This window comes from Nonomuraea marmarensis (assembly GCF_043197025.1).
GTDB lineage: Bacteria > Actinomycetota > Actinomycetes > Streptosporangiales > Streptosporangiaceae > Nonomuraea > Nonomuraea marmarensis.
Genome location: NZ_JBICRM010000054.1, coordinates 1 through 46,935, shown reverse-complemented (window position 1 = coordinate 46,935; position 46,935 = coordinate 1). Strand labels below are relative to the sequence as shown.

Sequence of the window (46,935 nt, the reverse complement as noted above, 5' to 3'; positions counted from 1 at the left end):
CGGTCGGCTCCCTTCTGTGTGTGGCTCCGGCCCCCGCTGTCTCTAGCGTGAGCCGATCCACGGAAGCTATGAAGCGACTACGGACAGAACCGGAGCCGGCCGTTTCATGCTGACTTGACTATTGCTCGTTCGGGTGGCGGCCGACGACGTTGTTGGTTACGGTCCGGCGTTACCGCTGCACTGGCTGTGGGCGTGTGTGGCGGCAGGACACGAGCCGGGTGGCCGAACCGCGAGCCCGGCTGTCGCGGCGTGCGCTGCGCTGGGCGTTGGAGGCCATCGTGTGCCAGCACCTCACGGTCGCTGGAGTCGCGGAGGCGTTGGCCGTGTCGTGGAACACCGCGAACGACGCGGTGCTGACCGAAGGTCGCCGCGTGCTGATCAGTGACCCGCACCGTCTCGACGGCGTGCAGGTCATCGGGGTCGATGAGCACGCGTGGCGACACACCCGTCGCGGGGACAAGTACGTCACGGTGATCATCGACCTGACACCGGTGCGTGACGGCACTGGCCCGGCGCGGCTGCTGGACATGGTCGAAGGCCGCTCCAAAGCAGTGTTCAAGACCTGGCTCGACGCCCAAAGCAGCGCCTTCCGCGACGGGATCGAGGTCGTAGCGATGGACGGGTTCACCGGCTTCAAGACCGCAGCCGCTGAGGCCGTCCCCGACGCGGTCGCGGTCATGGATCCCTTCCACGTCGTAGCACTGGCCGGCGACGCCCTCGACCGATGTCGGCAGCGTGTTCAGCAACAGACCTGCGGGCACCGCGGGCGCACCGGTGACCCGCTCTACGGCATCCGCCGCGTGCTGCGCACCGGCGTCGAGCTGCTCACCGACCGACAACACCAAAGACTGCCTGCCGTGTTCGCCACCGAGCAGCACGTCGGGGTCGAGGCCACCTGGGGCATCTACCAACGCATCGTCGCCGCCTACCGCAACCCGGATCGAGCCTGCGCGAAGACCGACCTGGCGAAGACCATCACCGTCAGCGCGGCGGTGCCCACGGCCCTGACCGAGCTGATCACACTCGGGCGGACGCTCAAACGCCGGGCCGCCGACGTGCTGGCCTGCTTCGACCGGGCCGGCACCAGCAACGGACCGACCGAAGCGATCAACGGCCGCCTGGAACACCTACGCGGCTCCGCGCTGGGCTTCTGCAACCTCGCCAACTACATCGCAAGATCACTAATCGAGGCTGGCGGGTTCAGACCACAACCACACACTCAGATCGGATGAGCCCGGAAAGTTTTGAAAGAATTCCGGGAGGCGTGTCGGATAGGGGCGGTGGCGTTCGTAGCAGGGGTGAGGCCGCCACAAGGCGCGGCGCGACCAACTTCCCGCAAGGAGACACCATGACTGCCACGTACACCTTCGACATCTTCTCCACGCTCGACGGCTTCGCCAACCACAACGGAGACTGGGGCGGCTACTGGGGCAAGCAGGGCCCCGAATTCCTCGCGCATCGCGCCGCTGCCTACCGCGACCCGCTGCGCATGGTGCTCGGGGCCAAGACCTACACCTCGAACGCGCCGTTCCTTAACGCAGGCTTCGACCGCAGCCTGTTCGACGGGTGGATCACGCGCATGTTCGACTCCCCGGTCACGGTGCTCTCCAGCCGGCTGACCGAACCGCTCGAGTGGCCGGACACGACCATCGAGTCCGGCGATCCTGTCGAGGTGGTCACGCGCCTCAAGGCCGAATCCGACGTGCCGCTGCGCTCCCACGGCAGCCTGACGCTCAACCGGGCGCTGCTGAACGCCGGCCTGATCGACACCATCGAGGTGACGGTCTTCCCAGTGATCTCCGGGACGACCGGCGTGGACCGGATCTTCGACGGTGCGGACGACTTCGACCTCGAGCTGCTCGAGGCCCGGACCTTTGACGGCCACACGCAGGTGCTGACCTATCGGCCGACCCGACACAGTTGATCGGCGACGGGGCGGCGTTGAGCCATGCCGGGATCGTCATCCTCGCCGCGTGCGTGGGTATGGCGCTGTGCTCCTGACGTCGACACGTCGACACTGCGCCTGCCGAAAACTACATCCATGCAGTTCAAGCTGCATGTGAGTATTCGTGGAGGACTCCGCCGAGCCGGTCTCTCCGGCGTATGTTCAGGTCGATGATTCGCTCCGGATCTGTGATCGGATCCGGCACGATGCGTAGCGGGGCCGCTTGGGTCAGGGCTTGGTGGGCGCGGTGCTGGTTGTAGGAGTGTTCGTACTCGCGTAGGGCGTGCCGCAGGTGGTGTTCGTTCCATAGGAGGCAGCGGTCGAGGAGTTCGCGGCGGCACAACTGCACCTGAAGGGTGTCAATACTCCGTTCACGGTTGTGAGCTGCGGGTTTGTCCCGGCTTCCTGGTCGAAGCAGTGGTCAGGGTCGGGCATGCTCGAGGCTCGTGGTGCTCCGTCTCTTCTATTTGATCTTCTGTCGCATTGTGGGCTGGCTGACGCTGCTGGCTGGTGGCGACGGGTCCAAGACCTTGGAGATCCTCGTGCTTCGGCATGAGGTGGCAGTGCTGCGCCATCAGGTGGGCCGTCCGAGGCTGTCGTGCGCGGATCGAGCGGTGTTGGCCGCGCTGGCTCGGGGACTGCCGGCGGGGCTGCGTGCCCAAACGAGCAGCCGGGCCCTGCCGCCGATCTCATCGACGGCTTGCTGTCCGCGTTCCGGGTCGCGAGAGCCGACGTAGACGCTCACCCCGGCGGCCGCGAGCTGCGCGGCGATCTGCTTGCCGATGCCCTTGTCGGCCTCGGTGACAGTGCAGTCGAATCGCTCATGGGCGTTTCCTATTCCTTGTCAGTACGTGGCGGCGGCAGTGGTCGTCGACCCGGTCAGTGCGCCGAGTACGCGTCGGTGTCGATGTCCTCGATGAGGGTCGGTCCGGTGGGCGTCCAGCCGAGCAGCTCCCGCGTCCCGGTGCTGGTCGCCTCGAGGTCCCTGGCGAAGAAGTTGCCGATCCAGCCGAAGTGGCCCTGGACGTCCTCGGCGGCGATCGAGGCGACGGGCAGGTCGAACGCGCGGCCGATCGCCTCCGCGATCTCGCGGGTGGAGACACCCTGTTCGGCGACGGCGTGCAGGCGGGCGCCTGCAGGCGCCTTCTCGAGGCCGAGCGCGACGAGGCGGGCGGCGTCGGATCGGTGCACGGCGGCCCAACGGTTGGTCCCGTCACCGGGGTAGCCGGAGACGCCCTTCTCGCGGGCGACCGCGGCGATGACCGCGATGAACCCGTGGTCGCGGGTGCCGTGCACGGTGGGTGAGAAGCGCAGGCTCACGCTGTGCACGCCCCGCTCGACGAACTCGAGCGCCAGGTTCTCGCTCCCGCCGCGCGGGGAGTCCGGGCCGTGGGCCGAGGACGCGTCGTCCTCGGTGGAGGGCCTGCCCTGGGCGAGGCCGGCGACGCCCGATGCGAACAGGAACGGACGGTCAGTACCTACGAGCGTGTCGCCGATGGTCTGGACGGCGGCCCGCTCGGCCGCGCTCGAGGCGGCCGGGTTGGAGAAGTCGTGCTTGTTCGCGAGATGGATGACGGCCTCGGCGTCCTCGGCGCCGGCGCGGATGCTGTCGAGGTCGTCCAGGTCCCCGCGGCGGACGTGGGCGCCCTTCGCCGCGAGGGCCGCGGCGGACGCGTCGGACCTGGCCAGTCCGGTGACCTTGTGGCCCGTAGCGAGCAGTTCGTCGACCGTCGCGGAGCCGATCCATCCGGAGGCTCCAGTGACGAAAACGTGCATGATGTGATCTCCTTCGACGCCCCGCCAGCGAGCGGGGCGAATGATCCGAGTGGTTGGTAGCAGCGACTGATGTCAGTCACAGACATAGCTTACCCCTTCAAGTCAGTCACTGTCATCGCTACACTTGACCGCATGGCGCGTTGGGAACCGGGGGCTCCGGAGCGGCTGCAGAAGGCGGCGCTCGAGCTGTTCGCCACCCGCGGCTACGAGCAGACGACCGCCACTGAGATCGCACAGTCCGTCGGCCTGACCGAGCGCACCTTCTTCCGCCACTTCAGCGACAAGCGCGAGGTCCTGTTCTACGGGCAGGACGTGTTCGTCCAGGCGTTCCTCGACGGCGTGGACACCGCACCATCGGGCGCATCTCCGATCGAGATCGTCGCCTGCGCCCTGCAGTCCGCGGCGTCCTTGTTCCCGGACGAGCGCCGGCCCCACTCCCGCCAACGACAATCGGTGATCGAGCAGAACCCCGCGCTGCAGGAACGCGAGTCGCACAAGCTCGCCAGCCTTGCCACGACCGTCGCCGACGCCCTCCGCGCGCGTGGCGTCGACGAACTCGCCGCCACCCTGGCCGCGGAGTCAGGCGCCACCGTCTTCGGGATCGCGTTCACACAATGGATCCGCGAGGGCGAGCAGCGATCTCTCGCCGACATCTCAGCGCACGTGCTCCGCGAACTACTCACCTTGACCGGAAAGGCGACGGCCTCACGCAGCATCGTGACCACACCGACGCGTAACTGAGCCCCCCACTCGGGTCCGTTCCTGCCGGGGGCTCGCCGACCAGTCGATCTGGCTGCATGGCCTACTGATCAACGGCGAGGTGATCTGCACAAGGGTGCGGTCTATGCCAACGTGTCGCTCGCGGCCGGCATCGTGGACAGGCCTGGTCGGTCCCCTGATCGACCTGGCCGGCGCACTGCAGTGCGGGCACAGGAGTTCTGCCGTGCCTATCCCTGGCAGGGTGTGGCTGGGTTGCGGACCGGCGACGAATACTGGTAGAGGCGAGTCCGACGACCCGCCAGTCGTCGCCGGTGAGGACCGCCCGGATCGTTGCTTGCTGCTCCGTCTTGCCCGCGACGGGTGTCGCCTGGAAGGCGAGGGTCTGCGATTCGCCGGGCTTGAGGGGGAGGACCTTGTGGCCGGTGGGCGTGGAGGTCCAGCCGTTGGGGAGGACGAGGGCGAGCTCACCTGCCGGGACGGCCTTGCCGGTGGCGGCGACCGTCACCTGGACGTTGAAGGGCTCGCCCGCCAGAGCCTCGGCGTCGGCCAGGCCCGCAACCGCACCCGGCTCGCGGTGGAACGCACCGTTGCCGTTGGGCATGATCTGCCTCCGCCTGACCATCCCTTGGTACGCCACCACCGGCCACAGCCCCCACGACACCGCCGAACGACGAGCACGAGCCCGCTGGTACACCACCAAGACCGAACTGTCCTTCGAAGACATGGTGATCAAGCTCCGCCGCGTCATCATCGCCGAACTTTTTCGGCCCCAAGCCCTCTACCAGGCCACACCCGAAGAAACCCGGGCCGTCCTCGCAGCCTGCGCCGCAGCCGAAACATGATCACCCACAAGTGCGAAACACGAGGGGTCTTGCGGAGTTCCGCCATGCGTTGGCTGATGTCGGCGAGGTGCCGGTCGATGAGGTCGATGACGTGGCTGCACGGGTTTCGCCGCTATCGCGCAGGGCGAGGATGCCGCCGATCTCGGCGAGGGTGAGGCCGGCGTGATGAGCATCGCGGATGAACGCAGGGCCGTGGGTTCACCGTGGAGATCGAAGCCGGGCTCGCCAAGCTCATCGAGGGCTGGCGGCCCCTGCGCCCGATCAGGGTCCACGACGCGGGCCTGCCCTTCCTGTTCAACCCGTGACCGCGCTCCCCCGGGGAAGGGGGTTACTGGTGAGATCGCGTCAAGCGGGTGGGTAGCGGCGGCCTACCGTGACGGGGCCTTCGCCCGACCATGTCCGTAGCGGTCAAAGTAGCGCCGCGTAACCAGGTTTTGATTCACGCGATCCGCCGATTGACTTTGTGCTGACGGCAGAGGCGCTGGCCTCACTGTTGGAAGATATGGCGGGCGTACTGATCCGTCCTACGGCAAGAGCTTGGTGAGAAGGGTGCGAAGTTCTTGAGCGCCGTCCGGGCCGAGGATGTCGTCGATGTCGCGCTCCATGCTCTCCAGGGCTTCACGCACTACAGGGATGCGGGCGCGGCCGAGGTCGGTGAGCTGCAGCGCGTAGCGGCGTCGGTCGTGCGGGTCCTGGCCGCGGGAGACGATGCCGGCCGCCACCAGTTCCTCGATGAGTGATGCGGTGGCCGGTTCGGTCAGGTGCAGGTATCGGGCCAGTTGCTCTTGCGGGCAGGGGGCGAGCCTGTCCAGGGCGGGCAGCAAGGCGAAGTGGCGGGTGCGCAGACCGTACGCCGCGAGCTGATGATCCCCGAGGCGGCGCAGCCGGTAGTGGGCTTGGGCGATCAAGTGCTCGATGCTGTGGATGGCGGATGGCCCGTCGTCGGCGACGAGCTTGGTCAGCAGCGCGGTGAGGTGCTGCCGCTCGGGTGTGGTGAGCGCGCTGGTGAGCCGGGCGTCGCGGTCGGCGACGGCGTGGCGCATGCCGTCCAGTGCGGTACGGCCCGCCTCGGTCAGTGACAGCACGTAGGTGCGGCGGTTGGCCGGGTTGCGGGTGCGGATGACATAGCCTGCCGCCTGGAGCCGATCGAGCAGCCTGACCATGATCGTACGGTTGATGCCGAGCCGGTGGGCGAGGTCCTGCTGTGAGGGGGCGTCCTCGTCGGCGAGGATGTCGAGCACCACGAACTCGCGCGACTGTGACCCGTCTTGCATGGCATGGGCGGTGACGGCGGTGAACACGCGGCGTAGTAGGTGGCCGGTGGTCGCATGCAGCGGGCCGGACTCGTCGTCGACGACATTCCTTGCCTGTTCGGGCACGAGCCTCACCTCCTGGCGTGATGCTAGCAGTCTGATGATTGATCTGATGATGGTTGCATCAGAATTAGTTGGAATGTTGACAGTTGGGAGCATGTAGATCTAGAGTCCCGACACACAACTCATGGAAGGACATAGCGATCATGCGTACTGTCGCGGTCATGGACTCCTACCTCGCCTACACAGAGGCCGGGGAGGGGGAGTCGCCAGTGGTGTTCCTGCACGGCAGCCCCACCTCGTCCTACATCTGGCGCAACGTCATCCCGCACGTCGCCGATCGCGCCAGGGTCCTGGCCCCGGACCTGATCGGGATGGGCGCCTCCGGAAAGCCCGACATCGGCTACCGCTTCGCCGACCACGCCCGCTACCTGGATGCGTGGTTCGAGGCCATGGGGCTGGAGGAGGTCGTCCTAGTCGGGCACGATTGGGGCGGCGCACTGGCCATGGACCGCGCTGCCCGCCACCCCGGCCTGGTGCGCGGCGTCGCCCTCCTGGAGACGTTCCTGCGGCCGCAGATGTGGGCGGAACTGCCGCAGGACGTGATCGACCATTCCCAGGCGCTGCGCACCCCCGGGCTCGGCGAGCGGCTGCTGCTGGAGGAGAACGCCGCCATCGAGTACGCCCTGCCCCACCCCTTCGCCATCAAGACAGGCCTCAGCCCGCACGACCACGACGTCTACCGGGCGCCCTACCGCGAACCGGTGTCGCGCCGTCCTCTCTTGCAGTGGCCGCGCGAGATTCCCTACGACCGTGAACCGGCCGATGTGGCCGAACGCATGGACGCCTACGGTGCATGGCTCGCCACCAGCCCGGAGGTACCCAAACTGCTCCTCACGGTTGAAGACGGCGTCGGTATCGCCTCCCCGCAGATCGTGGACTGGGCCCGCCAGAACATCGCCGCCCTCGAAATCGAAGGCATTGGACCCGCCGGGCATCAGGCCCCCGAGGACCAGCCGCACGCCATCGGCCAGGCCATCGCCGGCTGGCTGAACCGGCACCACCTCCTCTCGCCGGCTTGGGCGAGCGCTTGATCCGCGATCCGGTTGGCGGTCAGTGCTGCCTGGTTGGTCAACCTGCTCGGCAGCGTGCCGGACAGCGCGCCGCCACCACTGCGCCCTGCCGAAAATTTCATCTGTGCAGGTCAAGCGGCATGTGAGTACTCGTGGAGGAGGCCGCCGAGCCGGTCTCGTCGGCGTATGTTCAGGTCGATGATTCGTTCGGGGTCCGTGATCGGGTCCGGGACGGGACGCAGCTGTGACGGCCTCCTCCCACGCGCCGAGCCGCTGCTCCCAGGCCGTCGTGGCCTCGGTCGGCGACCTGCCGCCGCATTCTCCGCGGACCTGGCAGGGTCAAGCTTTGTAGGCGCTCGTCAGGCGTGACCGCGACGCCTCGAGGTGGGCGGTCATGGCGCTCGCCGCCGCCTCGGGATCGTTGCGGCAGATGGCGTCGAGCACCGCGCGGTGCTCATCGGCGGCGTGACTGGCGATCCCGTGGCGGAAGTAGAGGCGGTAACCATGGGTATGCGCGCGGAACCTGCGCAGCGTGTCGGCGATGAGCGGGCTGCGACTGGCCTCGGCGATCGCGTTGTGAAACAGGGCGTCCAGTTCCGCGAAGCCGCGGTACGCCTCGTAGGTGTCACCGACCAGCGGTGACATCATCTGCTCCAGCGACCCCCGCATGGCGGTCACCTCGGCGGCCGTGGCGTACCGTGCGGCACGCGCGGCAGCGGACGGTTCGAGGAGCAGGCGAACGTCGTACAGGTCATCAAGGGCGGCCCGGTCGAGCAGGGGGGCCACCAGATAGCCGGTGTTCGGCCGGCGGACGACGAGCCCCTCCGACTCGCAGCGCGCGAGCGCTTCGCGGACCGGCGTCTGCGACACGTCGAGTTCGCGGGCGAGCCCGTCGATCGACAGCTTCGTCCCGGGCTCCAAGTCGTGATCCATGAGCCGGGCCTTCAGCGCCTGGAAGACCGATTCGCGGATGCTGATCTTGGCCGGCTCGGCGGAACCCGAGCCGCTGGATGCGCCTGTCACCGGCGCTGAGTCACTCATCGCCCCTCCATCTGAGGCCACCGCGGACACATAGGTTCCGGACATCTTCGCTACTCGTGGTTGACACATGCCCGAAACGCCCTGCATCCTCATGCAAATCGTATCGTATCGGATCTGGGCTAGCCCGCCCGACACAGAAAGAAGAGCTCGTGACCTTTCCCGACTGGTTCGGCGACGCGGGTTTCGGCCTGTTCGTGCACTGGGACCATGCGAGTCAGCAAGGCGTGGAGATCGGCTGGCCCCTGGTCGGCAAGTCGATCATTTCGGGCCGGACAGAACCCGAAGCCGACATGACAATCACGCAGTACCAGTCGAGCGCGGCCACGTTCGACCCGCGACGCTGGGATCCGCGAGGCGTCGCGCGGCTCGCCCGCGACGCTGGTGCCCGCTACGTGGTCTTCACCGTCCGCCATCACGCCGGGTACTCGATGTACCACACGAGGCAGTCCGAGTTCTCCATCGCGGCGTCGCCGTACGGACGTGACATCACCCGGGAGTTCTTCGACGCGTTGCGCGCCGAGGGCCTGCGTGTCGGCGTCTACTACTCGCTGCTCGACTGGAACCATCCCGACTACCCGGCGTTCACCGACGCCGATCGTCCCTACCCGCACGACCGTTACCGGCGGCCCTCACCGGAACAGTGGGCGCGATACCTCGACTACGTCAAGGGACAGCTCACCGAACTGCTCACCGAGTACGGGACGATCGACCTGCTGTGGTTCGACGGGGAGTGGGAACGCACCGCAGAGGAATGGCACGGCGCCGAGCTCCGCGAGCTGATCAAATCCCTGCAGCCGGACGTGATCATCAATGACCGGCTGCCGGGCCAGGGCGACTACGCGACACCCGAGCAGGGCATGCCGCGCCGGCCACCGGGCGGACCGTGGGAGCTGTGTCTCACCATGAGCGAGAGCTGGGCCTACCGGCCTGACGACCTCGACTACAAGAGCCCGCGGCTGCTCGCCTCCTACCTGAGCGAGGTCGTCTCCCGGGGTGGCAACCTCCTGCTCAACATCGGGCCGCGGGGTGACGGGTCGCTGGTGCCGACCGAGGTCGCCACGCTCAAGCAGCTCGGCAGCTGGCTCGCCAGCCACGGCGAGAGCATCGTCGGGGCCGCGCCCGCGCCGGAACGCCTCGACTTCTACGGCCCGGCCACGCAGCGCGGCAACAACGTCTACCTCCACCTGCTGCTGCAGCCACAGGACGTGCTCATCGTCAGGAACGTTCCCATCGGCTCGGTCGTCAGCGTTCGCCTGCTCGGCACCGAGCAACCGCTGCAGTACAGCGTCAACGAGGAAGTGCACAAGGCGAACGGCGAGGACGACGAGCCGCTCGGCGAACTGTTCATCACCGTGCCACCACCGACCGGCGCGCTCATCGACGTCATCGCCATAGAGCTGTCAGCTCCCTGAAAGGACGGGTCCCGTGCGACTCTCTAGAACTCTCAGAGCGGCCAGGCCAGTCCTCGCAGGCGTCCTGCTCGCGGCCGCCGGCATCGCGTGCGGCACCGGCACCGGACCAGGCGGCGGCGACGGCAAGTCGCTCCGGATTCAGATCCCCACCGGACCGCTGGCCAGCGCCATGCAGCAGGTCGGCAAGGACTTCGAGAAGGCCAACCCGGGCACGGTGGTCACGTTCGAGGGCGTCGACGCCGGCAGCTCCCGCGGCCCCAATGTGGCACTGCTCAGCTCGACCGGCACCCCGGACATCGGCTACCTCCAGCGCAGCACGGGTGTCTGGTCGGCGCTACTGAAGAACAAGCAGCTGACCCCGCTGGATGACGTCTGGAAGGCCGCTGGCCTGGCGGACAAGTACTCCAAAAGCCAGGTCGACTACTACACGACCAACGGGCACCACTACGGCGTCCTCTACGAGCAACTGCTGATCAACCCCGTCTACTACAACAAGGCAGCCTTCGCGAAGGCCGGCATCCCCGACCCGCCCGACCACCAGGTCCACTCCGTCGCCGACTTCGAGTCCATGGTGGGCAAGGTCAAGGCCGCCGGTTACGAGGGATTCGGCGTGGGCGGTTCGAGCCCGTACGACCTGGGGCACACGCTGGACGCGCTGCTGCCCACCGCGGTGTCGGCCGACGACTACGACGCCATGCTCACAAACTTCAAGCCCGGATCCCCCACGGACGTCAAGTACACCGACCCCGGCTTCGTGAAGGTGCTCCAGACGATCCAGGACTGGCAGAAGAAGGGCATCTACCAGAACGGGATGCTCGGCATGGACACCGACCAAGCCCAGGGGCTGTTCACCAGCGGAAAACTCGCGATGCTGCAGGGCGGCAACTACACCTACGCGAGCCTGAAGGAGGCCAAGCCGTCGTTCGAGATGGGCTGGTTCCTGCTGCCCCCGCTCACCCCGGGCCGGAAGACGCCGTTCGACGCCTTCAACGGTGACACCCTGGTGGTCCCGGCCAAGGCGGCGAACCCGGATCTGGCCAAGAAGTTCCTTCAGTTCTTCATGACCGACAAGTACCAGGTCAGCGTCATCGCCGCCACCGGTTCGCTCCCGGTGTTCACCTCGATCCCCGCATCGAGCCTGTCGAACCTCGGCGACCTGGTGCAGCAGCAGTTCGAGCTGTCGCAGTCCGTCGGATTGGTCAACATCTGGGACTCCACCGTGCCCTCCACCCTCGGGCAGGCGTTCTCGGTGCCGGTGCTGCAGAAGCTCGTCGCCGACAAGCTGACCCCGCAGCAGGCCGCGCAGCAGTACCAGTCGGCGCTGGAGGACCTGCAGTCCGGCAAGGTGTCGGGAGCGTCGGACTGATGACCGCCGACAAAGTCGTTCTGGCGACGGCCGCCACGGCGCGGCCGCCTCGCCGGAGGGCGCGGATCTTCCCGACCGCGGTGATGGTCCCGGCCTTGGTGCTGCTGCTCGTGCTCGTCGCTTACCCGATCGCCGGATCCGTGCGCATCAGCCTCGGTTCCTGGGACGGCATCGGCGCCGTCGCCTACCACGGCCTGGACAACTACCGGCGGCTTCTGCACGATTCGCTGGTCTGGCAGTCCATCGGGACCAGCCTGCAGTTCTTCATCGGGACCGTGGTGTTCACGGTGACCTTCGGCTGTCTCCTGGCCAACGCGATCAGCCGGAAAGTCCCCGGCGCCCGGATCTTCAAGGTCATCTGGTTCCTGCCGGTGATCATCCCGGTCAGCATCGCAGGCATCTTCTGGTCGAACGCGTTCCAGCCCACGACCGGTGTGGTGAACTCACTGCTCGGCCTGATCGGGCTCGGAGACGGGCACGCCTGGCTGGCGTCGTCCTCGACGGCACTGTACGCGGCGATCTTCGTAGCGGTGTGGACGCAGACCGGGTATGCGATGCTGATCCTGCTGGGCGCGATGGAGGCCATCCCCCCGGAGGTGCACGAGGCGGCCACGCTCGACGGCGTCGGAGCGGCCGGACGGCTGTTCCGGATCACCTTGCCGAACATCGTGCCGATGCTGGGCACGATCACGACGTTGACCTCGGTGTTCTCATTCAACGCCTTCGGCATCATCTACGCGATGACCCGAGGCGGCCCAGGTAACTCCACGAGTATCCTCCCGGTGCTGGTCTACAAGCAGTCCTTCGTCGACCAGGACTACGGCTACGGCTCGGCTACCGCGGTCATCACGACGCTGATCGTCGCCGTCATCGGGATCATGACCCTGCGGATCTTCCGCCAGCAGACCCTGGACGCGCGATGACGGCGCCGCGGACTCCCAGCGGAACACGGCCGGCCGTACGGCGTCGCCGGCGACGATCGGCCTGGCGACACGGCCCGCTCTGGTACGTCGGCTACGCGCTCCTGCTGGTCTGGACGGCGATCACGGTCGTGCCGTTCGTGTCGATGCTGCTGCTGTCGCTGCACCCGACCAGCGACATCTACGCCCACCCGTTGGGGCTGGGCGGCCAGTGGGTGCTGTCGAACTACGCCGACGCCTGGCGGGGCGTGGTCGGTGGCGCGCCGCTGTCGACGTACATCATCAACAGCGTGCTGGTGGCACTCTGCAGCCTGGCCATCGGCGTGACCTGCGGCAGCCTCGCCGGCTACGGCCTGGCCCGCGCGACCAGGGGCCTGTCGAACGCGGTCAGCCGCGTCATGGTCCTCGCCCTGAGCGTCCCGCTGGTCGTCGCGCTGATCCCGACGTTCGAGCTGCTGGGCAGGTATCAGATGCTCAACAGCGTGCCGGGCATCTCGCTAGTGTACGCGGCGTTCATGACGCCCACCATCGCCCTCATCATGCGGTCGGTGTTCGCCGCCGTACCGCGGGAACTGCTCGAAGCAGCCAAGATCGACGGTTACGGGGAGTTGGCCGCGCTGCTCCGCGTGGTCCTGCCAATCAGCAAGGGCGGTTTCGTCTCGGTCACGCTGCTCGGGCTCATCTTCGTGTGGAGCGAGGTCCAGTTCGGAGTCGTCCTGCTGACCCGCCCGCAGAACCGCACACTGTCGGTCGGCCTGCTCTCCTTCCAGGGCCAGTTCGTCAGCGACCAGGGGGCCTTTTTCGCCGGCCTCGTCATCGCGACATTCCCGATCGTCATCCTCTTCCTGATCTTCCAGCGCTACGTCACGAGCGGCATCACCCTGGGTGCGCTCAAGTGAAACCCTCAGCGGCCCCGTCCAGAGAGCACATGACATGACCCGAATCGAACGAATCGACGTCCAGATGGTCGACCTGCAACCGGCGGCCGTCCGCGTCGACGCGATGCAGTCCTTCGTCAAGCAGGAGACGGTGCTCGTCACCGTGCACACCTCCGACGGGCTGTCCGGGACCGGGTACTCCTACACGATCGGGACCGGCGGGCGGGCTGTCATGTCACTCATCACCGACCACCTGGTCCCGGCACTTCTGGGCCGGGACGCTCGGCTGGTCGAGGCGCTGTGGCGGCACATGCTCGACCAGACCCGCGCGACCACTGTCGGGGCCATCACCTCACTGGCGTTCGCCGCCGTCGACACCGCGCTCTGGGACCTGCGCGGCCGGCGTACCGGTGAGTCGCTGTGGCGGATGGCAGGCGGCGCGCACGAGCGGCTGCCCGTCTACGACACCGAGGGCGGCTGGCTGCACCTGCCCGTCGAGGAACTGGTGGACGGCGCGAAGCGAGCGGCCACGGCCGGGCTGTGCGGGGTGAAGGTCAAGGTGGGCAGGCCGTCGCTCGCCGAAGACGCCGAGCGGCTCGCGGCCGTCCGCGAGGCGGTGGGACCGGGCTTCGAGGTGATGGTCGACGCCAACCAGGCGTTCACCTCCGCGGAGGCGATCCGACGCGCCCGGACCTACGAGCCGCTCGGCATCGCCTGGTTCGAGGAGCCGCTGCCGGCCGACGACCTGCACGGACACCGAAGACTGGCCGCCTCCACCTCGGTGCCGGTGGCGGTCGGCGAATCCCTCTACTCCGTCCAGCGGTTCGGCGACTACCTGGCCGCGGGCGCGGTCGGCATCGTGCAGGTCGACGTGGCCCGCATCGGCGGGATCACCCCATGGCTGAAGGTCGCCCATGCCGCCGAGGCGTTCAACGTCGCGGTGAGCCCGCACTTCCTCATGGAACTGCACGTCAGCCTGGCCGCCGCCGTGCCGAACGGGATGTACGTCGAGCACATCCCGCAGCTGCAGGCGATCACCCGTAGCTCTCTGGTGATCGAGGACGGCCATGTGACACCGCCCGACACCCCCGGCATCGGGATCGACTGGAATCCCGATGCCCTCGACGACCACCGCGTCGCCTGAGTGAGACGAGGAGTGTCGATGATACGGGTGGCGACGGTCATCCGGCTGAGGCCGGACAAGGAACCCGAGTACCGCGACCTGCACGCGGCCGGCCGGCCGGCCGCGCCGGACGCGCTGCACCCACGTGACGGCATGCTCACCGAGGCCGGTCACGGGCAGCGCAGCGTCGAGCACCTCGCCGCGTACGGGGGCACCGCGATCCGCTGGCACGGCCTCACCCTCGGCTCCGGGGCCGACGCGTGAACCGCCGGCGGCTCGGCCGTACCGGCGTTGAGGTGACCGAGCTCGGGGACAGCCTGGACCGGCTGGGCACCTCCCACGTCGACATCGCCCTCGTCCACGACCCGGAGCGGGCCATCCCGCAGGTGATCGACGAAACCGTGCCGGCCCTGCTGAGCATGCGCGACGAGGGCCTCATCACCGCTGTGGGCGTCGGCATGAACTACTGGCAGCCGCTCGCGGAGATCGTGGACCGCTGTGACGTGGATGTCGTGATGCTCGCCGGCCGCTGGACGCTGCTCGACCGTTCCGGCGAGCCGCTGCTCGACCTGTGCGGCCGGCGCGGCGTCTCCGTGCTCGCCGCGGCGCCGTTCAACTCCGGCATCCTCGCGCAGGCCACGCCGAGCGAGCGCGACATGTTCGACTACGCGCCGGTGAGCGGGCCGGTGTTGCGCCGCGCTCGGGAACTCGCCGCGCTCTGCCGGGCCGCGGACGTGGAGCTGCCGCACGTGGCGATCCGGTTTCCGCTGCGGCACCCGGCGGTGGCGTCGGTGGTGGCCGGAATGGCCGGTCCGGACCAGGTGCGCGGCGCCGCTCAGCGGATGGCGCGGCCGGTACCCGAACCGCTGTGGCGGCGGCTGCGGCCCACGGTGCCCTTGCCCGACGGCACTTTCAGCCGGCCGCCGCCACGCTGACCGCCGGCGGCGGACACCATCAGCGACGACTGCGCCGCAGCCCTCCGGCTGTGATTTGGATCGCCTGATGGGTCTGGCGATCTTTGTGTAGTGTCGTCACGGACGGTGATGGCGACCTAGTCCGCGCAGAGGATGATCTTTCGGAGTAAGTCGAGTTCGGCGCGCCCGTATCGGCTGCGCTTGATGGCCTTGACCTGGCACACGTTGCCTTCGACCGGGCCGGAGCTGTAGGGCAGGGTGAGCCCGTTGCGGACGGCGGCGAAGGTGTGCAGGTGGGGCAGGTCGTCAGTACGGACGGCGGCGATCCAGTCGTCGAGGCGTTCGCCGTGACGGCTGGTCATCATGTCCGCGAAGGTCTTGACGTGGCCGCGCAGGGCGTCCAGATGGGGCAGACTGCCAGGACGTTCTTGAGTTTGACCTGCTCGTCGGCGTCGAGGGTGTCGGGGTGGCGGCGGAGCCAGCTGGTGATGTGGCGAACCTTAGGCGGTGCCGGGACGGTGGCGGGCGCGGCCGTTCCTCGGAAGGGGGCCAGGTAGTAGTAGACGGTGGAGTAGCCGCCGCGGTAGCCGAGCGCGGTGATCTCCCGAACCAGTTGCTGGACGTCCCGCCCGAGGACCTGGTCAGGGCGCAGGCCGTCCGCTGGACGGCCTGCGCCCTGACACTCAGCCGAGCCAGGTGGTGATCTGGGTCATGGCGGTCGCGGACCAGCCGAGCTTGAGGTGGTTGAGTGGCAGCGTCGCGGTCGCAGCCCGGTTCGCGATGCCGTCGGCCGCGGTGCAGCTCGCCACGAAGACGGCGCCGTCGGACGGCCCTGTGTGCTCGTTGTGCAGCAGCGCCATGTCCGGCATGTTGCCGCACAGTTGGTAGACCGGGACGCTCGACGGAGTTCCCGCGTTGATGAGGGGCTGCACCAGCGAGCCCCTTTCGATGGCCCACTGGATCCCGCGGCCGGCGGTGTAGAAGCCGGTGCCGCCGTAATAGGTGGTGTACCAGTCCTGTTCGATGGTGGGCAGCGGGTAGACGCCGTCCCAGCGATAGAGCATGTCGTCGGAGCCCGGGTAGGCGTTGCCCTCGTAGCTCAGCTCGGGATGGTTGCGCCACAGGCCGTAACAGACCATCTGGGAGTGGGGTGCGGGTGCGTTCAACGAGCCCCCGCATTCCGGAAATATGGCGAAATCGTGGGTCCAGCCGTGCCGGTAACCCCAGTCGAAGCCCTTGTTCGGCCCGCCGACGAGGATCAGCTTCCTGACGCCGCCCGCGTAGGCCGTGCCCCAAGGCTTGCGTAGCGACGAGACGTACATGCGGGCGTTGAACGCGCCCTTCGACCAGCCGATCACGTCCACCTGCGCCGCACCGGTCTTCGCCCGGATCCTGGCGACGGCGTCGTGGATCTGCTCCGCCCAATAGTGGCCGTCCCCTGTGACGTGCGGGAAGCCGATCGCGAAGACCTTGTAGCCCTGTCCGTCGAGGTGCTGCACGAGACCCGTGGTGGGGCAGTTCGCCTGCCCGCAGCCGTACGAGCCGCTGGCATTGGGATTGGCCCAGGCCAGATCGGCGTTCTGGTTGGCGCCGTGCACCAGCAGCACGGGGGTGCTCTTGGCGCCCGTCTGCCAGCCCGGCGCGTGGTACAGCAGGAACCGCGAGGAGTGCGGCCGGGCGACGTCACCGAACAGGCGCCTGGTCTGCCCCTTCTGGTCGCCACGCCCGTCGGGTGGGTACGTCTCGGCCTGGAACCCGGTGGAGTTGTCCTTGTAGCGCTCGACGAGCGCCCAGCCGTTCTCCAGACCCGAGGTGTAGGCGGCCTCCAGCGTCACCGACGCCGTCGCGGTCGCGGCGGCGGGTGTCGTGAACAGCGCTCCGGCCGCTAACGCGAGGGCCGCAGCCACTCGTCCCCACGAACGTCGTCCCATCAGACCTCCCAGGAAGTTCGGATGAGTCAAGTTCGCCCGCTCCGGAGGCGCGGGTCAATGTGAGCCGCACCTATAGTTCCGTGTCGGTGAGCGGTGCTGGAGCCGCTGCTCCCCAGCAGTGGTTGGCTGCAGGTGAGCGCCGTCAGCTGTCATTTCATGCCAGGAAGGCCAGCATTTCCGGTCGTACGGAGTGGGCGAAGCCGACACCCGCGGCCCAGCGGGCAGCCTCGGCGGCGGCGAAGTCGGTGAGGCGAGCCCACTCGTTGCCCTGGGAGCCGGCGAGGTGCGGGGTGATCAGGAAGTCCCACAACGGGTGGTCGGCGGGCAGTACCTCGGGGTCGGTGACGTCGAGGACGGCGTGGATGCGTCCGGCGGTGGCGGCGTCCGTGAGTGCGTCCTGGTCGAGCACCGCGCCCCGGGAGGTGTTGATCAGCGCCGCGCCGGGGCGCATCGAGAAGATCAGGTCGCGGTCGACGAGGCCGCGGGTAGCGGGCAGCAGCGGGGTGTGGACGCTGACCACGTCGGTGTGCGCGAAGAGCTCGCGCAACCCGGCGGGCCGGGCGCCTGACAAAGCACCTGAGCGACGGCCGGTCCCTGACCGGCAATGTCTGCAAGGCGTCCTGTTCGTGCTGCATGCCGGCATCGGCTGGGAAGACCTACCGCAAGAACTCGGCTTCGGCCCCGGTATGACCTGCTGGCGGTTGAAATGCTGGAACGATCCCGGCGTGTTCAACTCCACCAGATCCTGCTCGATCGGTTGAACACAGCGAACCGGATCGACTGGTCGCGCGCGGCGATGGACAGCAATCACATCGACGCCAAAGAAGAGGGTCTCGGGACAGGCCCGTCGCCGGTCAACCGCAGCAAGCCCGGTTCCAAACACCATCTCATCCGTGACGGCAACGGCACCCCGATCTCCGTGCTGACCAGCGGCGCCAACATCCCTCGACATCAGCCGCGGCCCTTGAGCTGCTCGACGGCTACCCGCCTGTTGCCGGCCGTCGGGGCCGGCCACGGCGGCGTTTCGACGTGCCGCTGGCCGAGCCAGGCGCGTCTGGCCCACGACGCTCAAGGCCTGCGATCGGCCGACGTGGCCGACGCGATCGTCGCGGTCGCCGGCATGGCGGAGCTGCCGCTGCGCCTGGCCGTCGGGGCCGACGCGATCGACGGCATCCGGGCCGCGCTCGAATCCCGGCCGGCCGAGCTGGAGAAGTCAGCCCAGCGCGGCCGCCTTGCGCAGCAGCACTGAGCGTTCGCGCTGGTTGGCGCACAGCCGGGCCGCCAGCTCCAGCTCGGCGCGCGCTTCCGGTCGCCGTCCGAGCCGGGCCAGCAGCTCACCGCGTACGGTCGGAACCAAATGCGAACCGGGGAGCCGGTCCAAGGCGATCAGCTCGTCCACCATGGCCAGGGCTTGCGCCGGACCCGAGGCCATGGCCACGGCGACGGCCCGGTTGAGCTCGACCACCGGCGAGGGCGCGACCCGGCCGAGTGCCTCGTAGAGCAGCACGATTCGGTCCCAGTCGGTCGCCTCGAGGGAGGGCGCCGACGCGTGGGCGGCGGCGATCGCGGCCTGCAGGCCGTAGGGGCCGAGGCCGCGGGTCGATGCCTTGGCCAGCGCGGCCAGCCCACGGCGGATCGCCGAGAAGTCCCACCGCCGCCGGTCCTGGTGCTCGAGCAGGATCGGCGAACCGTCCGGGCCGGTCCGGGCCGGGAAGCGCGCGGCCGTCAGCTCGCACAACGCGAGCAGGCCGTGCACCTCGGGCTCGTCCGGCTGCAGCGCGGCCAGCGTGCGGGCCAGCCGGATCGCCTCGTAGGCGACGTCGGGGCGCAGCAGCCGGTCGCCCGACGTGGCCGTCGACCCCTCGGTGAAGATCACGTAGAGGACGCTGAGCACGCCGCCCAGCCGTTCCCGGCGCTCGCCGGCCGCCGGCAGCTCGAACGGCACCCCGGCCGCCGCGATCGTCTTCTTGCCCCGGGTGATGCGGGCCTGCACGGTCGGCACGGGTACGAGGAACGCGCGGGCGATCTCCTCGCTGGACAGGCCGCCGACCACGCGCAGGGTCAGCGCCACCCGGGCCTCGGGGGAGAGCACCGGGTGGCAGCTGATGAACATCAGCGCCAGGACGTCATCGTCGATCTTGTCGGGGTCGATTTCCTCGTCGACCGCCGGGCCGGCCGCCAGCAGGGCGTATCGGTCCTGAAGGGCGGCCCGGCGGCGGATCGCGTCGATGGCCCGCCGCCGGCCCGTGGCCATCAGCCAGCCGGCCGGATTGGCCGGACAGGCACGCGGCCACGACACCAGCGCCTCGGCCACCGCCTCCTGGGCCGCGTCCTCGGCCAGCCCGAAATCGCCGGTGAACTGGGCCAGCGCGGCGACGATCCGCGCCGACTCGATCCGCCAGACGGCCTCGACGTCGGCCCTACCCATCAGATCTGGCCGTTGCTCTCGCGCCCGGCCCGTTCCTTGACGATCCGCTCGTTGTCCTGCGGGACCTCCTCGCTCCCGGCCACCCGGCGGACCTCGATCTTGGACCCGGGGACCGCCGGGACCCGCTTGGCCCACTCGACCGCCTCCTGTTTCGAGGCGACATCGAGCAGGAAGTAGCCCCCGAACAGTTCCTTGGTCTCTCCGTAGGGCCCGTCAGTGACCAGCGGGGCCTCGCCGCTGAAGTCGACCACGACGCCCCGGCCCGGATCGTCCAGCCCTTCGGCCGCGAGGAGAACACCGGCCTTGACCATCTCCTCGATGAACCGGCGGGTCGCGGCCATCGCCTCGCCGATGTTGGCCATCATGGCCGCGTTCGTCTCATCGGTGCCCCGCATGATCAGCATGTACTTCGGCATCGCGTTCTCCTCATCCGGCGGGGCCGCCTCTCGACCCTCGCACCCACACGTCGAACGAGCGGCCCGCAGATCGACACGGCCCCGGAGAAATCTCTCGCCGCAACGCAGCCGATCCCACCGACCCGCGTTTCGCCCGTCAGACCGGCCCCTGAGCGATGGCAGACGCGGACGCCATGCTGATCAGAAAGCTTAACGTCGCAGCTTTGGAAGGCGGCAACGCTCACACGGATCTGGGGAAAAGCATTCAGGACGCGGCCAGCGACTTCTTTCCACTACCTGGCTGAAGAGAGGGCGACGGGAATCTTTAGCGGCGTTTCGCCCGCGGCGCACTCTCTTGCCGCTGAGCACGCGCGCCAGCCGACGAACCGTCGTGACAGTCTGTGCACGCCTATCCATGATCGCGTGCACCTCATGCCGAGAACAGTGCATCCGATCAAGGTGTCAGAAGTCAGCGACCGGACCAGGGCGCTGGCCGGCCAACGTCACCCAGCCACACGGTCAAGCGCTACTGATCGACCCTGTTTGGGAACGCCCGCCGCCGCGCGCTGGCCCTGCTGTTGCTCGACGCGGTCGCCCCGGTGGCCGACGCGTCTGCGACCTCGTTGATCCCCGTCCCGGCCCAGGCCATCGCGCCGTACCTGGGCTTCTTCGGTGGCTTCCTGCTCTACCTGGCCACCGCGGAGATCCTCCCCGAGGCCCACACCACCAGCCACCCGACCCGCCTCACCCTGCTGAGCACGGTGTGCGGCGCCCTGCTCATGTGGCTGGTCACCGGCCTCACCGAGTGATCGCCGCTACGGCGACCACTCGGTGAGCGCGCAAATTCGCCCTGAGGCTGAGCGGAGGAGGCAGGGACGGTTCTGCTCTGCGCGAAGCCGGCAGAACTCGAACGCGCCGTCTATCTATGGTGAGGCATGGCCTACTCCATCCCGCCGCTACGTCCAGCGATCGATCGGACCGCCCCCAAGCCGTCTCCGGCTCGCGAGCCGCTGTGGCGGCACGTGCTCGGTGAGTGTCTGAGAGGTCTTCGTCACGAGCGGGGCGAGAAGTTGAGCGAGACGGCAAGTCGCGCCGGGGTCTCGCCGCAATATCTCTCCGAGATGGAGCGAGGCGTCAAAGAGCCGTCGAGCGAAATGATCGCTGCGGTCGCCGGCGCGCTGGATGTGACTCTGGTCGATCTGACCCTTGCCGTTGCCGAGAGCTTGCGGTCTGCTCAGCACAACGCGTCGAGAGGTGCTACCTGCTCGGCGGCGTATGCTCTGGCCGCGTAGCGCGGCTTGCCGGGATTATCCGCGGGCCTATGAATGCTCCTCGATGATCTGATCGAGGAGCCCGTACTCCAAGGCCGCGGTCGCGGTAAACACGCGATCGTGATCGGTGTCGGCGCGTAGGGTCTCGATCGTCTGGCCGGTGTGCCGTGACAGTATGTGCTCGATGTCTGCCCGGACACGTACGACCTCGTCGGCTTGCAAGATGAGATCGGGGATCGTTCCGCGCCCCTGAGCGGCCGGTTGGTGCAGGATTACTCGTGCGTGCGGGAGAGCGGCACGTTTTCCTTCGGCACCCGCGGCGAGAAGGACGGCACCCACCGCGACGGCCTGTCCAACGCAGGTTGTCGAAACCCGCGGGCGGATATGGCGCATGGTGTCGTATATCGCGAGCATTGCGCTCGGGTCCCCGCCTTCGCAGTTGATATAGAACTGTATTTCGGCATCGGGGTTGTCTGACTCTAGAAAAATCAGCTGCGCGATGAGCGCGTTCGCGACGCCCGCGTCAATTGCGGTGCCCAGATAGACGATTCGCTCGGTGAGCAGGTGCGAGTAAACATCCATGATCCGCTCGCCACGAGGATTCTGAGCGATGACGTTCGGGATCGTATATGTGGTCACTGGCCGACTCCTTCGGTGACGCCGAATCCGGGCCGTGGGCGATTGTGTGGCGCGATTTCCTCGAAGTTCTGCACGATTGCATCTATGAAGCCGTAGTCCAGTGCCTCTTGCGCTGTGTACCAACGATCGTGCAGAGAATCCTCGAATATGCGCTCGACGGGCTGACCCGTGTCCTCGGCGATAAGACCGAGTACCGTGTCGCGAGTATGCCGAAGGTCGCCAGCCTGCAGTTCGATGTCGACTGCGGTGCCACCGATTCCCGCCGAGCCTTGGTGCATCAGGACACGTGCGTGTGGCAGGGCGCGGCGCTTCCCTCGGGCCCCCGATGACAGCAAGAATTGCCCGGCGCTGTAAGCGATGCCCAGCACGAGGGTCGATACGTCGCAGGGAATGACTCGAATGATGTCGCGGATCGCAAGCATCGAGGGAACCGAGCCGCCCGGGGAGTGAATCCACAATGCGATATCGGTCGACGCATCCTGCGTGGCGAGTGCCATCAGTTGCGTGGCCAGCAGTGTCCCATTGTCGTCATCGAGAGGGCCGTCGAGAACGAGAACACGCTGCTCGTAGAGCTCGCGTCTTACCCGCGCGTTGAACAGTGGAAGTTTCGATTCTTCGCTCATGCGTCCATCATGTGAGGCGATCCGGATCGGCGTCGACACGATCCGCCTGGGGCAGATCTGCTCTGAGCAGAGTGAACTCCTGAGCAGGGACAACTCGATTTCCGGCCCGGTTCGTAGCATTGCGGTCCGGGAATCGAGCGGGCGAGCGGTTGGAGATGCCGAGGGCACGCAGCAGGTTGTGGGTGATGGCCGCGCAGGTCAGCCAGGCGGCGTTGGCGGCGAAGCTGCCGGGCTGGTGCGCCGCCATCATCCCATGTGGGACACCGCCCCGGCATCGCCACCGTCACGGCGCTCGCCAGCACCGTGTGGTGACTGGCCCACCGGCCGCTGCAGGCGTGTTCGCCCTTATGCCGCCGTATTACCGTTTGGTCTCAGCGGCATTGGGCGAGCATGACCATCTTGTCGGCCCTGGTGACGGGGAGGTCGTACTTGCCGGCGACCTGGGCGAAGCGGGCGACGTAGGCGCAGCGGATCTTGTGTACGGGGGGTAGCCAGGATGCCGGGCCTGCGCCGCCCTTGGCTTGGTTGGTGGGGCCGTCAACCGGGATGAGGTTGAGCGGGTCGTTGGCGATCTGCAGCCGCTTGGTCTTGGGCCACCTCGTGGCGCCCATCCGCCATTCGTAGGACAGCGGGACGATGTGGTCGACCTGCACGCGGTCGGCGTTTTGCTTGCGCCATTGGATCGTCTTGCCGGTGTAGGGGTCGTGGAGTGCCATCGCGACGACGACGCAGTGCGACCCGGGGAGCAGTTGCAGGTTTTCGCCGTCACGGGCGAGTAGGTCGTCGCGGGTGCGGCACCCGTTGCGCGCGTAGGGGACGCCGGTGGCGGTGTCGGCCCAGTTGAGGCCGAACCAGGCGCGGGTGTAGCTGTGCAGGGAGCCTCGGCTGGCGACCCGGACCTTCTTGATCAGGTTGACGGCCGTCGCCCGGTCCGGGCGTGAGGTGATGGGAGCCAGTCCCGGGTTGGTCCCGTCCGGGTTGTGCAGCGGGTTGGCTCTCGCGAGGAACAGCGCGGAGTGGCGGGAAGAGCTGTCGTCGTGAGCGGCGAGGCGGGCGAGCGATACGGACTTCAGGGACGGGCTCGGGGTACTGGCGGTGGACGTGGCGGTCTGGATCGGCGGGGTGTGGACCATGAGGTAGCCTGCGGCGGCGCAGGCGATCAGGGCGAGGGCGATCCGTTCGGTGATCGGCATTGACGTCTCCGTTCGATGTGCATCCTCTTCACGGGATCGAGGTCAGGCGATCCCGACGCCGACCATTGGCGTGGCCTGTGCGGCGCGGGGTCTGGGCGGTAGGGCTCGGCGATAGGGCTGTGCGGCGGAGGAAGACGTTGGTGGCAGCAGCGGCGTGCCAAACCGTTGATCAGTGCGCCCGACACGGTGGTGGCGGTGCAAACGGCTCCAGTCGACGGCGCCGTGATCATAGGCGGGGTGGATCAGCTCTGGCGGCGATGGCAGTGTGGAGGGGAGCCCTCGGGGGTTCGGCTTGCGGCCCGCGCTGCCGATCTCGAGTTGGGCGGCGAGAGCGCGGGGTGAAGGAGTCGAGGGTTGTTGTGCGGGTGTGTCCGGTGGGGGACGGGCGGCGCTCCAGGGAGGGGGCGGGGGCGCGTCATAGCCGACGGGTGGCCCGCGTACCGCTGGGGCAGCACGGTTCCGCCGGCGAGCGTCGCCGGCGGAACCCTGCCTCTGCCTACCGGGGAGCAGGTCTTTGCGGCGACTACACCTTGCGCAGGTAGTGGGCTGAGGCCCAGCCGAGTTTGCCGGTGGTGGACTGGACCGCTATCCAGCCGTTGGTGGCGGTGCAGGATCCGGCGAAGCGCGCGGTGCCGCTCTGTCGCTTGCCGATCGGGTGGTAGTGCAAGGCCGGGCCGTTGCGGACGTTGAGGAAGCTGATCGGGCGTACGTGGGTGACCTGGTAGGTGCAGGCCAGGCCCGACGGGCGCGTCGGATGGGAGGATCCGGCCGGTATCTTGCGCAGGTAGTGGGCTGAGGTCCAGCCGAGTTTGCCGGTGGTGGATTGGACCGCTATCCAGCCGTTGGTGGCGGTGCAGGATCCGGCGAAGCGCGCGGTGCCGCTCTGTCGCTTGCCGATCGGGTGGTAGTGCAAGGCCGGGCCGTTGCGGACGTTGAGGAAGCTGATCGGGCGTACGTGGGTGACCTGGTAAGTGCAGGCCAGACGGGGCAGGGGGGCGGTCTGCGGGGGCGTGGCGGCCTGGGCCTGCAGGGCGGCGCCCATGAGCCCGCCGGTGGCGGCGCATGAGATCAGGATCAGAGTGATCCGCTGGGGAATGGCCACGATGTCTCCTTTTCGGCCTTGCGTCCTCTCGGAACCCTCCATCCGGATTCCTTACTTAGAGTAGTCCCCTGATTACGATATGTTTACACATGTGCGGGTTAATCAAGACTCATTACCTTCTGCAACCTTCTCGCAAGAAAGGCGGGCCGGGCTCTACCTGCGCTTTGGGTCAGGCGCCAGGAAGTCCTGGCACCTGGACGATGTGCGATGAAAACGGAGTCGCGAGGACGCCAAGCGGGTTGCGCGTAACCAGGGGCTCCGCGACCAAGGGACATGAATGGCCCGTGCCTCCGGACCGAAACCGGGTCTAATCGCTGGCTCCGATCGCGACCTGCGCCTGCCGAGGGCCGGGGGGCTTGCAGGCCGCGTTCTCGTCGGCAGCGGCGCCAGCCGGCAGCGTTGACGCCGCCTGTCCTGACCAGCTGGACGCTGCGGGCGAAGCAGCCAAGGGGCACCCATCAGCGCCCCCTTGCCGTGACCCAGCGGGTCCAGCGCGTAGCCTCGGCCTGGCCTTGATGTTCGATGTGGTCCGGCTCGTCGGCCGGGGGCCGGTCGAGGAGGTCGTGGGCGGCGCAGTAGGCGTCGTCGAAGACGGTGGTGTAGTAGCGGGCGGGCCGTGGGGGAAGATCGCCGCGATCCGGGTGGGGCGCCATGGTGCGGGCGCACCAGGCCGCGACCGTGGCGACCGCACCGACGCTCCAGCCGCCGGTGGTGTAGTGCGTGGCGGCCAGTTGCCGGCAGGCCCATACCGCCTCATGCGGGGCGACCCAGTGCACCTCGTCGAATGCGGCGTGGGCGACGTTACGGGGGTGGATGCTGCTGCCCAGGCCGCGCATCAGCCGGGGCCGGGCGGGCTGGCCGAAGATCACCGAGCCGACGGCGTCCACTCCGATCAGCCGCATGTCCGGGTAGAAACGGCGTAGCACCCGCGTGATGCCCGCCGAGTGGCCGCCGGTGCCCACACTGCACACCAGCACGTCGATGCGGCCGAGTTGGGAGATCAGCTCGTGCGCCAGGCCTGCGTAGGCCTCGACGTTGTCGGGGTTGTCGTACTGGTTGGGACAGTAGGCTCCCGGGTGCTGGCGCAGGAGTGCATCGACGCGCTCCAGCCGGGCGCGTTCCCAGCCGCCGACCGGGTGCGGCTGGGTGACGGTCTCCACCCGGGCGCTGTAGGCGCCCAGCAGCCGCTGCACGATCGCCTCCATGCCGGGGTCGGACACGACGGTGACGGGATGCCCGTAGGCGATCGCGGTCAGGGCCAGGCCCAAGCCGAAGGTGCCGGAGGTGGATTCGACGATCATCGCGCCGGGGGCGAGGTCGCCGCGGGCGCGGGCCCGCTGCACGATGTGCAGGGCGGCGCGGTCTTTGATGCCGCCGGGGTTGGCGCCCTCTAGCTTGGCCCAGAAGCCGTGTCGACCGGAGCTGAACGGCTCGCTGATCCAGCAGACGGGTGTGTTGCCCACCAGCAATGGCAGGGCGGGTTCGGTGGTGGTCGTGCTTGACAACATGGTGATCGGCTCTTTTCGGCGCATGCCCGCGCCAGGTCGCTGATGGTCACGGAACACCTCGTGCAACCGGCCTGGCCGAATCTCCGGCAGGACGGCTGGCTGGGTCCGTGTCGATCAGGGCCGATAGACCTCAAGGGCGTGGGTGCGCACCGCGCGGGCTCGATGACCGCACGGCGGGGCCCGAGCCGAGGCCATGCGCATGCCAGGCGCGGGTGGCACCGCCAGAACGCACGGCGACCAGGCCATCAGCGCCGCTTGCCTGACCGGCCGGGAAGCGGGCGCCGGCAGGCTGAAGAGGTCGGCGTGCGCCACCCGGCCATGAGCATGCTGCTGGGCGGGGTGCGGGAACGACAGGCTCGCCACCTGGTAGGCCGATGGAGTGTGCTGGTCGTAGGGGGCGGTGGCGTGAGCCCACAGATGGGCGACGGTGAGGATCCCGATCAGCAGGACCGGCCACGCCGCTCGGCGTGGCTGGTCCGCAGCTATCTCTTGGACACCCATCTCAGCCACTTATTGTAGTTGAATAACTACAATAAGTGGCTATCCTGGGGAGGCCGGATTTCCTGACCTGAGGGTCAGTAGCCCAGCGGCCGGATCGGGTGGCGGTTGAGGACGGCCGCCTGTGGGTCCAACGACGTCACCGTCGTCCTGGCACCCTTCGGAGGTCGGCGGCCGCGGTCATGGCGGCTCCTCGAAGTTGATCGGGGTTTGACGTCTCGCCAGCGTAGGGGGCTTGAGAGAACTCCCCGAGTCGGCCGAGCTGCGCATGGTCTCAATCAACGGCAACCGACCGCACCACCGTCTCAGGCCTCCTGGCCGAACTGACCGGGACCGGGGTGGGCAGCGTCCTCCGCTCCGCGGTCGACACCGACGGCCCGAAGTCCTGATCCGGCGACGAGGGCGTCGCCGAGTTCCGAGCGTAGATAGAGGACCGAGCGGCCGTGGCGGGCGCTGGCGAGGAGGCCGGCGGCGCGGAGGGTGCGGAGGTGCTGGTTGACGGCCGAAGGAGTGACGCCCAGGCGGCCGGAGAGTTCGGTCGATGAGGCGGGGGTCTCGAGCATGGTGAGCAGCCCTGCCCGGGTGGCGCCCAGAAGGTCGGTGAGCACCCCTGGGGAGTGACGGGGCTCTGGTTGCCAGAGCGTGCCGACGCCCCGAGTGCCGTACATGATCAAAGGGGGCTCGGACGGGGAGATGGGGACGGTGGCGGCCCGGCTGAAGAGGGTCGGGACCAGGGTGAGGCCCTCGCCGCTGGTGGAGCGCCGGTAGCGGGCGTCGCTGATCAGCCGCATGCGTACGACGCCGTCCTTCAGCTGAACGCGCTCGCTGAGGTCGGCGAACATCGCGGCCAGGCCGTGGGCCGAGATGACCTGGCCGCGGTGGACCACGTCGGCCTGCAGGACCGCGCGCATCCTGGGCCACCAGGGCGCGAAGCAGGTGCGCCAGTAGTCCCGCAGCGCGTCCAGGATGTGGGCCGACGGGTCGCCCCGCAGCGGCTCGGGGAGCCGGGGGTGGATGGCGCGCAGGTCGTCGAGCACCCGGTCCACGGGCACGCGGGCGACTGTGGCGAGTTCGTCGTCGATGCGGGTAAGCGGGGCGTGGGGGCGGGGTGACAGGTAGTCCGGTGTCCACATGTCGTCATTGGTGAGCGCTTGCAGCAGGGGCACGTCCAGCGTGGATCGGGCCTGCTCCGTGCGGCGCAGCCAGGGCAGGTGCACGGGATAGCGCCCAGGGTCGCGGAACGTGCGCAACGACAACGTGAGCTCGTTGAGCGGCGAGATGGCGAAGCGGACGTCGGCCACGTCCATCCCCGCGAGCTCGTACTCGATCAGCCCTGCCATGAAGCCATACGCTACATCAATTGGCGACAAAGGCCCTATTACGGGATAAAGGCCCTCGTGATCCAGACCTTCTTCCCTCAGGACCGCGTCGCCCGCTCACTGACCGTCAGCACGATGGCGTTCGCGCTCTCCAGCGGCGTCTTCTACACCGTCAGCACGCTGTACTTCACGCTCGTCATCGGGCTCAGCGCGACGACGGTGGGTCTCGGGCTGGGCATCGCGGGCGGCACCGGGGTGCTGGCCTCGTACGCGGGAGGGTGGCTGGCTGACCGGGTCGGCGCGCACCACGTCCAGGCGGTGGCGACAGGGCTCAACGGGGTTGCGCTGCTCGCCTACACGTTCGTCTCCGACGCCGTCGTGTTCACCCTGATCGCCTGCCTGGCCGTGATCACGCGTTCGGTGGGCTCCTCGTCGAAGCAGGCGATGCTGGCGCGGTGGTACACCGGCCCGGAGCGGGTCGAGGTCCGGGCCCGGATGCGCGTGGTCACGAACGTCTTCATCGGCCTGGGCACGGTGGCCGCTGCGGCGGCGCTCCTGATCGGCACCGCGTCGGCGTACCGTGTGGCGGTGGTCGTCGCCGGCGTCTTGCTACTGGCGGCCACCGTGCCGCTGGCCGGGCTCGGGCGTCAGGTGCCGGAGCTCGCCGCCAGGATGACCGCCGTCAGGGAGCGCACCGCGTCCACCGGGCCTTCGCCGCTCAGGGACCGTACCTACATCGCGAGCGTGGCGTGCAACACCGTGGTGGCCACGCAGTTCGGCCTGCTGACCGTCGGCATGCCGCTCTGGGTGGCCACCACCGACGCACCCACCGCCATCGTCTCCGTGCTACTCGTCCTCAACACTGTGGTCGTGGCCGCACTCCAGGTGCGCGCCTCGCGCGGCACCGACGACGTGCGCAAGGCCGGGCGCACGGTCAGGCGCGCGTCGTGGCTGCTCGCGATGGCATGCGGTCTGTACGCCCTGGCCGGCTACGGAAACATGATCGTCGCCTGCGTCCTGTTCGTCCTGGCCGCGTTCGCCCACACCATGGGTGAGATCCTGGGCGAGGCGGGTGGCTGGGGCATGGCCTTCGAACTGGCCGACCAGCGCAGCGCCGGCGCCTACCAAGGCCTCAGTCAGACCGGCTACGCGATCGCCGCCATGTTCTCCCCGATCCTCGCCACCACCGCCGTCGAACACGGCACCGCGGGCTGGGTCGGCCTGGCCGCCCTCTTCGTCCTGGCCGGCACGGGCGCCGCCGCGGTGGCCCGGCACGCAGCTATGATGATCCCCGCCGCCTAGCGAAGAGACGGAGCTGCGACGAGTCACCGCTTATGTGCGGCCGCAGCTGCCAGGGATCCGCCTCAAAGACGCCTTCGAACCCGGCGGTGTATTTGCTGTCCTGGTCGCGAAGCAGGAAGCGCAGGCCTTCCATTCGCACGCCCAGCTCCATCGCCAGATTGCGCGCCTGCTGCGCCACCCATAGGCCCGTTGGATGCGCGGTGGCTCCGGCGATGTGCAGGCGGCGCGTCCCGTGCTCGACGAAGATCAGGACGTAGCGCCATTTGAGCGTGAGCGCGCAGTCGGCGTGCAGGAAGTCAGAGGCGATGATCCCTTCGGCCTGCGCGGTGAGGAACTGCCGCCAACTCGGCCCCGAACGGCGCGGCGCGGGGTCGACACCGGCCCTGGTCAAGATCTCCCACACCGTCGAAGCCGCGATCGCATAGCCGAGCCGAGACAACTCCCCTTGGATCCGGCGATGCCCCCAGCGCGGATCCCTCCCGAGCCAACCGCAGCACAAGCTGTCTGATCGCCTCGTTGGTCGACGGTCGGCCTGGCCTTCGCCGCGCGCTGTAGTCCCACCTCCCTACCACCAGGGCGGTAGACAACCGAAAGGATCACTCAGCCATGATCTCGGCAGCACGTCCTCCTACCAAGGGCCCTTGACCAGCGAGATTGTGTTTCGAGCGGCACAACCTGTACGCGTTGGCTTCCTCGTCGCGGCCCTGCTCGCCGGCCTGGTAGGCGATGGTCTCAGTTCGGAGGCGAGATCATCAAGTGGGTCTGGAGAGAGTTTCCTGGTCGCGCTCATGTCCGCGGCGATTTTGGCCTCGAGCCAGGACGGCATGGTGTGGGTCAACGGTTCCTTCACAGACCGATGACTGCAGATGCGGCGTTTCCTGCCACTCCGAGCAGGACGGACCAGCCTGTCCCGCCCAAGAACTGTGCCGTTTGCTTGAGCTTGCTCCTCTTCTCCTCGTCCGGCTCGGCTTCGGCGGCGGCTTCGAGACCGGCGACGATCTGCCTGGCCAGCATCTCGGCCGGCCACATGCCCACCACCCGGCGAGCTTCACCGGTCGGGTTGTGGATACCGTCGATCTCCCGTCCGGCCGAATCAGCGTCGGTGACATCGGTGAACTGGAAGAAGGGCGGCCTCTCCCCAGCGAGCGCAGCGAGGGCTCGCCGCACGTCTTCCGGATCCATGCCTAATCGGTCGACGATCTGGTGCGGCTCGATCAGAACCACCCCTTCGTCTGCCATTTGCACAATCGCCTTTAGTACGGGCAGGTCGTGGTCTTTCCAGGTCATGTCGGGTCCTCCAGAAGGTCAGTCTGTCCGTCGTAGTCTCCTCCAGGCCGGACCCTGGCGAGGCATACACGCTGGCGTGTAGCTATACCGAGACGCTTCCTGCAGACGGGTCCGATCACGTACCCCAGCGACTCCTTGGCGCGTAGGAGGCGAAGGCAGCAGCGACAGCGACAGTGGGCTTCTCTCCACGGCTGGGTCAAGGTCGCGCCAGGGGTAGGCGTGCGGGTCCTCAAGACTCCGCCGCAAGACTCTGCCGCGCTCACCCCGGGCGAACGCGTTCGGTCGCATCCGCGGGCATGGTGTACGAGGTCGGCGAAGGTGATGCGGGTGGCTTATCGTGCCGGCTGACTGCATCCAGGCGCGGTTCGCCCGAGGACGTAGCGAGGAAGGTGTGCCGCTCGAAAATTCGAGTCTGGGGTGTGAGCTGGGGTTTTGTCTGCGGCTGCGTGAGCCGGTCTGGGAGCCTTGCGAGGTGCTGTTGTCCCTCGCTTACATGATCGTGCGGCGGGTGCTGGAGCTGATCGTCGTGCTGGTTCGCACCGAGCTGTCCAAGGACGCCGAGCTTTGGTGCTGCGTCACGAGAACGCGGTGCTGCGCCGTCACATCACCCGTCCCCGCTACGAGGCCGCAAATTGCGCCATCGCTCTGACCAGGCACTTCCATCGACCTTCGGTCACCACCTGAGCGATCGCTCAAATATGGTTGAGAAAACCCTGGAGACGGCGGTGCTCGACGCGCAGCTCAGGGCGTCGGGCGAGTCGTTCGGCCGGTTCCTCGGGGCGACCCGCGACCGGGTGCCCTGCGGGGTGTCGGTGGGCATCATGGAGACGATCCCCCAGCTCCTGTCGGTCGTCGAGGGCTACCTGGACGAGGGCTACGTCCGGATCAAGCTGAAGATCGAGCCCGGGCACGACGTCGAGCCGGTGCGGGCGGTCCGCGAGCGGTTCGGCGACGACGTGCTGCTCCAGGTCGACGCCAACGCGGCCTACACCCTGGCCGACGCCCGGCACCTGTCCAGACTCGACGACTTCGGCCTGCTGCTGATCGAGCAGCCGCTCGCCAACGACGACCTGGTGCAGCACGCCCAGCTCGCGAAGCGGCTGCGGACGCCGATCTGCCTGGACGAGTCGATCGAGTCGGCCGCGCACGCCGCCGCGGCGATCTCGCTGGGCTCCTGCTCGATCGTCAACATCAAGCCGGGCCGGGTGGGCGGCTACCTGGAGGCGCGCCGCATCCACGACCTGTGCCGGGCGCACGGGATCGCCGTGTGGTGCGGCGGCATGCTGGAGACCGGGCTCGGCAGGGCCGCGAACGTGGCGCTGGCCGCGCTGCCCGGCTTCACCCTGCCGGGCGACACGTCGGGGTCGCGGCGCTATTTCGCGACCGACGTGACCGCGCCGTTCGAGCTGGACGGCGGGCACCTGGCCGTGCCGACCGGTCCGGGCCTGGGCGTCGAGCCGCTGCCCGACGTGCTGGAAGAGGTGACCACCTCCACCGAGTGGATCACCCTCTAGACGAATGACTCCGATGTGTTGGTCGATGTGCGGAGAGGGAGGAGAGGATTCAGGGTTCGCTGCGGGCGACCGCGCCGGGTCCTCGGGTGAACAGCGGGTGTCCGACCTTCGCTTCCAGGCGGCGGATCTGCTGGCTGAGCGGCGGTTGTGCGATGCCCAGCCGCTCCGCTGTGCGCCCGAAGTGGAGTTCCTCGGAGAGGACCGCAAAGGCGTGAAGCTGCTGGAGGCTGAGCTCAGGACGGTCCATACCTTTAGAGATATCAGATGACTCTCGGGGAGGTATTGGACATATCACTGCTGGTTGCCTACCTTTCGCCACATGACAGAGCGACGCGTGATCTTGAGTGGATCCACCTTCGAAGAGGAGATCGGCTACGCGCGGGCGGTGATCGACGGCGACTGGGTGCACGTGTCCGGGACGACCGGGTTCGACTACGCGACCATGACGATCTCCGCCGACGTGGTCGAGCAGGCCGAGCAGTGCCTGCTCGGCACTGGCCGAGGCGGGCTGCTCGTTCGCCGACGTCGTCCGGGTCAGATACCTGCTGCCCGACCGTGAGGACTTCCAGCCGTGCTGGCCGGCCCTGCGCCGCTGTTTCGGCGACATCCGCCCAGCCGCGACGATGCTCGTGTGCGGCCTGTCCGATTCCCGCATGAAGTTTGAGATCGAGGTGTACGCACGACGGCCCGCAGAGCCAAGGCCCGTGCCCGCTGCTTAGCTTGTCATTTAAGTTCAGATCGCGAACGTCACGGCGACGATAGAGGCGATTCGTTCTTTAGTGGACTGTGGCCGTCCGGGCACAGTGTGTCGCCGTGACATGGGACGGTCACCGTCTCATCTTCGGGCTCGTGCAAAGCAACCGAGGCGAGGCGGTGACCGCGATGCCCGCTCTGGCACGTGCGACGGCTACGCGACCCGATAGCTGCGAAGTCCGCATCGACGACTGCGACGGCCTGGCCGCTCTGTCGCGGTTCCGGCAGGAGTTCTACCAATGCCTGACCGCGCGCGCCGATGAGCTGTTCGAGTTGGCCGAGGCGGTGCTGTGCACCGACAGGCCAGTCAAAACGCTGGTGGACCTGGCGCTGGCGCCCGAGCACCGGCGTGGGCACGGCGCCCTGTATGACGGGATCAACCATGGTCGGTTCGACATCGGCCGCTTCCGCAAGACACTGGCGAAGCAGCCGTTACCGCGCGCCGCTGGCGGGCGCATCGTGCTGGCGGCCGACATCAGCCCATGGCTGCGGCCGGACGCCGCCACCTGCCCGGACCGCTCGTTCTGCCACACCTACGGCCGTGGGAAGAATGAGCATCGGATGATCCCCGGCTGGCCGTACTCGATCGTGGCCGCGCTGGAGACCGGCCGCACCTCCTGGACCGCGCTGCTGGACGCCGTGCGGCTGGAGCCGGCGCCGATGTCGCCGCCATCACCGCCGTCCAACTGCGCGAGGTCGTCACCCGGCTGATCGAGGCTGGTCGGCATCAGGCCGGTGATCCGGACATCCTGATCGTGATTGATGCCGGCTACGACGTGCCCCGTCTGGCGTTCCTGCTGGCTGACCTGCCCGTGGAGATCCTGGGCCGGATGCGCTCGGATCGGGTGATGCGCCGCCCGGCGCCCTCCCGTGAGGAGTTCCTGCTGGCCAGCCCCTGCGGAGGCCGCCCGCCCAAGCATGGTGGCGAGTTCGTGTTCGGCGACAGCGCCACCTGGGGCACTCCACGGGCACAGACCGTCACCGACAGCTACGGCTGGCCCGCGGCCTGGTTGACGACCTACGCCGCCCCTGGGAGAAACCCGCCGACCCCGACCGGCTGACCCCCGCCCGCGTCCGCCGGGGGTTCGCAACATCCGCACGAAGACCCCGCTGCTGGCACGTGCACCCAAACCCGCCAGGCCCGGCCGCGGACGTCCCCTCGGCTCGAAGAACCGGCCCGTCCCCCGCCACGAGGTCGGCCGCATCCTGGCCACCGGCGAGGCCTACAAACGCCCAGCTCACCATTGCAAAGGCACCAAACCCCGACGCCGAGCCTGACCCTGGATACACAGCGCGATGCCCGCCTAGCGAGGAATGCGCACATCGCGAAGATCAGAACTTAAATGACAAGCTGAGAGCTTGTCTTTGAACCAGTCGAGCAGGGTAGGTGCGCAGTCTGGCGGCGTCATGCGGTGCCACGGATGTCACCTGGAAATCCTGAGCGTCACACCTGCGGCCGGGCGAGTTTGGCGGCCACGGCGTCGAGGACCCAGTCCAGCCCGGTCGCGAAGGATGCCTCGGCGTCCACCTCCGTGCCGTCGTGCACGGCCTTGGCCAGCGCCGGGAAGCGGCCCGTGGCCAGCATCCTCCTCACATGCGGGCCGGAGGCGCGCTGCCAGTCGCGCTTGGACAGGCCCGTGGCGCGCTCGGCCCGCAGATTCGCGATCTCGCGCCTGATCGCGCCAGTGAAGTAGGCGCTGACAGTCTCCACGGCGCGCATGACGGTGTCGAGGTCGGCGAGGCCGTCGAGGGCGGCCAGCGTGGCCTCAGTCACGGCGAGGGCGTTTGGGCCCAGGGTCGGACGGCCGCCGAGCAGGTCGGCCAGCCATTCGTGACGGCGGGTGGCCTGCCTGGTGCGGTGGGCGCGGATGCGCAGCACCTCCCGCCAGTCACCGGGCTGCTCCTCGGGGAGGATCTCGGCGTGAACCTCGTCCACCATGAGGTCGAAGAGCTCCTCCTTGGTGGAGATGTATCCGTACAGCCGCATCGGGCCGGCGTCCAGCCGGGCGGCGACCTTGCGCAACGACACCGCCTCCAGCCCGCCCTCGTCGGCCAGCGCGATGGCGGCGGCAACGATTCGCTCCCGGTCGAGCGGCACGGGGCGAGTCGGCGGCTCCGGCCGGTCCCACACAGTCATGGTTACATCGTACTGTTGCGATACATCGTAATAGTAAAATACAGTATATCGATATGAGACACCGTATCGCCGTGATTGGGGGCGGCCCCGCCGGCCTTACCTTCGCCCGCGTCCTGCACCGCCACGATCACCCCGTCACCGTCCTCGAACGCGATCCCGCCCCCGATGCCCGCCCCCCGGGCGGCACGCTGGACCTGCACGAAAAGCTGGGCCAGCTCGCGCTGGGCAAGGCGGGGCTGCTGGCGGAATTCCAGGCGCTGTCCCGTCCCGAGGGGCAGGCCATGCGCATCCTGGACGTAGACGGGACCGTCCTCCGCGACTGGCAACCCCGTCCGGGTGACCGGGCCAATCCCGAGATCGACCGCGGGCAACTCCGTGACCTGCTGCTCGGCCCCCTGGACGTTCAGTGGGGGCGGGGCGTGACGGAGGTAGTGCCGGGGACCAGGGATGGCGTGCTGGTCCATTTCGCGGACGGGCGACAGGAGACGTTCGACCTCGTGGTCGGCGCGGACGGCGCCTGGTCCCGGGTCCGCCCGGCAGTCTCGTCCGCGACGCCGCACTACACCGGCGTCACCTTGGTCGAGACCTCCCTGGACGACGTCGACACCCGCCACCCCGACCTCGCCCGGCTGATCGGCGACGGTTCCATGGCTGTGTACGGCGTGAACCGCGCCCTCGTCGCCCAGCGCAACAGCGGCGGCCACGTCAAGGTGTACGCCCAGTTCCGCGCGCCGCTGGACTGGCACACGAACCTGGACCGGCATATGGGCCTGAACCGGCGCGCGGGCCTGGACCTGGCCGACGTCGAGGCCGTGCGATCAAGCCTGCTGGCTCTGTTCGACGGCTGGGCCGCTCCCGTCCTCGACCTCCTCCGCCACGGCACCGCTTTCGTCCACCGCCCCCTCTACGTCCTGCCCGTGTCCCACACCTGGGCCCACGTCCCCGGGGTGACGCTACTGGGCGACGCCGCCCACCTGATGCCCCCATTGGGGGTGGGCGCGAACCTCGCGATGCTGGAAGGCGCCGAACTCGCCGAGTCCGTCGCCGCCGCCCCCGGCCCTGGCGATCTGGACGAGGCCGTCCGCGCCTTCGAGGAACAGATGTGGGCACGGGCCGGCAGGTGGGCGAAGATCACGACGGCCGGTCTGGAACGCCTCGTGAGCCCGGACCCCACCGAAGCCCTCGCCCTCTTCGACGAAGTCCAGCCATCCTGACTGCCAAGCGCGAGAGCACCAGCACCAGCAACTCGCCACGGCTTCACGGGCAGCACGGCACCGCCGCGGTTCCTTCCGACAGATCCACCGCCCGCCATACGAACTCCGCCACGGTGCCTTCCCAAGCCGGCTGAAGTCACGAAGATGTCCGGCCTGCAAAGAAAAGCATGTTCACCCGGGGGCTACCCTCTCAGGCGGCCTGCGGCGCAGAGGCTGGCTTTCGGGTCCATGCGGGCGGCCTCTTCCTGGTCAGCCGCCTGGTCATAAGCGTGATCGCGGCAACGGTCAGGTGTGCCTCGCTATGCGAAGGTTTGCGCTCGAAGTCGACGACGTTGCGTCGGGCGTTCATCAGCCAGGAAAGCGACCTCTCGACGATCCACCTTCTCGCGGTGATGCTTCTCCGGGCGGCCGCCCGTGCGGGTCTGGCAGGCAGGTGTCGGAAGAAGTGGTTCGATCAGTGCCCATTCTTCGTCGTGGTGTCTGAGGGGTAGCGGCGGGGACGCACGAGTCACACCCCCGCCTTGTTGACCAAATTCAGCGCCGTCTGGACCACGTTGAGCTGGCCCAGTACCAACTTGATCCACTCTTCCTCCGGCGTGAGCGCCGCATGAGGTGCAACCGTCGCAAGAAACCGGCTGATCCGGGTCAGCTCGGTGCGCAGTCGCGAGCGTTCGTAGGCGATCCAGTCGTGTGCGGTGCCAAAAGGGCAGATACCGTTGCTGAGCTGGGCGTTCGCAAGGCGGTTAGGCAGCTCTGCGGTACTCGTTGATCAACCCGGTGACGGTCCTTCGATGGCGGATCCGGGCGGTCATGTCGATCACCTCGCCGGGGTCGTGCATCGGCGGATGAAGAGAGCGGCCTTGATGCGGGCGATGATCGTTGAAGTGGCGTTCGTACTCGGCCAGGACTGTGCGCAGGTGCCGTTCACCGTAGATCAGCAGGTGATCGAGGCACTCACGGCGTAGCGGTCCCACGAACCGCTCCGCGAATGCGTTCGCCCGCGGCGACCGGACAGGCGTCTTGATGATCTGCACGCCGCTGGTAGCGAAGACCTCATCGAACGATCGGGAGAACTTGCCATCACGATCCCGGATAAGAAACCTGAACATGCTGGCGCGTTCACCCAGCTCCATCAGCAGGTTGCGGGCCTGTTGAGTGGTCCAGGCGCCGCTTGGGTTGAAGGTGACGCCCACGATGTGCACGCGGCGCGTTTCGATCTCCATGACGAACAAGACGTACAAGCGCTTGAGGAAGACAGTGTCGACGTGCAAGAAGTCGCACGCCAAGATGCCGGAGGCTTGGGAAGTCAGGAACTGCTGCCAGGTCGGTGACGCCCGCCGTGGCGCTGGTCCTAGACCGGCCGCGACCAGGATCCGGCGGATGGTGCCTTCACCAATCCGATGGCCGAGGCCGAGCAGTTCACCTCGGATGCGCCGGTGCCCCCATCGTGGGTTCTCCCGGGCCAACCGGACCACCAGATCCCGGAGTTCGTCCGGGACCGGCGGGCGTCCGACCGCGCTCGGATAACTCCAGTGCTTGGTGACCAGCCGGCGGTGCCAGACCAACAGGTGCCCGGCGTCACGATCCGATGGAGCCGGAGCCGCGTGGGCAGCAGCCGTGCCAGTGCCGCCAGCAGCGCCCGGTCGGCCCAGTCCGGTCTCGGCCGGGCGACCGGACGGCGCAGGACGGCGACCTCATGGCGCAGCACCAAAATCTCCGCGTCCTTGACGGCATCGCTTCGCACGAGGAGGCTCAACCAGCCGAACAACCGGACCATCAGCAGGTACAAGAGGCGTAGAAACACGAGCGCTGAGCATAGAAGACCAGGTCAGATGCCGTGGACAAGTTATGGCACCGCACACGGTGCGCGCTGAGGGCACCGACTGCATGTTGATCTACGGCGAGCGTCACCTGCGCTCGGTCCTGAACGAATACCTCGATCACTACAACGCGCATCGGCCGCATCAGGCTCGTGGGCAACGACCACCCGATCAAGATGAGCATGTCGCGGTGCCCTCGACCTGCCCGCCACCATCGGCGGGCACCGGGTCCCGGACCGCCGAGGACCTCAGGAACCGCGTCAAGAACCACATAGCCGGCTACCAAGCGCCACGATCTTGAGAGTCCCTCGACGCGTTGCCCATCTCCGGGGCAGGCAAGATCCTCAAGAGAGAGCGGCGCAAGCCGTACCGGGCCGACACCGACCGTTCCGCGGGCTGAGATCTGCCCGGGGCGCGGGGTCGCCAAGAGATCGGCGAAGTGCTGCTCGCTGCCCCCACTGGAGCTGGGCGTAAGGTCAGATCCGTGGGTTCGATTTCGGGAGGGAATCCTCCCTTCGGTCACGGTTCGTCGATCAACGATCCAGCTGGATCGTTGATCGGTCGCGAGCGGGACCTCGCCCGGATCGGCACCTTCGTTGACCAAGCCGCTGTTCAGGGCGGCGCGTTCATCATGTTGGGCGAAGCCGGGGTCGGCAAGTCCGTGCTGCTGGAGGCCGCTGCAGCGCGGGCGCTGGCCGCCGGCCACAGGATGTTACGCGCCTCTGGCTCGCAGTTCGAGGCTGAGCTGAGCTTCGCCGGCCTCCACCAGGTTCTCCAACCGCTCTTCACGGACCTGCCGAACCTGAGTGCCCCACATGAGCGGGCACTGAGCGTCACTTTGGGGCTGGGTGAAGGAGCACCGCCAGGTCAGCTCCTGGTGGCCAACGCGGCGCTGGCTCTCCTGCGCCAGGCCGCCGTCCCCCGCCCATTACTGGTGATCATCGATGACATCGCGTGGCTGGACCGGGCCAGCGCCATCGTGTTGGGCTTTGTGGCACGCCGCCTCACCGGCAGCCGAGTCGGACTGCTGGCAGCGTCCCGCACGGGTGAGGAGAGCTTCTTCGAGTACGGCGGGCTGCCCGGCTATGAGCTGCAGCCGCTGGACGAGCGGGACGCCGCCGCCTTGCTGAAAGCGCATTTCCCGGCGCTGGCGCCCCGGGCACACCAGCGGCTCCTGGCAGATGCCCAGGGCAACCCGCTGGCCTTGCTGGAACTGCCGGTGGCGCTCGGCGACTTCCAACGGGTCTCGGGCAACGTGCTGCCCCCGGTTCTGCCGCTCAGCGGGCGCCTGCAGGCGGTGTTCGCCGCACGGATCAAAGATCTGCCCGCCGCGACCTATGACCTGCTGCTGCTTGCCGTACTGGATGGGACCGGCGATCTGAACGTCCTGCACGCAGGTGACGCGCTGGGCCCCGCGGAACGGGCGCGGCTGGTCCGGGTCGAGCAAGGGCGCCAGGAGACTGGTCTTCCGCCATCCGCTGATCGGCTCGGCGGTGGTGGAGCTATCCACGGGTGAGCAGCGCCGCCAGGCGCACCGGCTGCTGGCCGAGCGGCTCGCCGACCAGCCTGAACGGCGGGCCTGGCACCTGGCAGAGGCGGCTGAGGGGCCCGATGAACAGGTCGCCGCTCTGCTTGATGCCATGGCACGCGCCAACCTGCTGCGCGGCGACGGCCTCGCCGCCATCACCCAGTTCCTGCGCTCCGCCGAGCTGAGCCCAGCTGACATCGACCGGGCCGGACGGCTGGGGGAAGCCGCCTACCTTGGCTCGATCGTGAACGGTGACCTGCGCGATGCGCCGCGCCTGCTGGAGCTGGCGCGCCGTGCGGACCGGCGTGGCGAGTCGCTGGCCACCGCGGTCGCCGGCGCCTACCATCTGCTCAACGGCGACGGTGATGTGGACAGCGCGCACCGCCTGATGGCCGGCGCGATCGAGATGCTGGCCGATCCCGGTGACGCTCACAACAAACCCCTCATCGAGGGCCTGTACACCCTGCTCATGGTGTGCTTCTTCGGCGGACGTGCCGAGTTGTGGAAACCCTTCCACGCGGCGATCGGCCGTCTCAGGCCCGGGCCTCCCGAGCTGCTGGACATCCTTGGCAAGACCTTCTCCGACCCGGCTCGCCTGGCGCCGCCGGTGCTGGATCGGCTGGATGCCGTCATCGCGGGCCTGAACCAGGAAATCATCCCAGCGCGCATCTCCCGCATCGGCATCGCCGGCTCCTACGTCGACCGGCTGGGACAGTGCCGCGACGGGTTGTGGCGCGTCATCGACCACGGCCGCGACGGCGGAGCCGTCACCTCGGCGATCGAGGCGCTGTTCCTGCTGGGCAACGACGCCTTCCTCGTGGGTCAGTGGCAGGAGCTGGAGCAGGTCGTCGACGAGGGCCTGGCGCTGTGCGACAAGCACGGCTACAGGCTGTTGGCCTGGCCGGGGATCTACCTGCAGGCGATGCTGGCCGCCGCGCGGGGGCAGGAGGAGAGCGCCACGGCGCTGGCCGACCAGATGACCCGATGGGCGACACCGCGAAGGGCCCGCGCGTTGCAGTGCTACGCCTGGCAGATCAGAGCGCTGGTGGCGCTGGGCAGGGGCGATTTCGAGGAGGCCTACCAGCAGTCCGCCGCCATCAGCCCGGCGGGTGTGCTGGCCTCGCACGTCCCGCACGCGCTGTGGAGCATCACGGACCTGGTCGAAGCCGCCACGCGGACCGGCCGCCACGCCGAAGCGGCCGCGCATGCCGCCGCCGTCAGCCAGGCCGGGCTGGCCGTGATCTCACCACGGCTGGCGATGGTCACCAGCGCCTCGGCAGCCATGGTCGCTCCCGACGAGCAGTACGCCCGGTTGTTCGAGACCGCACTCGCCACGGCCGGCGCCGAGCGCTGGCCGTTCGAGCGGGCCCGCCTGCAGCTCATCTATGGTGAGCGCCTGCGCCGCGACAAGGCCACCACCGACGCCCGGACCCATCTGACTGCCGCGCTCGACACCTTCCGCAGCCTCGATGCCCGGCCGTGGATGGCCAGAGCCGGCACCGAACTGCGGGCGACGGGCCTGTCCATCGGGCAGGGCGAGCCGGCGGGGATGGCTTCGCTCACTCCCCAGCAGCGGGAAATCGCCATGCTCGCGGCCGCTGGACTGACCAACAAGCAGATCGGCGAGCGGCTGTTCCTGTCTCCGCGCACCGTCGCGAATCATCTGTACCAGCTGTTTCCGAAGCTCGGCGTCGCCTCCCGGGCCGCGCTTCGCGACGCGCTCACCGAACCGCCCGAGGGAGAAGCCTCCGATAGGTAACCCCGAGTCAAATGACTCAATCGAGGCTTTCATCCTGTGACCTAGCGTAAGTGCGTGGTCGTCACCGAAGCCGGCACTCACGCCAACGTGGCGGCTCTGGTCTACATTGCGGCCTTCGCACCCGACAAGGGCGAGTCGGTGAACTCGCTGATCGCCGACCCGCCACCCGGGGCACCGGTCCCGCCGATCCTGCCGCCCACAGACGGATTCCTGTTCCTGGACCGCGAGAAGTTCCCCGCCTCGTTTGCCGGGGACCTGCCGGCCGAACAGGCAGCGTTCATGGCCGACTCCCAGGTCCCCTGGGGTGTGGACGCCCTCGGCGGAGCGGTCACCGAGCCCGCGTGGCGGATCAAGCCCAGCTGGTATCTGGTCGCGACCGACGACCGGATGATCCCCCCGCCCGCGCAGCGCGCCATGGCCGAGCGAGCAGGCTCCACCGTGACCGAGACCCCTGGCAGCCACGCCGTCTACGTGTCCAACCCGGTCGCGGTGGCCGCCATCATCGCCCAGGCCGCCGCGGCAGCCGCCCGCTGAACAACCATCCCGGCGCTCTGGCCTGCCACCTGAACGGCGCAGACCTAGCGCCGGGCCCCAGCTCCAACAAGCCACGGAGAGGAGCAGGCCATCACCACCCCACCCATTTTCGCGGAGCTGCTACGCAACCACCGGCGCGCGGCGCACCTGACCCCGTGGCGGCCTGCCGGGCCGGCTACTCGGTCTACTTCACCACCTTGGACGACATGGTCCGCCAGCTCAAAGCCGCCGACGCCATCGGCCGCCTGACCTCCGAGCTCACCAGGTCAGGTTGCAGAGCGAGAGCGGCGGCTGTTTGCTCGGCGCGGATCCGCGCGGCGAGCCGGCCGCGGACCGCGAGGTTGGCGTAGCGGAACTCCGGCTCCTGCGTACCCAGCAGTTCGGCCAGCCGGTCCGCCCAGCCCCGGTAGCCGATCTTCTCATCGCCGTCGTTCAACCCCTCGGTCTGACTGTCCCCGACTGCGACGTACCTCAGATAACTCATCGAATCCTCCTGAGTGAATCAGCTGGTTCCGTTGCCGTGGCGGGCTGCCTTCAGCCGGCGACGGCTGAGTGGCGGCTGAACGTGCGTGGGTGTCCGTCCATCAGGCGGGTGGGGATGCGGGCGGACTGTCCAGTCCGAGCGCGCCCGCGGCCGCGCGGGCGGCCAGCAGTTCGTCGTGCGGCTCCTGCCCGGCGAGCATGATCACGGCGCCCTCGAGCGCTCCGAGGAATGCCAGCGCAACCGTTCTGGCGGGAGGGCCGGGCGGAATCGACCCGTCTTCGCGCCCCGCCTTGATCAGGCGGGCCACGCGCCTGACGCCGGTTTCCGAGATCCGCTCGATCTCGCGTCCAAGTGGATGGTCATGACCGCTGAACTCGGCCCTCAGCGCCGTCACGACACGAGCAACGTCTCGCCGGCAGTAGACGGCGTGACCGCGCGCCAGCGCGATCAGCGCCGCCACCGGCTCGGCTTGCTGGTCGACCAGCCCACCGACCTCGCGTCTCCAGGTCTCGTCGACCCACTCGATGACCGCCCTGGCCAGGTCTTCCTTGTCTTTGAACTGGTGATACAGCGCACCGCGCGTGTAGCCGGCGTCGCGGGCCACCTGGTCGAGCACGAGGTTGCCATAGCCGTACCGGGACAGACCCCTCGCGGCCGCCTCGAGCAACGTGCTCCGCCGCGTTCCGCGCCGTGGCGGCCGAGGTGGTCAGGACCCGCTGACGGCCCACAGCGCCTCTCTTCACACGTCTCCCTCCGCACGGAGACACTTGCCTGGCGCGACCACTACGCCCTCGGGTGCGGCATGGAGGCCACCATCCACCAAGCCGTCACCGTCACCGGCCTGCGCCACGCCCGCTACCGCGGCATCAAGAAAGTCCACCCGGCGCGCCAGGACCTTGCGGTGAGTGATCCGCCAGCCGCGGTTCCCGCGCGAGATCGTGTCCTCGTAGGTCGCGCTTCCGCATGTGCCGTCCGCCATGATGCCGATGCCCTTGGACAGCGCGCGTACGTGATCGTCGGCCACCTCGGTGAGGATGACGTTGGTCACGTGATGCCCGACCGGATTGCCCTCGCCCCGCGCGAGCGCCGCCTCGCGGATCGCGGTCAGCCCCTGGACGACCCCGAAGCCGAAATCGCTGACGTCGTAGACGACGTCGGCGGTGAACAGCTCGTCCAGCCGGTCGAGTTCGCCACCGTCGATGAGGTGACCGTGCATCGAGATCAGCTCGGTGACGGCGATGCGATCGTCGGCGGTAAATGCCATAGGATCCTCCAGGACCATGAACTGGGGAGCTCCCCGTTTGCGTCCATTACGGTAACCGGGGATGTCCCCATTTACAACCCTGGAGCGAGCTCATGGCACGCAGAGCGGATGCAGCAAGGAACGCCGAGTCGCTGATCTCGGCGGCGAGGGAGCTCTTCGACGAGCAGGGGTCCGACGTGGCGCTGGACGACATCGCGCGACGCGCGGGGGTAGGCAATGCCACCCTGTATCGCCATTTCCCCACGCGCGGCGACCTGCTCGTCGTTGTCTACGCCGAGGAGGTGGCCGACCTGTGCGAGCAGGGCCAGGCGCTGCTGCACAAGCCCTCGGCGGCCGACGCGCTCTTCGACTGGCTGGATCGCTTCGTCGTCCACGTCGCGACCAAACGCGCCCTCGCCATGGGCGCCACGGACAGCAGGCGGGCGGAACTGTTCGACCGCTGGCACGAGTCGATGAGGTCGGCCGCGTCGGCCCTCCTGCTTCGCGCGCAGCAGGAGGGCGCCGTCCGTTCCGATCTCGACGTGGTTGACCTGCTGGCCCTGACGAGCGCGGCGGCCATGACCGGCGCCGACCCCGGCCACGCGCAGCGCCTCCTACGGATCCTGCGGCACGGCCTCCAACTCTAGTCGCTGCGGCGAACGAGATAGCGGTCGTGTTCCACGCGGGCGTCGTAGCGCCAGCGGTAGGGCCGAGCTGTCGCGTTGTAACGGATGGTGAAGTCGTCGATCTGGGCCATCAGGTCCTCGCGGGGAGGCGAACTCGCCACGTCGCAGCAGGAGACGAGTGAGCGCGGAGAACCACATCTCGATCATGTTCAGCCAGCTGGCGTGCTTGGGGCGCCAGCCCAAGCCGGACACCGACGTCCGGGATGCGGCCCCTGCCGCCGGATGGATGACCACCCCGTGGCGCCTATCGCTCATCGGTGGTTCACTTACAGGTCCCGCCATGCCGACCGCGGGCGTCCATCGATCCGACAACGCACCTGCGCACGTCAGCTCGCCGTCAACACATTGGTGCGCTCGTACACCTCGTCGATGCGTCGCATCGCGCGCTGGGCACGGGACCTATCATGCACGGTCACGAGTGCGAGAACCGCCTCCACGAGCACCATGGCCGGCGCGAGCGACGTACGGGGAGCGGCCCCCTCCGAGGGCACGGCGAGCAGGTGGTCGGCGTGCGTCGCGAGGTCGGACACCGGGCTGTCCGTGATCGCGACGACAACGGCTCCGCTGTCCTTCGCGGCACTGGCGAGTCGGGTGATCTCCCGGTAGTACCGGTGGAGTCCACCATGACGACGACATCGCGCTCGTCGGCCAGCGCGAGCTGCTGCGCCATCCCGACGCTGTCTACCGGCTCGTGCACCTCGAGCCCTGTGATGCGTAGGCACGAAGCGAGGTAGGACACCACAGGTCGGGCTACCCCCATGCCGAGGACCACCACCCGGCGGCATCTGCCGAGCGCCTCGACCAGGTTCTCGAGGGCGGCGACGTCCACCGTCCTGACGGCCTGCTCGAGGTTGCGGCGCGCGCGCGAACGACTGCGCGAACTGCACCCTTCGTTGACTGCTGGGATAACGGTGGAGGCTGATAAGAAGGACCGGCGACCCTACATTCGGGGCATTGCTTCAAGCTCAAGGAGAATGTGTGAAATCCCCCCAAAGCCGGATCGGTATCGCTGTCCTGGCGCTCGCTGCTCTGACCGCGACCGCCGTGCCGGGCACCGCCACGGCGGCAGAAGCACAGGCAGATCCCACGGCCGTCGTCTTCTTCCCCAACCCCGTCCAGAGCAGCGGCGACGAATCGCTGACCGACGACAAGGACCGCGACGGCGCCGCGTTCGCCGCCGCCTACCGCACGGTCACCATGCCTGACCTGGACGGATCGGGCACGTTGACCGGGCGCTACGTCAAGGTCAAGAGCGAGACCGGCAAGCCCGCCCAGCAGGTGAACGGTAGTTTCCCTGCCTGGCATCGCGACAGCGACCAGTTCGAGCAGGTGATGGGCTACTACTGGGTCACGACCGCGCAGCACTACCTCCAGTCGCTCGGCTTCGGTTCCGACCTGCGGCCGGTCAACCAGCGCCAGATTGAGCTGCGCATCAACCAGTACGGCGGGGACAACTCCTTCTTCCGCGAGGACAAGGCCAACATCACCCTCGGCAAGGGCGCGGTGGACGACGCCGAGGACGGTGAGGTGATCGTCCACGAGTACGGACACTCCGTGCAGGACGGCCAGGTCCCCGGGTTCGGCACGACGCTGGAGTCCGGGTCGATCGGCGAGGGCTTCAGCGACTACCTCGCCGTCGCCGTGACGAGCTCGAAGACGGGGACGCCCACGAAGACTCCCGAGGCGTGCGTCGCCGACTGGGACTCGGTCTCCTACACCTCCACCGTCCCGCACTGCCTGCGCCGACTGGACGGCACCAAGCACTACCCACAGGACATGGTCGGCGAGGTCCACGCCGACGGTGAGATCTGGTCGTCCGCACTGTACGAGATCCGCGGCAAACTCGGTGACCGGACGGCGAGCAGGATCATCATCGACGCGCAGTTCGACTTCGCCCTGGACACCACCTTCCGCGCGGCCGCCGAGTCCACCGTGGCCGCGGCGCAGCGGCTCGCCGGCACGGCGGCCGCCACGGCCGTCCGCTCCGTGTTCACCTCCCGCGGCCTACTCTGACCCTGCGCGCGACGGGTGCTCAGCCCTCGCCACGCGCCGCTCTCGCCGGCCCGGGCGGTCTCGTCCAGGCCGGTGAAGGGCCGGGATGCCCGACGGTCGCAATGGTGCGGGTGCCGAAAATTACGTCCGACGGTTTGACCTGGGAGTCTTCGACACCCCAAGATCACCTCTAAGCAGCCGCTCAAAAGGCGTTGAGCAGACGCTCAATCGATTTGAGCGTCTGCTCAAGCTTGTCTGGCCGCTAGCTGTCATCACGGGACAGCGCCCCAGGTCAGGGAGGCCAGGCGAGTTTTGCACCGCACAAGGACCCTGGTGGCTTATTCGTGATCACGAGGCAAGGGCGAGTTCCAGCCGGGCGAGGTGGCTGGTGCGGGTCCGATCGAGTGGGTGGTCGTTCCACCAGGCGTCCAGCCGGATCAGGTTTAACGCGA

General features: G+C 68.3%; 53 protein-coding genes and 4 pseudogenes. 28 read left to right on the top strand and 29 right to left on the bottom strand.

Annotated features, from left to right (window positions below; all coding sequences use genetic code 11):
* Positions 1-131: 131 nt before the first annotated feature.
* Positions 132-1,232 (top strand): annotated as a pseudogene (locus ACFLIM_RS46835) (ISL3 family transposase); the annotation flags it as partial.
* 116 nt (positions 1,233-1,348) lie between these two features.
* The gene (locus tag ACFLIM_RS46830; RefSeq protein ID WP_393176726.1) at positions 1,349-1,924 is read left to right on the top strand and encodes a dihydrofolate reductase family protein; all 576 of its coding nucleotides are present in this window, start codon (positions 1,349-1,351) and stop codon (positions 1,922-1,924) included.
* Between the two features lie 595 nt (positions 1,925-2,519).
* On the opposite strand, the gene ACFLIM_RS46825 is transcribed toward ACFLIM_RS46830, so the two are convergent.
* Together ACFLIM_RS46825 and ACFLIM_RS46820 are read right to left on the bottom strand one after the other, a co-directional pair.
* Entirely contained in the window at positions 2,520-2,783 is a 264-nt protein-coding gene (locus ACFLIM_RS46825) for an SDR family NAD(P)-dependent oxidoreductase (RefSeq protein WP_393176730.1), read from the bottom strand.
* Between the two features lie 41 nt (positions 2,784-2,824).
* Entirely contained in the window at positions 2,825-3,721 is an 897-nt protein-coding gene (locus ACFLIM_RS46820; protein WP_393176724.1) for an SDR family oxidoreductase, read from the bottom strand.
* Between the two features lie 132 nt (positions 3,722-3,853).
* Here ACFLIM_RS46820 and ACFLIM_RS46815 point away from each other — a divergent pair, with 132 nt between their 5' ends.
* Positions 3,854-4,462: a TetR/AcrR family transcriptional regulator gene (locus tag ACFLIM_RS46815; protein ID WP_393176722.1), complete on the top strand. Its 609-nt coding sequence runs from the start codon at positions 3,854-3,856 to the stop codon at positions 4,460-4,462.
* Positions 4,463-4,523: 61 nt separating this feature from the next.
* Here ACFLIM_RS46815 and ACFLIM_RS46810 read toward each other — a convergent pair whose 3' ends face one another.
* Complete coding sequence (locus ACFLIM_RS46810) at positions 4,524-5,042, bottom strand: COG1470 family protein (protein WP_393176720.1); 519 nt, start codon at positions 5,040-5,042, stop codon at positions 4,524-4,526.
* Between ACFLIM_RS46810 and ACFLIM_RS46805 the strand changes: the two genes are divergently transcribed.
* A complete protein-coding gene (locus tag ACFLIM_RS46805; protein WP_393176718.1) occupies positions 5,029-5,283 on the top strand; it encodes a hypothetical protein in 255 nt (84 codons plus the stop codon). The genes ACFLIM_RS46810 and ACFLIM_RS46805 overlap by 14 nt on opposite strands.
* Positions 5,284-5,807: 524 nt before the next feature.
* Here ACFLIM_RS46805 and ACFLIM_RS46800 read toward each other — a convergent pair.
* The gene (locus ACFLIM_RS46800) at positions 5,808-6,662 is read right to left on the bottom strand and encodes a MarR family winged helix-turn-helix transcriptional regulator (protein ID WP_393176716.1); all 855 of its coding nucleotides are present in this window, start codon (positions 6,660-6,662) and stop codon (positions 5,808-5,810) included.
* Between the two features lie 140 nt (positions 6,663-6,802).
* On the opposite strand from ACFLIM_RS46800, the gene ACFLIM_RS46795 reads away from it, so the two are divergent.
* Complete coding sequence (locus tag ACFLIM_RS46795; protein WP_393176714.1) at positions 6,803-7,690, top strand: haloalkane dehalogenase; 888 nt, start codon at positions 6,803-6,805, stop codon at positions 7,688-7,690.
* A gap of 318 nt (positions 7,691-8,008) precedes the next feature.
* Here the strand turns inward: ACFLIM_RS46795 and ACFLIM_RS46790 are convergent, their stop codons facing one another.
* Positions 8,009-8,710, bottom strand: a complete 702-nt coding sequence (locus tag ACFLIM_RS46790) for a GntR family transcriptional regulator (protein ID WP_393176712.1) — start codon at positions 8,708-8,710, stop codon at positions 8,009-8,011.
* A gap of 149 nt (positions 8,711-8,859) precedes the next feature.
* On the opposite strand from ACFLIM_RS46790, the gene ACFLIM_RS46785 reads away from it, so the two are divergent.
* Genes ACFLIM_RS46785 through ACFLIM_RS46755 form a run of 7 tightly spaced genes read left to right on the top strand, consistent with a single transcriptional unit; the run spans position 8,860 to position 15,344 of the window.
* Positions 8,860-10,122, top strand: a complete 1,263-nt coding sequence (locus ACFLIM_RS46785) for an alpha-L-fucosidase (protein ID WP_393176710.1) — start codon at positions 8,860-8,862, stop codon at positions 10,120-10,122.
* 13 nt (positions 10,123-10,135) lie between these two features.
* On the top strand, positions 10,136-11,488 hold the full coding sequence (locus tag ACFLIM_RS46780; protein WP_393176708.1) for an ABC transporter substrate-binding protein: 1,353 nt from the start codon (positions 10,136-10,138) through the stop codon (positions 11,486-11,488).
* Positions 11,488-12,411, top strand: coding sequence for a carbohydrate ABC transporter permease (locus ACFLIM_RS46775; RefSeq protein ID WP_393176706.1), 924 nt, complete (start codon positions 11,488-11,490; stop codon positions 12,409-12,411). Before ACFLIM_RS46780 ends, ACFLIM_RS46775 begins: the two co-directional genes overlap by 1 nt.
* On the top strand, positions 12,408-13,307 hold the full coding sequence (locus ACFLIM_RS46770; protein WP_393176704.1) for a carbohydrate ABC transporter permease: 900 nt from the start codon (positions 12,408-12,410) through the stop codon (positions 13,305-13,307). The genes ACFLIM_RS46775 and ACFLIM_RS46770 overlap by 4 nt, the downstream gene beginning before the upstream one ends.
* Before the next feature lie 34 nt (positions 13,308-13,341).
* Positions 13,342-14,430 carry a mandelate racemase/muconate lactonizing enzyme family protein gene (locus ACFLIM_RS46765; protein ID WP_393176702.1) on the top strand — a complete coding sequence of 363 codons (1,089 nt, stop codon included), beginning with the start codon at positions 13,342-13,344 and terminating at the stop codon, positions 14,428-14,430.
* A gap of 18 nt (positions 14,431-14,448) precedes the next feature.
* Positions 14,449-14,673, top strand: a complete 225-nt coding sequence (locus tag ACFLIM_RS46760; protein WP_393176700.1) for a hypothetical protein — start codon at positions 14,449-14,451, stop codon at positions 14,671-14,673.
* 32 nt (positions 14,674-14,705) lie between these two features.
* Positions 14,706-15,344, top strand: coding sequence for an aldo/keto reductase (locus tag ACFLIM_RS46755; protein ID WP_393176698.1), 639 nt, complete (start codon positions 14,706-14,708; stop codon positions 15,342-15,344).
* A gap of 116 nt (positions 15,345-15,460) precedes the next feature.
* On the opposite strand, the gene ACFLIM_RS46750 is transcribed toward ACFLIM_RS46755, so the two are convergent.
* The 3 genes from ACFLIM_RS46750 to ACFLIM_RS46740 all read right to left on the bottom strand — a co-directional run bounded on the left by ACFLIM_RS46750 (position 15,461) and on the right by ACFLIM_RS46740 (position 17,825).
* Positions 15,461-15,688: a hypothetical protein gene (locus ACFLIM_RS46750; RefSeq protein ID WP_393176696.1), complete on the bottom strand. Its 228-nt coding sequence runs from the start codon at positions 15,686-15,688 to the stop codon at positions 15,461-15,463.
* A gap of 318 nt (positions 15,689-16,006) precedes the next feature.
* A complete protein-coding gene (locus ACFLIM_RS46745) occupies positions 16,007-17,254 on the bottom strand; it encodes an esterase/lipase family protein (RefSeq protein WP_393176694.1) in 1,248 nt (415 codons plus the stop codon).
* A gap of 154 nt (positions 17,255-17,408) precedes the next feature.
* Positions 17,409-17,825: an NAD(P)-dependent oxidoreductase gene (locus ACFLIM_RS46740; RefSeq protein WP_393176693.1), complete on the bottom strand. Its 417-nt coding sequence runs from the start codon at positions 17,823-17,825 to the stop codon at positions 17,409-17,411.
* Between ACFLIM_RS46740 and ACFLIM_RS46735 the strand changes: the two genes are divergently transcribed.
* Both ACFLIM_RS46735 and ACFLIM_RS46730 read left to right on the top strand, forming a co-directional pair.
* A complete protein-coding gene (locus ACFLIM_RS46735) occupies positions 17,758-18,015 on the top strand; it encodes a transposase (RefSeq protein WP_393176692.1) in 258 nt (85 codons plus the stop codon). The two genes, ACFLIM_RS46740 and ACFLIM_RS46735, sit on opposite strands and share 68 nt — an antisense overlap.
* Complete coding sequence (locus ACFLIM_RS46730) at positions 17,961-18,503, top strand: hypothetical protein (RefSeq protein ID WP_393176732.1); 543 nt, start codon at positions 17,961-17,963, stop codon at positions 18,501-18,503. Before ACFLIM_RS46735 ends, ACFLIM_RS46730 begins: the two co-directional genes overlap by 55 nt.
* On the opposite strand, the gene ACFLIM_RS46725 is transcribed toward ACFLIM_RS46730, so the two are convergent.
* A complete protein-coding gene (locus ACFLIM_RS46725; RefSeq protein WP_393176690.1) occupies positions 18,468-19,682 on the bottom strand; it encodes an RNA polymerase sigma factor in 1,215 nt (404 codons plus the stop codon). The two genes, ACFLIM_RS46730 and ACFLIM_RS46725, sit on opposite strands and share 36 nt — an antisense overlap.
* A complete protein-coding gene (locus ACFLIM_RS46720; RefSeq protein ID WP_393170435.1) occupies positions 19,682-20,098 on the bottom strand; it encodes a YciI family protein in 417 nt (138 codons plus the stop codon). Before ACFLIM_RS46720 ends, ACFLIM_RS46725 begins: the two co-directional genes overlap by 1 nt.
* Positions 20,099-20,676: 578 nt before the next feature.
* On the opposite strand from ACFLIM_RS46720, the gene ACFLIM_RS46715 reads away from it, so the two are divergent.
* Both ACFLIM_RS46715 and ACFLIM_RS46710 read left to right on the top strand, forming a co-directional pair.
* The gene (locus tag ACFLIM_RS46715) at positions 20,677-20,886 is read left to right on the top strand and encodes a hypothetical protein (RefSeq protein WP_393176688.1); all 210 of its coding nucleotides are present in this window, start codon (positions 20,677-20,679) and stop codon (positions 20,884-20,886) included.
* A 126-nt stretch (positions 20,887-21,012) separates the two neighbouring features.
* A complete protein-coding gene (locus ACFLIM_RS46710) occupies positions 21,013-21,369 on the top strand; it encodes a helix-turn-helix domain-containing protein (RefSeq protein WP_393176686.1) in 357 nt (118 codons plus the stop codon).
* Positions 21,370-21,396: 27 nt separating this feature from the next.
* Here ACFLIM_RS46710 and ACFLIM_RS46705 read toward each other — a convergent pair whose 3' ends face one another.
* The 8 genes from ACFLIM_RS46705 to ACFLIM_RS46670 form a co-directional block, all read right to left on the bottom strand.
* Entirely contained in the window at positions 21,397-21,987 is a 591-nt protein-coding gene (locus ACFLIM_RS46705) for a ClpP family protease (RefSeq protein WP_393176684.1), read from the bottom strand.
* A complete protein-coding gene (locus ACFLIM_RS46700) occupies positions 21,984-22,610 on the bottom strand; it encodes a ClpP family protease (RefSeq protein WP_393176682.1) in 627 nt (208 codons plus the stop codon). Before ACFLIM_RS46700 ends, ACFLIM_RS46705 begins: the two co-directional genes overlap by 4 nt.
* A gap of 7 nt (positions 22,611-22,617) precedes the next feature.
* Positions 22,618-22,860 (bottom strand): hypothetical protein, encoded by a 243-nt coding sequence (locus ACFLIM_RS46695; RefSeq protein WP_393176680.1) that lies wholly within the window; start codon positions 22,858-22,860, stop codon positions 22,618-22,620.
* A gap of 121 nt (positions 22,861-22,981) precedes the next feature.
* Positions 22,982-23,803 carry an HNH endonuclease family protein gene (locus ACFLIM_RS46690; protein ID WP_393176678.1) on the bottom strand — a complete coding sequence of 274 codons (822 nt, stop codon included), beginning with the start codon at positions 23,801-23,803 and terminating at the stop codon, positions 22,982-22,984.
* A gap of 523 nt (positions 23,804-24,326) precedes the next feature.
* Positions 24,327-24,905 carry an SH3 domain-containing protein gene (locus ACFLIM_RS46685; protein ID WP_393176676.1) on the bottom strand — a complete coding sequence of 193 codons (579 nt, stop codon included), beginning with the start codon at positions 24,903-24,905 and terminating at the stop codon, positions 24,327-24,329.
* A gap of 458 nt (positions 24,906-25,363) precedes the next feature.
* A complete protein-coding gene (locus tag ACFLIM_RS46680; protein ID WP_393176675.1) occupies positions 25,364-26,413 on the bottom strand; it encodes a PLP-dependent cysteine synthase family protein in 1,050 nt (349 codons plus the stop codon).
* A gap of 114 nt (positions 26,414-26,527) precedes the next feature.
* Positions 26,528-26,914, bottom strand: a complete 387-nt coding sequence (locus tag ACFLIM_RS46675; protein ID WP_393176673.1) for a hypothetical protein — start codon at positions 26,912-26,914, stop codon at positions 26,528-26,530.
* A 302-nt stretch (positions 26,915-27,216) separates the two neighbouring features.
* A complete protein-coding gene (locus tag ACFLIM_RS46670; RefSeq protein ID WP_393176671.1) occupies positions 27,217-28,251 on the bottom strand; it encodes an ArsR/SmtB family transcription factor in 1,035 nt (344 codons plus the stop codon).
* A gap of 57 nt (positions 28,252-28,308) precedes the next feature.
* Here ACFLIM_RS46670 and ACFLIM_RS46665 point away from each other — a divergent pair, with 57 nt between their 5' ends.
* Positions 28,309-29,532 (top strand): MFS transporter, encoded by a 1,224-nt coding sequence (locus tag ACFLIM_RS46665; RefSeq protein WP_393176669.1) that lies wholly within the window; start codon positions 28,309-28,311, stop codon positions 29,530-29,532.
* Here ACFLIM_RS46665 and ACFLIM_RS46660 read toward each other — a convergent pair.
* Both ACFLIM_RS46660 and ACFLIM_RS46655 read right to left on the bottom strand, forming a co-directional pair.
* Positions 29,510-29,923 carry a hypothetical protein gene (locus ACFLIM_RS46660; RefSeq protein WP_393176667.1) on the bottom strand — a complete coding sequence of 138 codons (414 nt, stop codon included), beginning with the start codon at positions 29,921-29,923 and terminating at the stop codon, positions 29,510-29,512. The two genes, ACFLIM_RS46665 and ACFLIM_RS46660, sit on opposite strands and share 23 nt — an antisense overlap.
* Positions 29,924-30,378: 455 nt before the next feature.
* Positions 30,379-30,819 carry a hypothetical protein gene (locus ACFLIM_RS46655; protein WP_393176665.1) on the bottom strand — a complete coding sequence of 147 codons (441 nt, stop codon included), beginning with the start codon at positions 30,817-30,819 and terminating at the stop codon, positions 30,379-30,381.
* Positions 30,820-31,517: 698 nt separating this feature from the next.
* On the opposite strand from ACFLIM_RS46655, the gene menC reads away from it, so the two are divergent.
* A complete protein-coding gene (gene menC, locus ACFLIM_RS46650) occupies positions 31,518-32,333 on the top strand; it encodes an o-succinylbenzoate synthase (protein WP_449291500.1) in 816 nt (271 codons plus the stop codon).
* A 49-nt stretch (positions 32,334-32,382) separates the two neighbouring features.
* Here the strand turns inward: menC and ACFLIM_RS46645 are convergent, their stop codons facing one another.
* Positions 32,383-32,580 (bottom strand): helix-turn-helix domain-containing protein, encoded by a 198-nt coding sequence (locus ACFLIM_RS46645; RefSeq protein WP_393176663.1) that lies wholly within the window; start codon positions 32,578-32,580, stop codon positions 32,383-32,385.
* Positions 32,581-32,652: 72 nt separating this feature from the next.
* On the opposite strand from ACFLIM_RS46645, the gene ACFLIM_RS46640 reads away from it, so the two are divergent.
* The 3 genes and pseudogenes from ACFLIM_RS46640 to ACFLIM_RS46630 all read left to right on the top strand — a co-directional run bounded on the left by ACFLIM_RS46640 (position 32,653) and on the right by ACFLIM_RS46630 (position 34,147).
* Positions 32,653-32,892, top strand: a complete 240-nt coding sequence (locus ACFLIM_RS46640; protein WP_393176661.1) for a hypothetical protein — start codon at positions 32,653-32,655, stop codon at positions 32,890-32,892.
* Entirely contained in the window at positions 32,828-33,052 is a 225-nt protein-coding gene (locus ACFLIM_RS46635) for a Rid family hydrolase (protein ID WP_393176728.1), read from the top strand. The genes ACFLIM_RS46640 and ACFLIM_RS46635 overlap by 65 nt, the downstream gene beginning before the upstream one ends.
* 163 nt (positions 33,053-33,215) lie before the next feature.
* Positions 33,216-34,147, top strand: a pseudogene (locus ACFLIM_RS46630) (transposase).
* Positions 34,148-34,530: 383 nt separating this feature from the next.
* Here ACFLIM_RS46630 and ACFLIM_RS46625 read toward each other — a convergent pair.
* Entirely contained in the window at positions 34,531-35,223 is a 693-nt protein-coding gene (locus tag ACFLIM_RS46625) for a TetR/AcrR family transcriptional regulator (RefSeq protein WP_393176659.1), read from the bottom strand.
* A 53-nt stretch (positions 35,224-35,276) separates the two neighbouring features.
* Here ACFLIM_RS46625 and ACFLIM_RS46620 point away from each other — a divergent pair, with 53 nt between their 5' ends.
* Positions 35,277-36,437: an FAD-dependent oxidoreductase gene (locus tag ACFLIM_RS46620; protein ID WP_393176657.1), complete on the top strand. Its 1,161-nt coding sequence runs from the start codon at positions 35,277-35,279 to the stop codon at positions 36,435-36,437.
* A 193-nt stretch (positions 36,438-36,630) separates the two neighbouring features.
* Here ACFLIM_RS46620 and ACFLIM_RS46615 read toward each other — a convergent pair.
* A pseudogene (locus tag ACFLIM_RS46615) lies at positions 36,631-36,822 on the bottom strand (IS5-like element IS4811 family transposase); the annotation flags it as partial.
* Positions 36,823-37,180: 358 nt separating this feature from the next.
* Positions 37,181-38,002: an integrase core domain-containing protein gene (locus tag ACFLIM_RS46610; RefSeq protein ID WP_393176655.1), complete on the bottom strand. Its 822-nt coding sequence runs from the start codon at positions 38,000-38,002 to the stop codon at positions 37,181-37,183.
* 283 nt (positions 38,003-38,285) lie between these two features.
* On the opposite strand from ACFLIM_RS46610, the gene ACFLIM_RS46605 reads away from it, so the two are divergent.
* The 4 genes from ACFLIM_RS46605 (at position 38,286) to ACFLIM_RS46590 (ending at position 42,078) form a co-directional block, all read left to right on the top strand.
* A complete protein-coding gene (locus ACFLIM_RS46605) occupies positions 38,286-38,558 on the top strand; it encodes an integrase core domain-containing protein (protein ID WP_393176653.1) in 273 nt (90 codons plus the stop codon).
* A gap of 183 nt (positions 38,559-38,741) precedes the next feature.
* A complete protein-coding gene (locus ACFLIM_RS46600; RefSeq protein WP_393176651.1) occupies positions 38,742-39,773 on the top strand; it encodes an AAA family ATPase in 1,032 nt (343 codons plus the stop codon).
* A complete protein-coding gene (locus ACFLIM_RS46595) occupies positions 39,655-41,544 on the top strand; it encodes a LuxR C-terminal-related transcriptional regulator (RefSeq protein ID WP_393176649.1) in 1,890 nt (629 codons plus the stop codon). Before ACFLIM_RS46600 ends, ACFLIM_RS46595 begins: the two co-directional genes overlap by 119 nt.
* 54 nt (positions 41,545-41,598) lie before the next feature.
* The gene (locus ACFLIM_RS46590) at positions 41,599-42,078 is read left to right on the top strand and encodes an alpha/beta hydrolase (RefSeq protein ID WP_393176647.1); all 480 of its coding nucleotides are present in this window, start codon (positions 41,599-41,601) and stop codon (positions 42,076-42,078) included.
* Between the two features lie 271 nt (positions 42,079-42,349).
* Here the strand turns inward: ACFLIM_RS46590 and ACFLIM_RS46585 are convergent.
* The 3 genes and pseudogenes from ACFLIM_RS46585 to ACFLIM_RS46575 all read right to left on the bottom strand — a co-directional run.
* Positions 42,350-42,562: pseudogene (locus ACFLIM_RS46585) on the bottom strand (SGNH/GDSL hydrolase family protein); the annotation flags it as partial.
* 100 nt (positions 42,563-42,662) lie between these two features.
* A complete protein-coding gene (locus tag ACFLIM_RS46580; protein ID WP_393176645.1) occupies positions 42,663-43,229 on the bottom strand; it encodes a TetR/AcrR family transcriptional regulator in 567 nt (188 codons plus the stop codon).
* Positions 43,230-43,301: 72 nt separating this feature from the next.
* Positions 43,302-43,826 carry a nuclear transport factor 2 family protein gene (locus ACFLIM_RS46575; RefSeq protein WP_393176643.1) on the bottom strand — a complete coding sequence of 175 codons (525 nt, stop codon included), beginning with the start codon at positions 43,824-43,826 and terminating at the stop codon, positions 43,302-43,304.
* Between the two features lie 92 nt (positions 43,827-43,918).
* Between ACFLIM_RS46575 and ACFLIM_RS46570 the strand changes: the two genes are divergently transcribed.
* Positions 43,919-44,452 carry a TetR/AcrR family transcriptional regulator gene (locus tag ACFLIM_RS46570; RefSeq protein ID WP_393176641.1) on the top strand — a complete coding sequence of 178 codons (534 nt, stop codon included), beginning with the start codon at positions 43,919-43,921 and terminating at the stop codon, positions 44,450-44,452.
* On the opposite strand, the gene ACFLIM_RS46565 is transcribed toward ACFLIM_RS46570, so the two are convergent.
* Entirely contained in the window at positions 44,449-44,592 is a 144-nt protein-coding gene (locus ACFLIM_RS46565; RefSeq protein ID WP_393176639.1) for a hypothetical protein, read from the bottom strand. The genes ACFLIM_RS46570 and ACFLIM_RS46565 overlap by 4 nt on opposite strands.
* A gap of 225 nt (positions 44,593-44,817) precedes the next feature.
* Positions 44,818-45,276 carry a MurR/RpiR family transcriptional regulator gene (locus ACFLIM_RS46560; RefSeq protein WP_393176637.1) on the bottom strand — a complete coding sequence of 153 codons (459 nt, stop codon included), beginning with the start codon at positions 45,274-45,276 and terminating at the stop codon, positions 44,818-44,820.
* Between the two features lie 193 nt (positions 45,277-45,469).
* Here ACFLIM_RS46560 and ACFLIM_RS46555 point away from each other — a divergent pair, with 193 nt between their 5' ends.
* Entirely contained in the window at positions 45,470-46,504 is a 1,035-nt protein-coding gene (locus ACFLIM_RS46555; RefSeq protein ID WP_393176635.1) for a M36 family metallopeptidase, read from the top strand.
* Positions 46,505-46,935: the final 431 nt, after the last annotated feature.

Excerpts from the sequence above, each read along its gene's own strand:
- ACFLIM_RS46570 (WP_393176641.1), top strand. The coding sequence starts at position 43,919 with ATGGCACGCAGAGCGGATGCAGCAAGGAACGCCGAGTCGCTGATCTCG.
- ACFLIM_RS46700 (WP_393176682.1), bottom strand. The coding sequence starts at position 22,610 with ATGAGCGAAGAATCGAAACTTCCACTGTTCAACGCGCGGGTAAGACGC.
- ACFLIM_RS46605 (WP_393176653.1), top strand. The coding sequence starts at position 38,286 with ATGGCACCGCACACGGTGCGCGCTGAGGGCACCGACTGCATGTTGATC.
- ACFLIM_RS46640 (WP_393176661.1), top strand. The coding sequence starts at position 32,653 with ATGACAGAGCGACGCGTGATCTTGAGTGGATCCACCTTCGAAGAGGAG.
- ACFLIM_RS46795 (WP_393176714.1), top strand. The coding sequence starts at position 6,803 with ATGCGTACTGTCGCGGTCATGGACTCCTACCTCGCCTACACAGAGGCC.
- ACFLIM_RS46645 (WP_393176663.1), bottom strand. The coding sequence starts at position 32,580 with ATGGACCGTCCTGAGCTCAGCCTCCAGCAGCTTCACGCCTTTGCGGTC.
- ACFLIM_RS46680 (WP_393176675.1), bottom strand. The coding sequence starts at position 26,413 with ATGTTGTCAAGCACGACCACCACCGAACCCGCCCTGCCATTGCTGGTG.
- ACFLIM_RS46710 (WP_393176686.1), top strand. The coding sequence starts at position 21,013 with ATGGCCTACTCCATCCCGCCGCTACGTCCAGCGATCGATCGGACCGCC.
- ACFLIM_RS46575 (WP_393176643.1), bottom strand. The coding sequence starts at position 43,826 with ATGGCATTTACCGCCGACGATCGCATCGCCGTCACCGAGCTGATCTCG.
- ACFLIM_RS46830 (WP_393176726.1), top strand. The coding sequence starts at position 1,349 with ATGACTGCCACGTACACCTTCGACATCTTCTCCACGCTCGACGGCTTC.
- ACFLIM_RS46760 (WP_393176700.1), top strand. The coding sequence starts at position 14,449 with ATGATACGGGTGGCGACGGTCATCCGGCTGAGGCCGGACAAGGAACCC.
- ACFLIM_RS46670 (WP_393176671.1), bottom strand. The coding sequence starts at position 28,251 with ATGGCAGGGCTGATCGAGTACGAGCTCGCGGGGATGGACGTGGCCGAC.
- ACFLIM_RS46655 (WP_393176665.1), bottom strand. The coding sequence starts at position 30,819 with ATGACCTGGAAAGACCACGACCTGCCCGTACTAAAGGCGATTGTGCAA.
- ACFLIM_RS46725 (WP_393176690.1), bottom strand. The coding sequence starts at position 19,682 with ATGGGTAGGGCCGACGTCGAGGCCGTCTGGCGGATCGAGTCGGCGCGG.
- ACFLIM_RS46560 (WP_393176637.1), bottom strand. The coding sequence starts at position 45,276 with ATGCCGCCGGGTGGTGGTCCTCGGCATGGGGGTAGCCCGACCTGTGGT.
- ACFLIM_RS46730 (WP_393176732.1), top strand. The coding sequence starts at position 17,961 with ATGCTGGAACGATCCCGGCGTGTTCAACTCCACCAGATCCTGCTCGAT.
- ACFLIM_RS46765 (WP_393176702.1), top strand. The coding sequence starts at position 13,342 with ATGACCCGAATCGAACGAATCGACGTCCAGATGGTCGACCTGCAACCG.
- ACFLIM_RS46775 (WP_393176706.1), top strand. The coding sequence starts at position 11,488 with ATGACCGCCGACAAAGTCGTTCTGGCGACGGCCGCCACGGCGCGGCCG.
- ACFLIM_RS46790 (WP_393176712.1), bottom strand. The coding sequence starts at position 8,710 with ATGAGTGACTCAGCGCCGGTGACAGGCGCATCCAGCGGCTCGGGTTCC.
- ACFLIM_RS46675 (WP_393176673.1), bottom strand. The coding sequence starts at position 26,914 with ATGGGTGTCCAAGAGATAGCTGCGGACCAGCCACGCCGAGCGGCGTGG.
- ACFLIM_RS46620 (WP_393176657.1), top strand. The coding sequence starts at position 35,277 with ATGAGACACCGTATCGCCGTGATTGGGGGCGGCCCCGCCGGCCTTACC.
- ACFLIM_RS46695 (WP_393176680.1), bottom strand. The coding sequence starts at position 22,860 with ATGATGGCGGCGCACCAGCCCGGCAGCTTCGCCGCCAACGCCGCCTGG.
- ACFLIM_RS46810 (WP_393176720.1), bottom strand. The coding sequence starts at position 5,042 with ATGCCCAACGGCAACGGTGCGTTCCACCGCGAGCCGGGTGCGGTTGCG.
- ACFLIM_RS46820 (WP_393176724.1), bottom strand. The coding sequence starts at position 3,721 with ATGCACGTTTTCGTCACTGGAGCCTCCGGATGGATCGGCTCCGCGACG.
- ACFLIM_RS46690 (WP_393176678.1), bottom strand. The coding sequence starts at position 23,803 with ATGCCGATCACCGAACGGATCGCCCTCGCCCTGATCGCCTGCGCCGCC.
- ACFLIM_RS46745 (WP_393176694.1), bottom strand. The coding sequence starts at position 17,254 with ATGGGACGACGTTCGTGGGGACGAGTGGCTGCGGCCCTCGCGTTAGCG.
- ACFLIM_RS46770 (WP_393176704.1), top strand. The coding sequence starts at position 12,408 with ATGACGGCGCCGCGGACTCCCAGCGGAACACGGCCGGCCGTACGGCGT.
- ACFLIM_RS46720 (WP_393170435.1), bottom strand. The coding sequence starts at position 20,098 with ATGCCGAAGTACATGCTGATCATGCGGGGCACCGATGAGACGAACGCG.
- ACFLIM_RS46750 (WP_393176696.1), bottom strand. The coding sequence starts at position 15,688 with ATGATGACCAGCCGTCACGGCGAACGCCTCGACGACTGGATCGCCGCC.
- ACFLIM_RS46625 (WP_393176659.1), bottom strand. The coding sequence starts at position 35,223 with ATGACTGTGTGGGACCGGCCGGAGCCGCCGACTCGCCCCGTGCCGCTC.
- menC (WP_449291500.1), top strand. The coding sequence starts at position 31,518 with ATGGTTGAGAAAACCCTGGAGACGGCGGTGCTCGACGCGCAGCTCAGG.
- ACFLIM_RS46815 (WP_393176722.1), top strand. The coding sequence starts at position 3,854 with ATGGCGCGTTGGGAACCGGGGGCTCCGGAGCGGCTGCAGAAGGCGGCG.